This is a genomic window from Mycolicibacterium sp. P4_G11 (genome assembly GCF_056555145.1).
In genome coordinates this window covers 1-55,935 of the sequence record NZ_JBFUJW010000001.1, presented here as the reverse complement: position 1 = coordinate 55,935, position 55,935 = coordinate 1, and the positions used below count along the sequence as shown (strand labels likewise).

The following is a 55,935-nucleotide window of genomic DNA, read 5'->3' as shown; positions in this document are numbered from 1 at the left end:
AGGCGCGGTGCGCATGCTGAGCCATCTGCCGGCGCTGGCCGGTGTGGTGCTGACCGTGCTGGTCTGGCGCCGCCACACCCTCGAGCCGCCCCGGCCGGACCGCGACGCGGCACCCACGCTCGACGACATCACGTTGCCGGGCAATGCGTCCCGCGGCCGCCGCCGGGGCCACCTGTGGCCCACCGACGGCAACGCGGCCTAACCCAGCTAGACCATCACGGCGAACATGATCGCCATACCGGCCGCCGCCATGGCCTGACAGGCCACGGCGAACCACAGGCGGGCCGGGGCGTCCGGGCGCTCCTGGCGCACCGCGAAGTAGCGGATGGCCCACCACACCGCGGCGATCCCGAACAGCACGGTGACCACCCAGTTCACGCCGGTGACCCACTGCGCCGGGTGCCCGCAGCCGCCCATCGCACCGGAATGCGACGCCGGCCCGGACATGTCTATGCCCGGCATGGACGGCATCGAGGACGCCGGCTGCGGCGCGTCGGCGGCTGTCCCCGCGCACTGCCCGGGCAGCAGCCGGCCGTCCATCACCGCGTACATCCACGCCATCGCCAGCATCATCACCGAGTGATAGCCGTCGGCGACCCGGTGGCCGGCGCGCGTCACCAGGACGACCGCGAACCAGCCCGCGGCCAGCAGGAAGAACACCATCGGCGGCCGGTTCGGCACACCCATGCCCGCTGGCCACGCCATGACCAGCATCGCCACGTCCATCAGCAGATGCAGCAGACGGCTGATCTGGTCGACCCAGGTTCGGTCCTCGCGCGCCGTGACCAGGGCGTAGACGCATTGGGCGGCGCTCAGCAGGAACAGGCCGCTGACGAGCAGCCGGAGCCAGATGTCCGCGATCACTTGGTCACCTGCTGACGCTGACGCCAACCCAGAGCCACGTCGGCCGCGACGAACAGGGCCAGGGTGAGGCCGAACAGCGGGGCGAAGTAGCCGACGCCCGCAAGCACCACCACCAACAGCACCGCCTCGTAGGGACGCAGCGCCGACAGCGCGCCGCGCCGTTGGCCGGTGGGCAGGGCGAATCCGTCACCGCGGGTAGGTCGCCGGCGCCACCACATGCGGTACCCGAGCAGGATCGCGACGATCAGCGCGACGGCGACCGCGATGAGCGCGATCTGGTTGACGAGGCCGAACAGGACGCCCATGTGCAGGTCGATGACCCAGTCGGTCATCTTGGCCATCAGAGGCCACTCGGCGAAGTCCAGCCGCGAGGTCACTTTGCTCGTGGCCGGGTCGACGACGATGGCGTCGTACTGCGTCGGCCAGTCCCGCTTGCGCTCGGCGACCTGCCAGCCCTGGCCCGTCGTCGTCGGCGGATACATCCACATCGGGGTCCGCAGATGCGCATCGTGCGCCACCTGCAGCGTCGCGTCGGCTCCGCGCAGTGCGGTGGTTTCGTCGAGGGTCGCCCCGGTGGCCTGCCCCGGCAAAGCGGTGTCCACCGACGGGCTGGTCCAGCTCAGCTGCGTCCGCAGCGCCGCGACGTTCTCGCCGGCGAACCGGGACCACGTCATGCCCGACACCGCCAGCAGCGCCACCGCCGCGAGGATCCAGACCCCGAGCGTGCCGTGCCACGACAGCAGCCGGCGACGCCCGGACGCCCGCACATCCGGGACGACCAACCGACGCGACTCTCCCCGGTTGTGTCCGATCCACAGCAGCAGCCCGACGCCGGCGATCACCCACGACCAGCTGGCCGCCAGCTCGCTGTAGTTCCGCCCGAACGCCCCGAGGTGCAGGTTGCGGTGCAGTTCGTCGAACCAGGCCCGTACCGGCAACCACTGGCCATAGGTGGTCAGGGCGCCGCGCACCGCGCCCGTGTACGGATCGACGAACACGGTGCGCGCGTAGTCGGCCGGGACGTCGTCCACCGCGAGCGTCACCTGCGTCGTCTCGTCCGGCGCGGCGGGCGGCCGGATGCTGGTGACGGTGCCTTCGGGGTGCGCGCGGCGGACCGAGACGAGTTGTTCGGCCAGCGGCAATCGGTGCTCACCGACGTGGTCGACGGTGAGCTCGTGCCGGTACACCGCGCTGTCGATCTGCGGGATCACCGCGTACAGCAGCCCGGTGACAGCCGCGATGAGGATGAACGGCGCGACGAACAAGCCGGCGTAGAAGTGCAGCCGCAACAATGCCGGGCGAAAGCGCTTCCACACCGATGGATCGGTCGCGGTGGGGGCGTCCGATTCGGGCAGCTGGGTATGACTCACAACTGGTATTGGTCGGCCCGCAGCGCCAAGAGTTCCTGCGCCCGGAAAATTTCTACGACACCTGGTCGTAGACTGGGCCTGATCAGTTCTTCAGGTGGAAGGCCGGTATTTCGATGGGCTCGGACGAGGCGCCGACGCCGCGCCAGGCCGGCAGGTTCGCACTGCCGATGTTGGGTTATCTGGCCGCGGTGGCCGCCCTGGTCACCTACGCGCTCATCTCGGGTGACCAGCGCTTCGTCGCGACGGGCGACAGCTTCCCCGGAACGCTCACCTCGGTGGCCGAGCCGGTCGGGTACTTCACCGCCCTCTTCGCCGGCGCGATCTGTCTCGGCGGCCTGGCCTACGTCGTCACCACCGCACGACCCGACGCCAAGGGCGTCATCGACCCACCGGCCTTCCGTGTCCACCTTGTGCTGGAACGGGTTTCGCTGGTCTGGCTGGTCGCCTCGGCGCTCATGGTGGTGGTGCAGGCAGCCACAGATGCGGGGGCGCCGGCTCTTCGGCTGGTGGAGAGCGGCCGGCTGGGCGAGGCCATCGGCGCTTCCGAGATGTCCCGCGGCTGGATCGCCGCCACCCTGTGCGCCGCGCTGGTCGCACTGACGCTGCGGTTCAGCTTGCGCTGGATCGCCATGGTCGTGCTGTTGTTGCCCAGCGTGATCGGCGTGCTGGCGCTGCCGGTCACCGGCAACGCGAGCGAAGGTCCTGACCACGACTACACAACCAGCGCGGTGATCGTGTTCGCGGTGGCGCTGGCGGTGCTGGCCGGCACCAAGATCGCCGCCGTCATCAGCCCGCCGGCCGCCGACCTCTACCGGCGTGTGCTGATCATCCAGGTTGCCTGCGGAACCGCGGCCCTGATCTACGGCGTGCTGCTGCTGGCCGAACAGCTCGGCCCCACCGGGCTGACGGGCAGCGGCTACGGGCGGTGGGCGATCGTCGCCGCGATCGCGCTGGCCGCGTCCTGGATCACCGATGCCGCGGCACTGCGCCGCGACAAGCCGTCCCGGTTGGCCAGTTGCCTGCCCGCGATCACGGCGCTCGCCGCGGTGGCCGCCATGGCCGTGCAGACGGCGCCGCGCCTGCTGCACCACAAGTACACGACCTGGGACGTCTTCCTCGGCTACGAGCTGCCCGACCCGCCGAATGTGGTTCGGCTGCTGACGGTCTGGCGGTTCGACACGTTCATCGGCATCGGTGCGATCGTGCTCGCGGGCGCCTATGCGTACGGGTATGTGAAGCTGCGACGCCGCGGCGACGAGTGGCCGGTCGGCCGGTTGATCGCGTGGCTGATCGGCTGTGCGGTACTGCTTTTCACCAGCAGCTCGGGTGTGCGGGCCTACGGGTCCGCGATGTTCAGCGTGCACATGGGCGAGCACATGACCCTCAACATGTTCGTCCCGGTGCTCCTGGTGCTGGGCGGCCCGGTGACCCTGGCCCTGCGCGCCCTGCCCGCCGCCGGCGAAGGTGCCCCGCCCGGGCCGCGCGAATGGATCCTGTGGCTCGTGCACTCGAAAGTGACGGCCGCCCTGTCGAATCCGATCGTGGCGTTCGTGCTGTTCGTCGCGTCGCTGTACGCGGTGTACTTCACCCCGATCTTCAGCACCCTGGTCCGCTACCACTGGGGCCACGAGTTGATGAGCGTGCACTTCCTGCTGGTCGGCTACCTCTTCTACTGGGGCATCATCGGCATCGACCCGGGACCCAAGCGCCTGCCGTTCCTCGGCCGGCTCGGATTGTTGTTCGCGGTCATGCCTTTTCACGCGTTCTTCGGCATCGCGACCATGACCATGACCGCCACCATCGGCGGTTCGTTCTACCGCTTCGTCGGCCTGCCGTGGCTGTCCAGCATCGGCGCCGATCAGCACCTCGGCGGCGCCATCGCCTGGGGCTCGAGCGAGCTGCCGGTGATTCTGGTGGTCATCGCGCTGGTGGCGCAGTGGGCGCGGCAGGATCGCCGCGCCGCCTCCCGCGCGGATCGGCACGCCGACGCTGACTACGGCGACGGCGACGACGACCTCGATGCCTACAACGCAATGCTGCGGGAGCTGGCCCGCCAGCGCGGCCAGCAGTAGTTCCCTCGGCTCAGCGGCCGAAGTTGCGCAGCCGCAAGCTGTTCGACACCACGAAGAATGATGAGAAGGCCATCGCCCCGCCCGCGATCAGTGGGTTGAGCAGGCCGGCGGCCGCCACGGGGATGGCGGCGATGTTGTAGCCGAACGCCCACACCAGGTTCATCTGGATGGTGCGCATGGTCGCCTTGGCCAGGTCCAGGGCCTGCGGCACCGAATCCAGGCTGTCGCGGACCAGGATGATGTCCGCGGCACCGATCGCCACATCCGTGCCGCGGCCGATCGCCAGACCCAGATCCGAGCAGGCCAGCGCCGGGCCGTCGTTGATGCCGTCACCCACCATCGCGACCATGCGGCCGCGGTCGCGCAGCTGCTGGATGACGTCGACCTTGCCGTCCGGGAGGACGTCGGCGATGACGTCGTCGATGCCGACCGCGGCACCCACAGCGGCGGCGGCCGCGGGGTTGTCGCCGGTCAGCAGGATGGTCTTCAGCCCGCGTTCGTGCAGCGCGGCGATGGCACCGGCAGCCGATTCACGGACCGCGTCAGCGACCGCGACGGCACCGCACAGCTGGTCGTCGACGGCCACGAAAACCACCGTCTCCCCACGGGATTCGGCGCTGCGGCGCGCTTCGGCGAGGGCCAGCGGCACCGCGGCACGGCCGGCCGCCCAGGACGGCTTGCCGATCCGCACCTCGCGCTCCCCCACGGTGCCGACGACGCCGCGGCCGGGGACGGCCTGAAAATCGGTGACTGCCCCGTGTTCCGGCGCGGCCGTGGTGATGGCCACCGCGACCGCATGTTCGGAAGCCGACTCCACCGCCGCAGCGAGGGCCAGCACCTCATCGGACTGCCAGCCGTCGGCAGCGGTGACCGCGGTGACGGCCAGGTGCCCGGTGGTCAGGGTGCCGGTCTTGTCGAAGACGACGGTGTCGACGGCCCGGATCGCCTCCAGCGAGCGGTGCCCCTTGAGGAAGATGCCGAGTTGGGCGCCGCGTCCGGACGCCACCATCATCGCCGTCGGCGTGGCCAGGCCCAGCGCGCACGGGCAGGCGATGACCAGGACCGCCAGCGCCGCGGCGAACACCTTGTCCGGACCCGCGCCGGCCAGCGCCCAACCCAGCGCGGTCAGCGCGGCGATGCCGAAGACGCACGGCACGAACACCGAGGCGATGCGGTCGGCCAGGCGCTGCGACTCGGCCTTCTGCGCCTGCGCTTCCTCGACCAGCCGCACCATGCCGGCGAACTGGGTGTCGGCACCGACGGCGGCGGCCTCGACGATCAGGCGGCCATCGAGCACGATCGTGCCGCCGATGACGCTGCTGCCAGGGGTGGCCCGAACCGGCTTGGCCTCACCCGTCATCACACTGGTGTCGACCGCGGCGGAGCCCTCGACCACGAGTCCGTCGGCCGCGATCGTCTGACCGGGGCGCACCACGAACTTCTGCTGTTCGGCGAGTTCCTCTGCCGGGATGACCATCTCGGAGCCGTCGGACAGCAGGATCGTGACGTTCTTGGCGCTCAGCGCGGCGAGCGCCCGCAGCGCGCTGCCCGCCTTGGACTTGGCGCGGGCCTCGAAGTAGCGGCCCGCCAGTACGAACACCGTGACGCCCGCGGCGACCTCGAAGTAGATCGCGTCGCTGCCGGCCAATGCCTGCCAGATGCCGGTGGTCGTGGTGGCGTGGTGCCCGACGAACATCGTGTACAGCGACCACACGGTCGCCGCGGTCACGCCGACCGAGATGAGCGTCTCCATGGAGACGGCCCGGTTGCGCGCGTTGCGCAGTGCCACGCGATGGAACGGCCAGGCCGCCCAGGTGACGACCGGCAGGGCCAGGGCGGTCAATATCCACTGCCAACCGGTGATCCGGGTGCTGGGGACGACGGCGAACATCACCGACAGATCGGCCAGCGGCACGAACAGCACCGCGGCCACCAGCAGGCGGCGCAGCAGGTACCGGGCCTGCGACAGGTCCTCATCGTCGCGCTCCCCGATGACCGCCCCCGACCGGGGTTCGGCATCGCAGCCGGCCTTGCGGACCGCGTCACACAGCTCGGTGTCGGCGATCTCGGGAAGTGCGTCGACCGTGGCGACGCGGGTACCGAAGTTCACGGTGGCGCGGACGCCCGGCATCTTGTTGAGCGTCCGCTCGACCCGCGTGGCGCAGGCGCCACACGACATGCCGGTCACGTCGAGCTGCACCCGACGCGCGGCCGCACTGTCGTCAACGGTTGCGGCAGCGTCGACCGCGCTGCCCACCACTGTGCTGACCGAGCTGGCCGTCATCATCCTCCTATTGTCCCCGCGAAGCGGGAGCTACCCAAAACATTGGTCGGACGTGCCCGGCTGTGAGTTCCCGGCAACAGTCGCATATGGTCGGGCCGTGAACAGCCGCGGCGACGACGATGAAGTGACCCGCCTGGCTCTGGCTGCCGGTCGGGGCGATCGCGCCGCATTGGACCAGTTCATCAAGGCTACCCAGCGCGATGTCTGGCGCACCGTCGCCTATCTCGACGAGCCCGGCAACGCCGACGACCTGACGCAGGAGACCTACCTGCGGGCCCTCGGCTCGCTGCCCCGGTTCCGCGGCCGGTCGACCGCCCGCACCTGGCTGTTGTCGATCGCCCGCCGCGTCGTCGTGGACCACATCCGGCGCAAGCAGTGCCGCCCGCGCAGCAGCGCCGCCGTCGAACCCGAGACCGTCGTCGACATGCACCAGCCGACCGCCCGGTTCGAGGACATCGTCGAAATTCGCATGCTGCTCGACGGCGTGGACTCAGACCGCCGGGAAGCCCTCCTGCTGACCCAGGTGCTGGGCCTGTCCTACGCCGAGGCCGCCGAAATCTGTGGCTGTCCCGTCGGCACCATCCGTTCCCGGGTCGCCCGGGCCCGCGACGACCTGCTGAAGGCAGGGAATCAGGACCAGAGCGCGGGCTGAGCCGGCCGCGGAACCCGCGCCCCCACCCATCCGACCAACTCTGCGAGACTGTTCTGCAGACTGAACGGAGTTGGGCTTGTCCACCCGCCACACCATCGACCTCGAACACACCCTGAGCGCCATCGGGCGACGGGTGTTCGACGAGGTCTGGATCGGCCCTGCGCGCCGCTACCCCACCGCCGTCGCGGTCGTCGTACTCGCGGTGTCCGCCGGCATCTGCTGGTCCGAAACTCATCGGTGGGTACTGAAGGTCGTCGCCGTGCTCTTCACCCTGGCCGCGGTGGCATCAGCAACAGCGCTGTGGCGCAAGCGGTTTCGCGTATGCTGCGCGGCGCTGTACCTGTCGGGCGTGGCCACTGCGGCGGGATTCGGTGCGGTCTGGTGGTGCCAGACGTCGCCGGCTCGCGTCGCCGTGTGGTGGCCGCTGGCCGGCTTCGTAGCAGCCGCGGTACTGGCAGTCTGCTGGCTGGGCGTGGCACTGACACCGCTGGACCGGTCGCAACCCGACATGCGGGCCAAGGCCGCCGGGAACTGAAGACCGGTTTCATACGACTAATGACAGCGTGCTCGCCGACTCCGCCGTGCGCTGGGCGCTGACCGCCGTGTTCGCGGTGGCGGCGCTGCTGTTCGCGGGCGCCGGACGGCGCGCACCCCAGCAGCGCGGGGTCGGGGCGATGCACGCGGTGGCGTCGGTGGGCATGATCGCGATGCTGTGGCCGGCCGGTATGCGGGTGTCACCGCTGCTGTACGTCCTGGTGTTCACCGCCGGTGCGCTGTATTTCGCCTATCTGGCACTGTTCGGGTTCGACCTGCCGCACCCCGTCTACCACTGCGCGATGATGGCCGCGATGGCGCTGATGGGCCTGCTCATGGCCCCGAACGCCGGACTGCCGGTCGCAGTGGCCAGTGCGGAAGCTCAGGCCTCGGGTCCGCACAGCGCGCATCTCGGTCACGGCGCCGTCGCCGTGACTCCCCCGGTCTGGCTCGTCGTGGTGTGCGCCGCGCTCGCGGTCGCGTTCTGCGTCGCCGCATTGTGGTGGTTCTATCTGCTGGTACGCGGGCCGAAGCGCCCGTACGGCGACCTGCTCATGGCGCTCGGAATGAGCGCCACCTTCGCTGTCATGGCCCTCTAGCCCTCGCATTGCCCCGAAAGGACTCTCAATGACCATGCCTTTTCAGACCGTCGCCGCCATCACTGCGACGGCCGCCTGCGCCGTTGCCCTGGCCGCACCGGCTGCAGCCCACGTCAAGGTGACGGGCGACGCCACCCAGGGTGGCTGGGGCGTGCTGAACTTCCGCGTCCCGACCGAGTCGGACACCGCGTCCACCACTGCCCTGTTGGTCGTGCTGCCCGACGACCAGCCGATCATCTCGGTCAGCACCCAGCAGAAGGCGGGCTGGACGGCCACCCTCACCAAGAAGAAGCTGCCCACCCCACAGAAGGACGACGACGGCGTCGAGGTCACCGAGTACGTCTCGGCCGTCGAATGGAAGGCCACCGCACCGGACGCGGCCATCCCGCCGCATCAGTTCAACGTCTTCGCCATCTCGGCCGGCCCGCTGCCCAAGGTCAACACGCTGTCGCTGCCCGCGGTGCAGACCTACAGCGACGGCAAGGTCGTGAACTGGAACGAGAAGGCCAACCCGGGGCAGCCCGAGCCCGAGCACCCGGCGCCCGCCCTGCACCTGAAGCCTGCCGGCGGCGGCGACCACGACCGACCCGCGGCCGCTGCCCCCGCGTCCGCGGCACCGGCGTGGCCGGGTCTGACGGCGCTGGCCGTGTCGGTGGTCGCGCTGCTGCTGGGGATCGCTAACCTGGCGATGTCACGACGAAAGAATTGAGATCGGTCACCGCGCTGCCGGTCGTCCTGCTCGCGGCTCTGCTCGCGCTCCTGCTGCCGGCTCCCGTCGCGCACGCGCACGCCGTCCTGGTCTCCAGCGATCCCGTCGACGGCGCCACCCTGCCGGCCGCGCCGAGCCGGGTCACCCTTACCTTCGACGAGTCGGTTCGCCTGATTCCCGGTGCGGTACAGGTGATTTCGAACTCCGGTGTCCGGGTCGACCGGGCGGTGCGGCAGCAGTCGGGTAACACCGCCGTCGAGCTGGAGCTGCCGCCGGACCTGCCGCGCGGCAGCTACACCGCCACCTGGCGGCTGATGTCGGCCGACGGCCACGAGGTGTCCGGCTCGGTGAGCTTCGGCGTGCAGCAGGCGCCGGATGCACCGCCGGAGGCTCGTCCGGTCGTCTCCTCATCGACTGCATCGGATGTCGCGCGCGGTCTCAAGTACACCGGCCTGGCGTTGTGCGTCGGAGTCCTCGCGGCGGCCCGATTGGTGTGGGGGTGGGCACTCGCGCTGGGCCGGACCCGCATCCTGGCCGGCACGGGCTGGGTGCTGCTGGCCGCCGCGACCGTCATCGACACCGTCACGACCGGCACGGGGCGCTATGTCCAGGTGGCGCTGCTGGGTGTGGCGGCGATAGCGCTGGTCCGCAACGCCCGGGTGGGGACGCCGCTCTTCGCCGTCGCCGCCGGCTGGCTCGCGGTCGGCATCGCCGCCTCGGGGCACGCCGCGGCCGGGCCCGACCCGTGGCTGGCCACCGCCGTCACCACCATCCACCTACTGGCCATGGCGCTGTGGGTGGGCGGACTGTGCGTCCTGACGTTGGTCGTCCTGCCGGCTCGGCGCAGCGACGAGCTGCAGCGGTGGTCCCGGGTGGCGTTCGGCTGCGTCGCGGCGGTACTGCTCACCGGCGAGTACCAGGCCTGGCGTCAGGTGTCGCCCATCGAATCGTTGTGGTCGACCGGCTACGGAATGGTCTTGTGCGCCAAGGTTTTCCTGGTGACACTGATGGCCGCTCTGGCATATCTGGGCCGGCGCCGACTCACGCCCGAGCGGCTGCGCCGCACCGTGCCACTGGAAACCGCCCTCGCGGTGCTGGTGCTGGTGCTGACCACGGTGCTCACCGGCGAGCCACCGGCCCGCACCACCTACGGCCCACCGCTCACCGCCACCGCCGCGTTGGATCAGGGCCGTCAGGCGCAGGTGCATCTCGACACCACCCGGCACGGCGCCATCCCGATCGATATCACCGCGCCCGGCGCGACCGCGATGCGCGGCACCCTGTCGAGTGCCGAGATCGCCTCTCTGCCCGTGCGGTTCACCGCGGGTCCGGACGGCCGCTGGCACAGCACCTATGCGACCGCGCCGCGGCCCGGGCTGTGGACGCTGCAGCTGACGGTGCAGTTCGGCGCGAACGACGCCGCCGTCACCAGCGTGCCGTTCCGCGCTTGGTGAGTTACCGGGGCGCTGTCATCATTTCGGCGATCAACCGATAGCGGTCCAGGTTGTGCCGCGCGTCGACGAGCGCGTCGTGCGAGTCGCGCGGCCGTGCCGGCATCCGCGGGCTGCCGCAGTCCTCCCAGAACTGCCGCAGCTCCCGGGTGAAGCGCGGCATGGCCGGCGGCAGGTCGGCCATCGGACCCCACAACTGGCACAGCACCACGTGGTCGTAGGCGCCGACCCAGGCCCACAGTTCGATCGGCTCGTCGCCGTCGATGTTGAAGAAGTCCTCCAGGTCCGACCGGATCTGGCGCCGCGAGCGCCACACCTTCGACGACGGCGACGGCAGCTTCGGCAACACGTTCTTGCGCACCCAGGAACCCGCCCGGTCCGGGTCGAACTCCGAGGAGACGGCGTAATACTCGCGTCCGTCCTCGGCGGCCACACCGATCGAGATCAGCTCGATGGTGCGGCCGTCGTCGATGAACTCGGTGTCGTAGAAGTACTTCATTCAGGCAACCTCGGTCGGGATTCGGTCCGGCGGCGCGGGTGCCGCATGGATCTCGCGGTCGAGCTGTTGGTCCACGGCCGCGTCGTCGGGAAACTTTGGCATACCCGCGATCGCATCCTGTAACCACAGCTTCGCCCGCACCACCGGCCGGCGCAGCCATCGCTCGCGTTCCAGCGCTTTGTGCATCTTCCGGGGCCGGCTCGTGTACCGCCAACGGGCCCACGGCGCGTGCGGTCGCGACAGCCGGATCGCGCCGATGACCAGCAGCGGTGTGATGAACATCCCGATCAGGCCGGTCCACACCTTGCCCTTGAGCAGCACGATGACCGCCATCGCCAGGGTGACCAGGGCCAGCGCCACCACCACGATCCGGGCGGTCACGTCCTGGTCGTCCCGCCAGACCGTGATGTCGAAGAACGACAGCGGGTTGAATCCCAGGACCAGCAGTCCCGCCACCGCAACGGCGACGAACACCGCGTCCACCGACGTCCGGCCGTCCTCGGCCCAGTACACGTCGGACAGGTGCAGGATCAGCGCGAACTCGTCCAGGACCAGGGCCGCACCGATACCGAAAAAGATTGCCGCCACGGTGAATTCGGGGACGCCGCCGTCGACCGCCAGCGTCACCATCGTCACCCCGGACACCATCACCAGCACGATGCCGATCACCACGTGATGGATGTGGAGGCTGCCGTGGCCGATGTTGCGCGGCTGCCACCATTTGCGCGGCGCCGGGTTGTCGGCGTGGGCCCGGATATAACGGACCACGGTGCGGGTGACGAAAAACGTCAAGATGAACGCAATCAGGCACCACAACAACGGCAGCCGCCCACTGGACACGAACTCCGTAGGTAGGGGCGACCGCACGGTGAAGAAACTTACGCCCGTGTATGCGTGTCACTGCCCCGCAGGGCGCCGACGCGCCGGTCCCCCCGATAGGCTGTCCGGCGAGATGCGTATCAGACCCGGGTTGCGGCCCACCTTGGCCTGGCGGCTGTTGCAGTTGCTGGCCGCGTTGACGTTGGTATGGGGCGCCTGGCGGCTGCTGGGCCACACGCCGTACCGAATCGACATCGACGTGTACCGCATGGGCGGCCGTGCCTGGCTGAACAACACCCCGCTGTACAACGAGAGCACGATCTTCCACACCGAGGCGGGCATCGACCTGCCGTTCACCTACCCGCCGCTGGCCGCGATCATGTTCGCGCCGTTCGCCTGGCTCCCCCTGCCCGGGGCCAGCGTGGCCATCACGGTGACGACGTTCGTGTTGTTGCTGGTGTCCATCGTGATCGTGCTGACCAGGCTGGACGTCTGGCCGCAGTCGCAGCTCGGCGGCTCGGCGCTGGTCCGCCGCTGCTGGCTGGCCGCCGCCATCGTCGGACCAGCCGTGCTGTTCCTCGAACCGGTGCGGTCCAACTTCAACTTCGGTCAGATCAACGTCGTCCTGATGACGCTGGTGATCGCCGACTGCGTCCCCCGCCGCACGCCCTGGCCCCGCGGTGTCCTGCTCGGGGTGGCGATCGCCCTCAAACTGACCCCGGCCGTGTTCCTGCTGTATTTCCTGCTGCGTCGCGATTTCCGCGCGCTGCTGACCACGGTGGCGGCGTCGGTCGCGGTGACGCTGTTCGCGTTCGCCCTGGCGTGGGGCGACTCGTGGGAGTACTGGACCAAGACGGTCCGCAACACCGACCGCATCGGCACCGCGACGCTGAACACCAACCAGAACATCTCGGGCACGCTGGCCCGGTTCGGGATGTCGGCGACGCCGCGATTCGTGGTCTGGGTGGTGCTGTGCTTCGCGGTGCTGGCGCTGACGGTGTGGGCGGCACATCGGGTGCTGCGCGCGGGACAGCCGGTGCTGGCCCTGATGTGCGTGGCGATGTTCGGCCTGGTGGTGTCGCCGGTGTCGTGGTCGCACCACTGGGTGTGGGTCGTGCCGACCTTGGTGACCATCACGGTGCTCGCCTACCGGCAACGCAGCGCCGCCCTCGCGGCGGTCAGCGCCGTCGGGGTGTTCCTGCTGGTCTGTACCCCGATCCGGCTGCTGCCCGAGCACCACGAGGTGGACGCGACGCTGTGGCGCCAGGTGGTCGGTAGCTCCTACGTGTGGTGGGGACTGGCCGTCATCGCCGCGGCGGGCACCATCACCGGCCGCGGCACGCCGTCAGCCGCCGCCACCGAGCACGTCGCGCCGATCTCGGCGACGACCTAGCTCAGCCCGCTTTGATCGCGGCCGGCGGGGTTTTTCCCTCTTTGACGTCCGCTGCGTAGAGGTCGACGTACTCCTGGCCGGACAAGCGCATCAGCTCGTACATGACCTCGTCGATCACGGCACGCTCGATGAACCGGTTACCGGCCAGGCCCTCGAAGCGGCGGAAGTCCATCGGCTTGCCGAACTTCACCTCGACGCGGGCGAAATGCCACATCTTGCTGCCCGGCGGGTTCACCACGTCGGTGTTGATCATCGCGACGGGAATGACGGGGATGCCGGTCTCCAGCGCGATGCGGGCCAGGCCGGTCTTGCCCTTGTACAGCTTGCCGTCGGGAGAACGAGTGCCCTCGGGATACATGCCGAGCAGCTTGCCCTTGTCCAGGATCTTGGCCGCGGCGGTTAACGCATCGGCCGCGGAATCGGCATTGGTGCGGTCGATCGGCACCTGACCGGTCGACGAATAGAAGAACTTGATCAGCTTGCCCTTGATCCCGGTACCGGTGAAGTACTCGGCCTTGGCCAGGAAGAAGATCCGGCGGCGCAGCACCAGCGGCAGGTAGAAACTGTCGACGACAGCCAGGTGATTACTGGCCAGCAGCACAGGGCCGTGATCGGGGACGTATTCGAGCCCCGTGACTTTCGGACGGCCCAGCAGACGCAGCAACGGGCCCATCAAGATGTACTTGTACAACCAGAAGAACATCGAACCTCCCGCTGCAGGCGCCCGGACGGTGCCCTGCGACAACCTTACCCGCGACTGTCGGCCGGACCACAGCCCGCGGCGGACTGGTTATTCCTCTACAGAGACCGGGATGGACTGGTAACGACCCGGTTCTGTAGGACTCGTCGGCGGCTCGTCGGCCTGACGGTGTTTGCCACCCGGACCGGACGGATCCGTCGGCGGCTCCGGGTGCGGGCCGGCGGGCCCCTGGTCGGCGAGCGCGGCGCGCACCGCGTCCAGAAAGGTGGTGCTGTGTTGGGCGATTGCCGTCAGCATCGGATGCTGTTCGTCGTTGGCCAACGCGACCAGTGCGCACACCGGGCACCACACCTGGTTGCAGTCACTGGGATTCTCACCGTCGGCGAGCATCGCCACGGACAGCCGCACCACGGGGTCGATCTTGTCGATGAGGGCCTGGGCCAGCAGCCGCAGGTCCATCGGTAGGTCGCCGAGGGATTCAGCCCCGAAATTGGTGTGCGTCACTTGGGCCACACCTCCGGGTCGGGGCGAAAACGGACAGTCAGTTCGCAGCCGCGCAATGACGCGCCGGTCACGATGCAACGGCGCAGGACAGATGCCAACGGGACCCGGCGCCGGGTACCACCCGAGCCGATGATGAGGTCATCGTCGACGCGGCCCAGGGTCAGCGACTCCGGGTCGATTTGCGGCAATTCTATCCGTAGCCGGTAGACAGCGGCCAATCCTGAGCCCGATTCGCGGTCGACGATGGGGCGCGGCGGGGCGGGCGGCGGGGCGCCGTGCCGCAGCCGCGACGCCTCCAGCAACTCCCCCAGCGCCTTCGGCCCGATGGGCTCGCCGGCCAAGTGCGGCACCAGCACCAGACGCACGTCGCCGACGGCGGCATCCAGGTCGCTGAGCATGCTGCGCTGCTCGGCGATGCGCTCGGCGTACCAGTCGAAGGCGGGGTGCGCGGGCAGGTTCACGTACTCGTACGAATCGTCTTGGATCAGAACCTGATTCACGATCAGCTCGGACACGTGCACACCCATCAAGGTGAGCGACGCCAGCGTCCGCACTGCCTCGGCCACCACCACCCGTTCCGGGGTGAGCACCAGGTGCGCGGTGACGTCGGGCTGGTCCAGCAGCTCGCCCAGCGCCTCGGTGGCGCCGGCGAGGCGCTCGACGAGGGTCACCATGGCGATCGTCTTGGCATCGGCCAGGCCGACCGACAGCCGCCGGTGCCGTGGCCAGGCCTTCTCCAGGTACAGGGCGAACGCCGCGGGCAGTGTCAGCATCCGCATGGCGTCGGCGGTCGAGGCGCAGTCGACGATCACGTGGTCCCAGTTGCCCGAGGCCGCCAGCTCCGCGACCTCGTGCAGCCCCAGCACCTCCTGAATCCCGGGCAGTGCCGAAAGTTCCTCCGGCGCAACGTCTCCCACATCGGACTCCGGGAACCGGGCGACCAGTACCGCGGCCACCTCGCGCCACCGGGCCTCCAGCAGCGCCAGGGTGTCCAGCGCCAGGGCATCGAGCATGACGCCGGCGCCGTCGTCGACGGGCACCTGCGTCGGCACCCGTAGGCCGGTCGGCTGGACGTCGGCGCCGAGCACGTCGCCCGTGGAGTGGGCCTGGTCCGTCGACACGATCAGCACCCGCTGCCCGGCCCGGGCATCACGCACCGCGGTGGCCGTGGCCACCGTCGACTTGCCTACTCCACCCTTACCGACGAACAGACTGATCCGGGCGCGCCCAGCAGGGTCCGTGTCAATCAGACTCGACTCGCTTCTTCAGGTCCTTGAGCGCCGTGTCGGTCAGGCGGCGCTCTGCCTTGCGTTTGAGCAATCCGATCATCGGGATGATCAGGTCGACCGAAAGTTCGTACGTCACGTCGGTGCCAGAACCCTTGGGCGCCAAGCGGTATGTGCCTTCGAGGGCCTTCAGCAGCGAGCTGGACACCAGGGACCAGCTCACCGACCGGCGGTCGGCGGGCCACTGGTAGGTGAACACCATGGTGTCCTTGAGCACCGTGGCGTCGAGGACCATCCGGGCCGTCTTCGGGTAACCGTCGGCGTAGACGTCCAGCACCTCGGTCTCCGGGTACTCGGCGACCCAGTCCGGGTATGAGCCGATATCGGCGATGACGTCCATCACGGTCGCCGGGTCGGCGTCGATGTAGATGGTCTGCGCAGTCTTATCCGCCACGTGTCCACTTCCCCGAGTTAACGATGCCGGCGCAGGCGCGAGGCGCCCGTCTGCCGAGCTCTCAATGTACCGCCAGCGCCCAGCCCTGGTCGGGTGATGCGAGCCTCAGGCCAACCGGGACACGCCCACCGGGCGGGTCCGCTCGAGGTCGGTCTTGATCTCGAAAGCCATGTTCTTCCCGGCCACCCGACGACGATGGTTGAGCTCCGCCAGGTTCAGCTCGGCCAGCGCGGCGCCGGACACGCCCGTCGGCTCGGCGTGCAGGAAGTAATGCAGCACGACACCGTCCATGACGGTTTCCAGCCAGACCTCCATGGTCCCGGTCAGCGCGCCGGTGACGGTCCACCGGTGCCCCGCCGGACCGCGGTCTTCGACGACCGTCAGCAACAGGTCCGGCCACCATCGCCGCCAGCTGCTCGGGTTCGCCACGGCGGCACCGACAGCGGCTGGGTCGGCACACACGAAGGTCTCGTCGGCGATCTGGATGCTGTTCATCCCCACCAGCTTCACATACGCCCCCACAGTGTGATGAAGCACCCGACTACGCTGAGCACGGCATTGCTGTCGGTGCACTGCCACGACCCGAAAGGCCACACCGTGCGTGAGTTCAGCGTTCCGGCATCGTTCACCATCGGCGAGTACGACAACGTCGTCGCCCCGGTGTACTCCCTCGAGCGCGGCGACCCCAACCACGTAGCCATTCAGCGCCTGGTCGGCGACACCTGGACGGACGTGACCAGCGCAGAAGTCGCGGCCCAGGTTCGGGCCACCGCCCTCGGCCTGATCGCCAAGGGCGTCAAGCCCGGTGACCGGGTGGTGCTGCTGTCGGCGACCCGCTACGAGTGGCCGATCATCGACTTCGCGATCCTGTCGATCGGCGCGGTGACGGTGCCCATCTACGAGACCTCCGCCGCCGACCAGATCCGGCATGTGCTGGCCGACTCCGGCGCCGTCCTGGCATTCGCCGAGGCCGACGCCCACGCCGCCAAGATCGAGTCGATCCGGGCCGAGGTGCCCGCGCTCGGTGAGGTGCTGGTGATCGACGGCGGTGCCCTCGATCAGCTGGCCGCCGCCGGCGCCGCGGTGGACGGTGCCGAGCTGGACACCCGCCTGGCCGCGATCAAGTCGAGCGACCCGGCCACCCTGATCTACACCTCGGGCACCACCGGCCGCCCCAAGGGCTGCCAGCTGACCCACGCCAACCTGCTTTCGGAGCTGCGCGGCGTCAAGGCCTGCTTCCCCGACCTGCTGGCCAAGGGCCAGAAGCTGCTGGTGTTCCTGCCGCTGGCGCACGTGCTCGCCCGCGCGGTCGCGGTGGCCGGCTTCAGCAACCAGGTGACGCTCGGCTTCACCAGCGACATCAAGAACCTGGTGCCGATCCTCGGGGTCTTCAAGCCGACGCTGGTGGTGTCGGTGCCGCGCGTGTTCGAGAAGGTCTACAACACCGCCGAGCAGAACGCCCGCAACGACGGCAAGGGCAAGATCTTCGAGATCGCCGCCGACACGGCCATCGAGTGGAGCAAGGCGCAGGACACCGGCGGGGCCGGTCTGCTGCTCAATCTCAAGCACACGGTGTTCGACAAGCTGGTGTACGGCAAGCTCAAGGCCGCCCTGGGCGGCAACTGCGTCGGCGCCATCTCCGGCGGCGCCCCGCTCGGCGCCCGCCTCGGCCACTTCTACCGCGGCGTCGGCGTCACCATCTACGAGGGCTACGGCCTGACCGAGACCAGCGCCGCCATCACCGTCAACCGGATCAACGAGTTGAAGGTCGGCACCGTCGGCAAGCTGGTGCCCGGCAACAACATGCGCATCGCCGAAGACGGCGAGCTGCTGCTCTCCGGTGGCGTGGTGTTCAGCGGCTATTGGAAGAACCCGACCGCCACCGGCGAGGCCTTCACCGACGAGTGGTTCCACACCGGTGACCTCGGCGCCATCGACGAGGACGGCTACCTGTCGATCGTCGGTCGCAAGAAGGAGATCATCGTGACCGCCGGCGGCAAGAACGTCGCCCCGGCCCCGCTGGAAGACGTGATGCGCGCGCACCCGTTGATCAGCCAGGCCATGTGCGTCGGCGATCAGGAGCCGTTCATCGCCGCGCTGATCACCATCGATCCCGAGGCGTTCGAGGGCTGGAAGCAGCGCAACGGTAAGGACGCCGGCGCTTCGGTGGGTGACCTGGCCGCGGACCCGGCGCTGGTCGCCGAGATCCAGAAGGCCGTCGACGACGCCAACCAGACGGTGTCCAAGGCCGAGGCCATCCGGAAGTTCCAGATTCTGCCCGTCGACTTCACCGAGGACACCGGCGAACTGACGCCGACGCTCAAGGTCAAGCGCAAGGTGGTCGCCGAGAAGTTCGCCGCCGAGATCGCGGCGCTCTACAGCTGACATGTAGGTGATGTTTGCCAGAAGCTAGTGAAAGCCGTCCCAGTGTAGATCCGGGGCGGCTTTTGCCATTGGTGCAGAACGCGTGCATTCATCTGTCCGATTGCCGATATCGGCGTGCGGGGCTACCTACGATGCGTTGACCGATCCGGATAGAACATTCCTGGTCACTACCCCCGTGGAGGCTCAGATGGCCGAAGTCCGAAAGCACGCGGAAGTCAAGGCGGCACGTGCGGTGTCGACCTTGTGGGTCGATTTTCCCGATGTGCGCGACGAGTACGCGACCCTGTGGTCAGAGATGGTGATCCATGATGACAAGTTCGCCGATGTCGACTGGACCGTCGAGCGCATCGTCGGCGACAAAGAGGCGTACCTCAACATCGAGCGCCGCACCGGTGTGCCGTGGTTCGTCGTCGCGGTCATCCACAGTCTCGAAGCCGGCGGCGACTTCAGTTGCCATTTGCATAACGGCGACCCTCTGACGGACCGCACCGTCAACGAACCGGAGGGGCGCCCCCTCGAAGGGGAGCCTCCGTTCTCGTGGGATGACAGTGCAGTCGACGCCTTGGAAGTCGACGGACTGACCGCCGTCACCGACTGGTCTGTTCAGCACGTGGCGTATTGCCTTGAGGCCTTCAACGGCTGGGGGTATCGCGATCATCACTCGGAGGTGAAGTCGCCGTACCTGTGGAGCTTCAGTAACCACTACGTGTGCGGCAAATACGTCGCTGACGGTGCGTGGGACGGAGCAGCGGTGAGTGCTCAATGCGGTGCGATGGTCCTGCTGAGGCGCCTGCAGGATGCCGGCGAGATCGAGTTGGTGGTGGCCGACTACGGCTGAGTCTTGGCGGATCAGCGAGAGCGATCAGTGTTGCTGCACTGCAGTTCACTCCAGATCGATGGTGTAAATGCTGTGTTGTCCAACGCAATTCACCAAACTGCGTGACATCTTCGAATTTGCTGTGAATGTCCCATTCAAGTGCAACACTGTGCATGTTCCCTTCCATGAAAGAGGCATGCAATGGCTCGGTACTGGCCCATGCGGGCGGGCGATTTCAATTTGGGTTCCCTCTTCGGGCCTCGGTGGGGCACGTTGCATCGTGGTATCGACCTGGAGGCACCCGACGGGGCACCGATCTATGCGGCACAAGCCGGTGTGGTCGACAAGATCGGCGTCGCCCAGGGGTTCGGTCAATGGATTGTGATCGACCACCCGACGGATGCGGGAAGTGGCGCCACCGTCTATGGACACATGTGGGACGCCTACAAGACCGGGCTTCAACTCGGCGACTGGGTGGAGGCCGGTCAGCACATCGCGTTCGTTGGCAACAATGGCGATTCGACAGGCCCACACCTGCATTTCGAGGTGCATCCGTACTCCTGGGAATGGGGCTCGCAGATCGACCCCCTGCCGTGGCTGGCTGGCGCGCCGTACCCGGGCGAACCTCCCATCGCAGACTTCAGAGGTATTGCGCCAGTGCGCGTCAGAGGCTCAGCATCACGGCGCCTTCATGGCTCGGCACCGCTGCGTTTGAACGGCCCGACGTCGCCGCGAATGTCGGCCGGGCTGCACCGCACGGCGAGCGCACTGACCGACACCATCTACGCCGACGTATCGGAGCACCAGGTCCCGGTCGACGACTCGTATCCGTATCGCGTCATCGCCATTCGGTCGAGCGACGGTGACTACCGTGACCTGAACTGGGACCAGAACTACGACTGGTGCAAGCGCAAATGTGATGAAGGCGCCTTGGACTTCTTCATCGTCTATTTCGTGTGGTACCCGAACTGGGACGTTGGCGTCGCCACCATCAAGGACATGGTCGGCGAGCCACACCCTCACATGGCGGTGATGATCGACGTCGAGAATTGGGAAGGCAAGATCAGCGGCGACCAGTCGGAAGGGCTGAACGCCGCGTACTGGGATTTGTCCCAATGGCTGGGCGATCCACGGCGAGTCATCGGGTACGGGACCGCCGGTGACCTGAACTCGCTGTGGCCCGACAAGCCCGGCGGCCTCGGAATCGTCCTGGCTGCATGGGGTTTCAATCCGGACTACCCCGGCAAGATCGCTCACCAATACACCGACAACAACGGCTACGGCAATGGCGACTCGTTGCCCAATGGGTGCCTGCCGTTCGGCCCTTGCGATATGAATTCGGCCGACGGTCGCGACCCGGTGGATTTCGCTGCGGTATGCGGTATCGACGTGGGTGCGGTCCCCGAAACGGTCGCCACGTTTGACCGAAGCCGGGTCCTCGCGTTGGACGGTCCCCGCCGGGTCGTCCCGCGCAGTGTTTACGGTGGCGGCGGAGACGACACAGCGGTAGAGCGCGATGCGTTGCTCGGCGATCCCGACGCAGTCGAGCTCGTCACTAAATGCGCTCGGTCGTCGCAGGATGCCGCGGCGCGCGCACGCGCTGAACTGATTCTCACCAGGCTGCGGCAATTGGCCGGACAGACGCCGCTAGAAAAGCGACCAGTCAGGAAATCGCGCGACAGTTCTACCAAGAAGCCACCCGAAGGTGACACACCACGTCCACGTGGACGCAGGACGTAGGCGTCTGCCGTGAACAGAAACCTGGTGATCGTCGCTCCGAATACAACCAAGCCGACGTCCGATTACCGGACATTCGATCGGACGAAGTTGGATCCAACGCAGCCGGGCCAGAAGCCCGAATTGGCCGGTGTGTCAGACAAGTTGATGCGGTACATCCCGGCCGAAGCACTCGCGCTGTACACCATGCTCGACCCGGCAGTCCGGTCCATTGAGGCCGGTACGGGTCTCAAGATCGGGTTATGGATCGCCCTCGGCGTCAGCGTGATCTTCTGCTGGCTCTACCTGATGCGCATCTCACGCGTAGCTCTGCAGCACAGGGTGATATCGACGGTTGCCTTGATCGCCTACATCTCCAGTGTGGGTGGTCCATTCGCGGAATACAGTGCGTGGAAGCCGGGCTTCGGTCTGATCGCCGCAGTCGTGGTTTCCGCGTTCCTGGTATTCGTACCGGCGGAGAACCAACCTGTGGCTGGTAACGGGTGAGCGGTAGCCGCGTCCGATACCGCCCTAGAGCAACTCTGCGAGCCGCTCGCCCTTGAGCTTCCACTGCCAGTTGTCGACGACGAACTGACGGCCGGCGGCGCCCATCGCGGCGCCCCGGTCGGGGTCGGCGAGGATGTCGCCGATGGCGGCCGCGATCGCGGCGACGTCGCGACCGTCGACCACGTGGCCGGTCTTTCCTTCCACGACGGTTTCCGGTGCGCCGCCGGAGTCACCGGCGACCACGGGAACGCCGCACGCGGAGGCCTCGAGGAAGACGATGCCGAGCCCTTCGACATCGAGGCCGCTCCCCCGGGTGCGGCACGGCATGGCGAAGACGTCGGCCATCGCGTGGTGGGCCGGTAGCTCGTCGCCGGGCACCCCGCCGGTGAACACGACATGGTCGGTGACGTCGTAGCGCTGCGCGAGCTTCTGCAGATCGTCGCGGTACGGCCCGTTGCCGACGATCACCAGCGCGGCACCGTCGATCCGTTCCCGGATGGCGGGCAGCGCCCGGATCAGCATGTCCTGACCTTTTCGTGGGACCAGGCGCGACAGGCAGACGATCACCGGCCGCTGCCCCAGCCCGTACCGGGCCCGCAGCTCCGCCCGGGCCACCTCGTCGGGGACGAAGCGGTCCACGTCCACCCCCGGCGACAGGTATTCCAGCGCGGCTTCGGGCCCGAACGCCGCGGCGAACCGGTTGCGCGTGTAGTGGCTGACGAATGTCACCACGTCCGTGTTGTTTCCGATGTGGCGCAACGCGTTTCGCGCGACGGGCAGCATCGACCAGCCCACCTCGTGGCCGTGCGTGCTGGCCACAACCCGGGTCGCCCCGGCGTCGCGGGCCAGCGGCGCCAACAGCGCCAGCGGCGCGGCCGCGCCGAACCACACGGTGTCGATGTCGTGCTCGGCGATCAGCTTGCGCATCCGTAGCGCGACGGTCGGTTCGGGCACCATCAGCGTCGTCGGGTGGCGGACCACCTCATATCCGGCGGCCGCGGCAGCCTGGTCGTATTCCGGCGCGCCCTTCCATTTCGGGGCGTACACCGTCAGCTCGTGCGACCCGCGGCCGAGCAATTCACCGACGAGGCTCTCCAGATACGACTGGATGCCGCCACGGCGGGGCGGGAAGTCGTTGGTCAGCAGCAGCACCCGGGATGTCCGGGGCGAGCTGGGCGACGGGGAAGACATCGCGGTCAGGCTATCGCGTCAGCCCTGGGCCGCGAGCCACCGCTGCCACGCAGCGGTCAACGCGTCGCGATCCATGCCGAGGGTGGCGGCCAGTGCGGTGTCGAGGTCGGGATGATCGACGCCGCACGCGGCCAGATACAGCCGGCGCAGGACCGGATCGCCGAACTGCCCGCCGACGAACCGGGCGAACCACCAGGCGCGGTCATAGACCAGCGACAGCGCCGGCCCGGTGACCTGGAAGTCGGCGTTGCCGGGCAGCACCGCCATGTCGGCGGGCACGGGGCGTGGGGTGCGCGGGCGGCTGACGTAGTCGGCGACGCCCTCGGTCAGGCACCAGGGCGCATCGGCGACCGTGACGGGTCGCGAGGCATAGTGGAAAAGCTCGTGGCGCAACACGATTCGCAGCGCGCCGGGCCCCATCTTGGCGGCGCCGGGGGCGAACACGATGCGGTCGACGGTGGTGGCCGCGGCAAACTCCTGACGCCCGGCGGCCAGTGCCTGGAATTCCTCGTCGGTACCGGTGGTCACGATGGTGATCTGACGGCGCCAGTCGTCGCCCCAGAATTCGGTGACTGCGGCGACCGCGCCGTCGAGTTCGGCGGTGATGCGGCCCGGCAGGGTCGAGCCGGGGTCCAGGACCAGGAGTTCGACGGTGCGGCCGTCGGCCAGGCGAATGGTCGTCGGTGCTGGCGGCGAAGACGGCGGTGTCGGCCCGGGCTGCGACGGGGCGGCCTCGTTCGCGTGGCCGCGGCTCAGTATCGCGACGGCTACCGCCGCCTCAGCGGCGAGCAGGCCGAGGACAGCCCGTCGTGGCAGACGTCGGGACAGGCTCAGTAGCGACGCACGTTGTAGATCGGTGCGTTGTCGACGGGCGCCACTCGCACGGGCACACCGAACGTCGAGGCGTGGACCATCATGCCGTCGCCGATGTAGATGCCCACGTGCGAGGCGTCGGAGTAGTAGGTCACGACGTCACCGGGCTGCATCTGGTCACGCGAGACCGCCTGGCCTCCGGCCGCCTGCGCGTAGCTCGAGTGCGGCAGCGAGATGCCGGCCTGCTGGAAGGCCCACATCACCAGGCCCGAGCAGTCGAACGCGCCGGGGCCGGCCGCACCCCAGGAGTAGGGATCGCCGATGCGGGTCAGCGCGGCCTGCACCGCGATGGCGCCGGCAGCGGTACCGCCGGCGACGTCGGGCACTACGGGTGCGCCCTCGACCGGCGGGTTGGGGCCTGCGGCGTTGATGGCGGGATCGTCACCCGGAGCCGGCGGCAGGGCGTCCGGAGCGGGTACCGGCGGGGCGGCCGGGGCCGGCGGCAGGGCCGCCAATGCCTGGCGCTGACTCGGCGTCAGCGCGGTGTAGCGGGACTTGACGATGGCGATCTGCACCTGCAGCTTGCTTTGCTTGGACTGCAGATCGGCACGTACCGCGGCGGCTTGCTCCGCGGCAGTCTTGGACTCGGCGGCGAGCCTGGCCGAGTCGGCCTCGGCCTTGGTAGCGGTGTCGGAGGCACTGTGGAAGTTGGCCATCTGCGCGGCCATCTCACTGGCCATCACGCGCTGGACGGAGAGCTGGTCGATCAGGCCCTGCGGGGAATCCGCGGTCAGGATGGCGTCGATGCCGTCGGTCCGGCCGCCCATGTACTGCGCTGCAGCAATCTTGTCGACAGACGTCTGATAGGTAGCCAGGTCGGCCTGAGCGACGTCCGCGGCCGCGGCGGCGACCTCGTGCTTGGTGTCGGCGGCCTTCGCGGCGGCCAGCTTCTTGTCCAGATCGAGCTGCGCGGCGTGCATGGCCTCGGTGGTCTGCTCTGCCTGGCGCGAGAGCTCGTTGAGCTTTGCTACGGCGTCGTCCGCCGGATCGGCCAGGACGTTGCCCGCAAATACGCTACCAAGTATGGTGAGCCCCGCGATCGCACCGGCTACTGGTCGTTTAAGACCGCATATGGTGCGGTATGTGCGGTGGAGACTCAAGATTTCGCGTCCTTACAACTGCGGGTTCGAGCCGCTTCGAACTCAGTGAGGTCTCAGATAGGTTACGAAACGGCATCGGCGTTGTCCAACGGGAATGGCCAATCTATCAGCCCGCCCCCCGATCCCGTTAACCAGCATCACAATGTGAGGGTCGTCACGCTACGCCCGTAGCACTTGACGCGGGCCCGATCTGGTCTTTCGGACGGCCGATCGGCACCAACCGCAAACGCGGCGCCATGCCCGCATCGGCGAGTACTTCCAGTGCGCGGCGCTCGTCGTCCATCAAAGTCTCGGGCACACCCAGCAAAACGCTGACCACGCAGTCACCACAGCCGGGACCACGCACCGCGCAGTCGTCGCAGTCGATCTTCACCGGCCCGTTGTCCATCTTCATCTCTGACTCCTTTATCGGTTGAGGCGCACGCTAGCGACGTCCACCGACAAAAAGTGCGCCTGATCAGCAACCCGATAACGGAATGACATCGATGGGATTTCTTGTCGGTGCCGGCCCCTACTGTCGCGTCATGGGCTCCGGCAGCGCCACCGACCAGCTGGCTTTCGATCTTGATGAGGCGTTGCTGCGTGACACCACGTTCGTGGTGGTCGACCTGGAGACCACCGGCGGCCGGGCCCGGGCGGACGACACCGGCGGCGGCTGGGACGCCATCACCGAGATCGGCGCCGTCAAGATCCGCGGCGGCGAGATCGTCGGCGAACTGGGCACCCTGATCGACCCCGGTCGTGCCATCCCGCCCCAGATCGTGCAGCTGACCGGGATCACCACGGCCATGGTCTGCGACGCCCCGCGCATCGAATCGGTGCTGCCCGCATTTCTGGAGTTCTGTCGCGGCGCCGTCCTGGTCGCCCACAACGCGGGCTTCGACATCGGCTTCCTGCGGGCCGCGGCCGAACGCGCGCAGCTGCCCTGGCCCAACCCGCCGGTGCTCTGCACGGTCAAGCTGGCCCGCCGCGTGCTGACCCGGGAAGAGGCGCCGAGCGTCCGGCTCTCGGAGCTGGCCCGGTTGTTCCGCGCCACCACCACACCCACCCACCGGGCCCTCGACGACGCGCGCGCCACCGTCGACGTGCTGCACGGGCTGCTGGAGCGCATCGGCAACCAGGGTGTGCACACGCTGGCCGAGCTGCGCGGCTATCTCCCCGACGTCACCAGCGCACAGCGCCGCAACCGCAAGCTCGCCGACGCACTGCCGAACTCCCCTGGCGTGTACCTGTTTCGCGGGCCGTCCGAGGAGGTGCTCTACGTCGGCACCGCGGTCGATCTGCGCCGCCGGGTCCGGCAGTACTTCACCGGAGCCGACCCGCGCGCCCGCATGAAAGAGATGGCGTCACTGGCCATCCGCGTCGATCACGTGGAGTGCGCCCACGAACTGGAAGCCGGGGTTCGCGAACTCCGGCTGCTCGCCGCGCACGCACCGCCCTACAACCGGCGCTCGAAGGCTCCGCACAAATGGTGGTGGGTGGTGCTCACCGACGAGGCATTCCCCCGTTTCAGCGTGGTCCGGGCTCCGCGGCACGACCGGGCCGTCGGCCCGTTCCGGGCCCATGCCGACGCCGTCGACGCGGCCCTGCTGCTGGCCCGCTTCACGGGAGTGCGGACCTGCACGACACGGCTGGCCCGGGCAGCCGAGCACGGGCCGCAGTGCCCGGAGCGTGAACTGTCGCCGTGTCCGGCGCCCCGCGGTATCACCGCCGGAGGGTATGCCGAATTCGCCGGCCGGGCCGCGGAAAACATTGCCGGCGTTGATGATTCCGCACTCGGCGCAGCGCTGAAACACATCGACGACCTGGCGGCCGAAGGTCGCTACGAGACCGCGGCACGGCTCCGGGACCATGCCGCCACCGTCATCGACGGACTGTGGCGCGGTCAGCGCCTGCGGGCCCTGACCGCGCTGCCGGAACTGGTGGCCGCCCGGCCCGACGGTGCCGGCGGCTGGCACCTCGTCGTGGTCCGGTACGGCCAATTGGCGGCCGCAGGCAACGCGCCGCGGCGCGTCCCGCCGATGCCGGTCGTCGACGCGATATCCGCTGCGGCGCAGGTGATCCTGACGTCGGAGCGGCCGCTGGGCGGCGCGCCCGTCGAGGAGGTGGCGCTCATCGTGCGCTGGCTGGCCGCGCCCGGTGTGCGCATCGTGCGCACCGACACCGACACCGAATCAGGGGCGGGCTACTGCCTGCCGATCACCGCGGCCGGGCGGTGGGCCGAGTGGGCCACCGCCGCCCGGTCGGCCCGGGCGGCGGCGCAGCAGGCACAGCGGTCAGACCTTCTGGGTGAACCGAGCCCACCGCGCGAGCAGCTGCTCGGCCGCGCCCGAATCGATCGCCTCGGTGGCGCGGGCCAGGCCACGCTCCCACGCCGGCACCCACTGGGCGTCGCTGGATAGCCCGGCATGAGCCACCATGGCCCCCGCGGCGTTGAGCACCACGGCATCCCGGACCGGGCCGGCCTGGCCGGCCAGTACCGCACGCACCGACTCCGCGTTGGCCGTGGCGTCACCGCCACGCAACTCGCTCAGGTCAGCGCGCGCGAAACCGAACGCCGCCGGATCCAGCGTAAGCCGCTCCACGGTGCCGGCCTGCACGCGCCAGATGGTGCTCGTCGTCGTGGTGGTCAGCTCGTCGAGCCCGTCGTCGCCGTGCACCACGAGGACGCTGGAGCCGCGCGCTGCGAACACACCGGCCATCACCTCGGCCAGTTCCGCCCACGCGCAGCCGATGAGACCGGCCCGCGGCATCGCCGGATTGGTGAGCGGCCCAAGGAGATTGAAGACCGTCGGCACCCCGATCTCCCGCCGCACGGCCGACGCGTGCCGGTAGGACTGATGGAACTGCGGGGCGAACGCGAAGCCGATACCGACCTCAGTGACCGAGCGGGCGACGTCTCCCGGCGACAGGTCGATCCGCACGCCCAGGGCTTCCAGGGTGTCGGCACCACCGGACAGCGACGATGCCGCCCGGTTCCCGTGCTTGATCACCGGCACTCCGCACGCGGCGACGACGATCGACGCCATCGTGGACAGGTTCACGGTGTTGGAGCCGTCGCCTCCGGTACCCACGATGTCGACGACATCGGTGCCGATCGCCGCGAGCGCGTCCGCGGGCACTTTTCGGGCGTGTCGCAACATCACATCGGCGAGCTCCGTCACCTCCGCGGAGGTCGGCCGCTTCATCTTCATCGCGATGGCGAACGCAGCGATCTGCGCCGGGGTCGCGGAACCGGTCATGACCTGGTCCATTGCCCACCCCGCCTGACCCACGGCAAGGTTCTGGCCGGTGGTCAGCCGGCCCAGGATCTGGGGCCACTGGGGCCCGTCGGTGATCGGTTCCTGATGGGGATCGGTGGTTGGCACGAACCCGATTATGACCAATGTCGGCACCCGGGTGGAGTTCAACAACTACAAAGCGTCATACTTACCGCTGTGACGAGCGCTGTAGGTACCTCCGGAACCGCCATCACGTCGAGGGTGCATTCGCTGAACCGGCCGAACATGGTCAGTGTCGGCACCATTGTGTGGCTTTCCAGCGAGTTGATGTTCTTTGCTGGCCTGTTCGCAATGTATTTCACCGCGCGTGCCCAGGCCGGCGGCGATTGGCCGCCGAAGCCGACCGAACTCAATCTGGCCCTCGCGGTGCCGGTGACGCTGGTGCTGGTCGCGTCGTCGTTCACCTGCCAGATGGGCGTGTTCGCGGCCGAGCGCGGCGACGTGTTCGGGCTCCGCCGGTGGTACGTGATCACGTTCCTCATGGGCCTGTTCTTCGTACTGGGCCAGGGCTACGAGTACATCCACCTGGTCGAGCACGGCACCACCATTCCCGGTAGTGCCTACGGTTCGGTGTTCTACCTGGCCACCGGTTTCCACGGCCTGCACGTCATCGGCGGTCTGGTGGCATTCGTCTACCTGCTTGCCCGCACGAAGATGAGCAAGTTCACGCCGGCCCAGGCCACCGCTGCCATCGTTGTGTCGTACTACTGGCACTTCGTCGACATCGTGTGGATCGCCCTGTTCGCCACCATCTACTTCGTCCGATGACCAACTCGTCGATGAGAAGGGGTTCGATGACCAGCAAGTCCCGTCGTCGGTTACACCGGCGCCTCTCAGCAGCGATGCTGCTGCTGCTCGGACTTCTAGTCGCTGGTGGCCTTGCGGCCACCCTGACGCCGCGGCCTCAGGTCGCGGTCGCCGACGAGTCGCAGCTGGCTTTGCTGCGCACGGGCAAGCAGTTGTTCGAAACGTCCTGCATCTCGTGCCACGGCGCCAACCTGCAGGGTGTGACGGACCGCGGCCCGAGCCTCATCGGCGTCGGCGACGCGGCCGTCTACTTCCAGGTGTCCACCGGCCGCATGCCTGCCATGCGCGGCGAGGCCCAGGCTGCCCGCAAGGACCCGGCGTTCGACGAGCACCAGATCGACGCCCTCGGCGCCTACATCCAGGCCAACGGCGGCGGTCCCCAGGTTCCGCGTGACGCCAACGGCCAGATCAACCAGCACTCGTTCATCGGTGAGAACGTCGCCCGCGGTGGCGACCTGTTCCGCCTGAACTGCGCGTCCTGCCACAACTTCACCGGCAAGGGTGGCGCGCTGTCGTCGGGCAAGTACGCGCCTGACCTCGGCCATGCCGCCGAAGTGCCGGCGCAGGTGTACACCGCCATGCTCACCGGCCCGCAGAACATGCCCAAGTTCTCGGACCGCCAGCTGTCCCCGGAAGAGAAGCGCGACATCGTCGCTTACGTCCGCGAGTCGGCTGAGCACCGCAGCCAGGGCGGCTACGGCCTCGGTGGCTTCGGCCCCGCGCCCGAGGGCATGGCGATGTGGATTATCGGGATGGTCGCCGTGATCGGCGCGGCTATGTGGATCGGAGCTCGCGCATGAGCGAGAACGTGAACATTCCCAGTGACGCGGAACTGCGCGAGATGTCGCGCGAAGAACTCGTCGAACTGGGCGGAAAGATCGACGGCGTCACGACCGTCTTCAAGGAGCCGCGCTGGCCCGTCGAGGGCACCAAGGCGGAGAAGCGCGCCGAGCGTCAGGTCGCGGCCTGGCTGCTGCTCGGTGGTCTCTCCGGCCTGGCCCTGCTGCTGGTGTTCCTGTTCTGGCCGTGGGAGTACAAGCCGTTCGAGTCCGACGGTGAGTTCATCTACTCGCTGGCCACCCCGCTGTACGGCCTGACCTTCGGTCTGTCGATCCTCGCGATCGGCATCGGTGCGGTGCTCTTCCAGAAGAAGTTCATCCCCGAGGAAATCTCGATCCAGGACCGCCACGACGGCGCCTCCCCCGAGGTCCATCGCGCCACCGTCGCGGCCAACCTGACCGATGCGCTCGAAGGCTCGACCCTCAAGCGCCGCAAGCTGATCGGCCTGTCGCTCGGCGTCGGCCTCGGCGCGTTCGGCCTGGGCACCGCGGTCGCCTTCATCGGCGGTCTGATCAAGAACCCGTGGAAGCCGGTCGTGCCGACCGCCGACGGCAAGAAGGCCGTCCTGTGGACGTCGGGCTGGACCCCGCGTTTCCACGGCGAGACCATCTTCCTGGCGCGGGCCACCGGCCTGCCGGGTGAGTCCCCCTTCGTGAAGATGCGTCCCGAAGACCTCGACGCGGGCGGCATGGAGACCGTGTTCCCGTGGCGTGAGTCCGACGGCGACGGCACCACCCTCGAGTCGCACGAGAAGCTCGGCCACATCGCTCTCGGTGTGCGTAACCCGGTGATGCTCATCCGCATCAAGCCCGAGGACCTGAGCCGCGTGGTCAAGCGCCAGGGCCAGGAGAGCTTCAACTTCGGTGACTTCTTCGCGTACACCAAGGTGTGCTCGCACCTGGGCTGCCCCTCGTCGCTGTACGAGCAGCAGACCTACCGCATTCTGTGCCCCTGCCATCAGTCGCAGTTCGACGCGCTGCACTTCGCGCGGCCGATCTTCGGACCGGCGGCCCGCGCCCTGGCGCAGCTGCCGATCACGATTGACAAAGAGGGCTACCTGGTCGCCAACGGCGACTTCATCGAACCCGTCGGACCGGCATTCTGGGAGCGCAAATCATGAGTCCCAAGCTCGCTGACATCGCTGCCGCACAAGGCGATGCGATCGACTCGCGGTACCACCCGTCGGCCGCGGTACGCCGCCAGCTGAACAAGGTCTTCCCGACGCACTGGTCCTTCATGCTCGGTGAGATCGCGCTGTACAGCTTCCTGGTGCTGCTGCTCACCGGCGTGTACCTGACCCTGTTCTTCGATCCGTCGATGGTCGAGGTCGTCTACAACGGCGTCTACCAGCCGCTGCGTGGCGTGCAGATGTCGCGCGCCTACGAATCGGCCCTGGAGATCTCGTTCGAGGTCCGCGGTGGCCTGTTCGTCCGCCAGATTCACCACTGGGCCGCACTGATGTTCGCCGCGTCGATCATGGTGCACCTGGCGCGCATCTTCTTCACCGGCGCGTTCCGCCGCCCGCGTGAGGCGAACTGGATGATCGGCTCGCTGCTGCTGATCCTGGCCATGTTCGAGGGCTACTTCGGCTACTCGCTGCCCGACGACCTGCTGTCCGGCATCGGCCTGCGCGCCGCGCTCTCCTCGATCACCCTCGGTATCCCGGTCATCGGCACCTGGATGCACTGGGCACTGTTCGGTGGCGACTTCCCCGGCAACATCATCATCCCGCGGATGTACGCCCTGCACATCCTGCTGATCCCGGGCATCATCCTGGCCCTGATCGGCGCCCACCTGGCGCTGGTGTGGTTCCAGAAGCACACCCAGTTCCCCGGCCCCGGCCGCACCGAGAAGAACGTCGTCGGCGTGCGCGTCATGCCGGTGTTCGCGATGAAGGGCGGCGCGTTCTTCGCGCTGGTCACCGGCGTCCTGGGCATCATGGGCGGCCTGCTGCAGATCAACCCCATCTGGGAGCTCGGCCCCTACAAGCCCTCGCAGGTGTCCGCCGGTAGCCAGCCCGACTTCTACATGATGTGGACCGAAGGCCTGGCCCGTATCTGGCCGGCCTGGGAGTTCTACCCCTTCGGCCACACCATCCCCGCCGTGATGGGCGTCGCCCTGCTGATGGGCGTGGTGTTCGGTCTGCTGATCGCCTGGCCGTTCCTGGAACGGAAGTTCACCGGCGATGACGCGCACCACAACCTGCTGCAGCGTCCGCGCGACGTGCCGGTCCGCACCGCCATCGGTGCCATGGCCATCGCGTTCTACATGGTGCTGACCCTGGCCGCGATGAACGACATCATCGCGCTCAAGTTCGACATCTCGCTGAACGCCACCACGTGGATCGGCCGCATCGGCATGGTCGTCCTGCCCGCGATCGTCTACTACCTCACCTACCGCTGGTGTGTAGGCCTGCAGCGCAGCGACCGCGCCGTTCTCGAGCACGGTATCGAGACCGGCATCCTCAAGCGGCTGCCGCACGGCGCGTACGTCGAGCTGCACCAGCCGCTGGGCCCGGTCGACGACCACGGCCACCCGATCCCGCTGGAGTACCAGGGTGCCGCACTGCCCAAGCGCATGAACAAGCTCGGATCGGCCGGCTCGCCCGGCACCGGTAGCTTCCTGTTCGCCGACTCTGCCGTCGAACAAGCCGCCCTCGCCGACGCCGAACACGCCGCCGAGCACAAGGATACGGTTGCGGCCCGGTCTGGTTTCCACCAGACCGGGCCGAAGTCGTTTTCGGGGTCCACTCCCCTACCCCACCGGATTCTCTCGCCGTTGACTCCGCCCTGAGGGCGGGAAATGTCGAGTGCTGTACGCCCTCAGGGCAGACTCAGCTGGGTGACGGCGCGAACCCGCACCGATCCAGGTGCTGAACTCGCGAGATCGCCAGCGGGCGGACAGGCCGATCTTGTGACGGCCCTCGACATACGGACATCCCCGGTCGACTTCCGCCCCTGTTCACCATGGACGCAGTGATCCCCCGAGCGTCGGGGCGCTTGGCGACTTGCATCCGCGAGAGCAACTGGGTGGCGGAGAATCGGGCAGAATTCCGCCACCCCGTTGCTCTCGGTGGTCAGACCTGGATCATGGCAGTTGATTCGGACGACAACTCAGCACCGGGATCGACGAAAATGGCTGTGCCAGGCGTAGTTTCCCGCGACCGTTCGGCGATGTCAGCAACGACCGCCTTCGCCGATCACTAAGCCGTGCGGGCGTCCTCGGCAGAAGCCTCCAGCACTGCGTGCAGACCACGCAGGCAGTACCAGGGAATGGCGACCATGGCCGCGGTGAGGACAACTGCGAGGCCGTACAGGATCCAGGCCAGCTCGTCGTGGCGGTCGGCCAGCATGTACGCGCCCAGGAAGACGAACAACGTCGCGGCGCCCATGGCGGCGGCGATCCCGAGCGTGCAGCGCAGCCACAGCTGATCCACCGCGGCTACCGGAAAGCCCACCATGCTGGTCGCCGGCGATACCGAGTAGCGCCGTACCACCGGATCGTCGAAGGATCGCAGCGCGCTCTGCGGGGGTTCGCCGGCAGGACTGCGGTCTTCGGCGGACGGCCCGCCCCCGAGCAGCGGCAGCGGGGCTGCCCCGCCGCGGCGGGCCCGCAACAACAGCGGGATGGCGCCCACGATCACCGCCGCGGACACCCCGATGACGGAGTAAAGCAGCCACGGGGTGTGCGCCGCCGGAGCACCCGACGGGTGCCGGGTACCGAGGTCCACCAGCGCGACGACGGCCGCCACGCCGGCGCCGAGGGCCGCCAGCCACAGGGCCACACAGCCACCGAGCAGAAGACGGTCCAACTGCTCGGGGCTGCCGCCGGTCACACGCGACCGGGTTGAAGTCTCAGCGTTGTACGGCATTTAACAGCTCGTCTGCCAATCATCGTTTGTCTGCGAGGCCAGGGTCTGGCCGTCGCTGGTCACAATCGAACAATTCAGGTGGCTCAGCCGCAGCAGGCTGGACGCCTGGACCGAGCCCACATCTGACATCGAGATCGGTGTCAGAGTGATCATCCACGGGATGTAGACGTTCTGCTGGGTGCGCTGGCGTCCCGCGGCGTCGGTGTAGGTCACCGAAATACGGTCCAGCGGCGCCTTGGTGCCCCAAATCCGGTACGTGACATACCGCGGCCCGGTCGGCGGCGCGGACGTCGTCGCCGGCGGCGCGGCCGCGGCGCTGCTGGGCGGCGGGGGCGGCGGCGGTTCTTCCGACGTCGGCGGCGGCTGGGTCACCGTCACCGTCGACGGAGGCGGCGGGGGTGGCGGCGGCGGAGGTGCTTCGGTGGTCGTCGACGGAGGCGGCGGCGGAGTCGTGGTGGTGAACTCGTCCTGGAACGGGGGCGCCGACGTGGTGCTCGTCGACGGCGTCGCCACGTTCTCCGAGCTGGTGTTGCGGGTCACCAGAATGGCGACCGACGCCACCAACGAGATTGCGGCGATGATCGCCACGACGCCGACCACCCACGGCCACCGCGGTGGCGGGGCGTCGTCGGTGGTGTCGGATTTGGCCTCGTAGCTGTCGTAGTCGTACAGCCCCGGCTCGGGCGGCACGTACGGAGCGACGGTGAAGTGCTCGGATTCGGGCGCAGAGTAGGCCTGCGAATAGATCTCGGTTTCGCCGGTGCCTTCACCGACGCCCGATGTCTCCCGGGCCGCATCATCCGAGCCCGGGGAATGTGACCCGCTCACGTACGCCTAATCCCTCTCGACCGCTGTGTCGCTGCAGCTGAGGAACACCGCTTGCGGCGACATTCCAGCGCTCCGGCAGACATTACCCAACATGGGCCCGGCGTGGCCGTGAGGAGGCCGCCTTCAGGACCATCTGACATACGGTTGTGACCTGACCGCAGAGCGATCAGGTCACAGGGTCCGTAGATGTCAGTGCTTCTCGGGGCCTGTGTAGTACTCGAACGTCAGGCCCGCGACGGTGGCCAGCACGAAGCACACACCGGCGACGATCAGCCAGGGCAGCCACAGGCCGATACCGACCGCAGTGGTCGAGGCCGACAGCGCGATCAGCAACGGCCACCAGCTGTGCGGGCTGAAGAAGCCCAGCTCGCCTGCGCCGTCGGAGATCTCGGCGTCTTCGTAGTCCTCGGGCCGGGTGTCGAGACGACGGGCCACGAAGCGGAAGAACGTGCCGATGATCAGCGACAGACCGGTGGTCAGCACCAGCGCTGTGGTGCCGGCCCACTCCACGCCACCGTTGGCGTACAGCGCGGTCAGCGCGCCGTAGCCGACGGTCGCCAGGGCGAAGAAGGCGGTCAGAATCTCGAAAAGTCGGGCTTCGATATGCATTGCGTATCCCCTACTTGCTCGCCTGAGCCGGCGAGCCGGCCTGCTCGCCGCGGCGAGTGTCGAACGGATGGGTCGTCTGGGCCACCGGCGGCAGTCCGATCGACACCAGCGCGTCGGCGTTGGTCGCCTTGGGGTGATCGATGCGGTACTGCAGGTAAGCCTTGAACTGCTCCGGCTCCACCACGCGCACCTCGAAGTTCATCATCGAGTGGTACGTGCCGCACATCTCGGTGCAGCGGCCGACGAACGGACCGGTCTTCTCGATCTCGGTGACCTGGAAGATGTTGTCCGAGTGGTTGGCCTCGGGGTTCGGGATGACGTCCCGCTTGAACAGGAACTCCGGCACCCAGAAGCCGTGGATGACGTCAGCCGACGCGATCTGGAACTCGATGCGCTTGCCCTTCGGCAGGACCAGGATCGGAATCTCGGTGCTGGAGCCGATGGTCTCGACCTTGTCGAAGTTCAGGTAGCTGCGGTCCTCGGGGTTCTCACCGCGGATCGCGCCGACCTTCTCCTCGCCGTGCGCGTCCTTGCCCTCGGGCTTGGACTTCATGGCTTCCTTGCGAGCGGCGTCTGCGCCGTCGTAGGAGAAGGTGTTGTCCTTGAAGGCCACCTTCTGGTAGCCGAACTTCCAGTTCCACTGGAACGCGGTGACGTCGATGGTGACCTCAGCAGGCTTGCTGTGGTCCATCATCTTCTCCTGCACCACGACGGTGAAGTAGAAGAGCACCGAGATGATGAGGAACGGCACGACGGTCAGCACCAGTTCCAGCGGCATGTTGTAGCCGAACTGGCGAGGCAGCTCCGTGTCAGTCTTCTTCTTGCGATGGAACGCCATCGCCCAGAAGATCAGCGCCCACACAATGGCGCCGACGACGAACGAGGCGATGACCGACCAGACCCACAGGTCACGGTTCGCATGGGCTTCGGGGGTAATACCCTCCGGCCAGCCCAAGCCGAATACGGTCTGCCAGCTGCATCCGCTGAGCAGCAGCGTCGACGCGCCGAGAATGGCGGACAACGCCACCAAACGGAGCCCGCGAGCGGTCACGTTGAGGCCCTCCTAGAGGTCGGTCAAGCCGGTCGAATACTACGCAGCGTAGACCACGCCCATGGCGCCGAGCGAAGCGACCGGCCAATCGGCAGCGCCAGTTCTGAGTTCACCCGCCTGAACAGGCATACTGGCGCCGTGTGCGGACTGCTGGCCTATCTGGCCGACCCTCTTGCCGACCATTCCACTGACCTGGTGAACGCGGTTTCGGATGCCACGCATCCGATGCGCCACCGCGGTCCGGACGAGTCGGGGGCGTGGGCGGACGACAGCGATCCGACCGATGGCCACCACACCGTCGTGTTCGGCTTCAACCGGCTCTCGATCATCGACATCGCGCACAGCCATCAGCCGCTGCGCTGGGGCCCGCCGGAGTCTCCGGACCGGTATGCGCTGGTGTTCAACGGCGAGATTTACAACTACCTCGAGTTGCGCGAGGAACTGCGGGCCGAGTTCGGCGCCGAGTTCGCCACCGAGGGCGACAGCGAGGCGATCGTCGCCGCGTACCACTACTGGGGCACGGCGGCGCTGGGCCGCTTGCGCGGGATGTTCGCCTTCGCGCTGTGGGACACGCAGACCCGTGAGTTGTTCTGCGCGCGTGACCCGTTCGGCATCAAGCCGCTGTACCTGGCGACGGGCCCCGGCGGCACCATCGTGGGCAGCGAGAAGAAGTGCATTCTCGATCTGGCGGCCCGCGCCGGCATCGACCTGAGCATCGACGAACGCGCCGTCCAGCACTACACGGTGCTGCAGTACGTGCCCGAACCCGAGACGCTGCAGCGCGGCATCCGTCGGCTGGAATCGGGCAGCTACGCCCGGATCCGGCCCGGCCAGCAGCCCGAGGTGACGCGGTACTTCAAGCCGAAGTTCGCCGCTGTGCCATTTGTCACAGGGCAGGAGCAGGCCCGGTACGACGAAATCACCGCGGTGCTGGAGGATTCCGTCGCCAAGCACATGCGGGCCGACGTGACCGTCGGCGCGTTCCTGTCCGGCGGTATCGACTCCACCGCGATCGCCGCGCTGGCGATGCGGCACAACCCGAAACTGATCACGTTCACCACAGGCTTTGAGCGCGAAGGATTCTCGGAGGTCGACGTGGCCGTCGCCTCCGCCGAGGCCATCGGCGCGCGGCACGTGACCAAGGTGGTCAGCCAGGCCGAGTTCGTCGAGGCGCTGCCGGAGATCGTCTGGTACCTGGACGAGCCGGTGGCCGACCCGGCACTGGTGCCGCTGTTCTTCATCGCCCGCGAGGCCCGCAAGCACGTGAAGGTCGTGCTCTCGGGCGAGGGCGCCGACGAGTTGTTCGGCGGCTACACCATCTATCGGGAACCGTTGTCGCTCAAGGCGTTCGACCGCGTCCCGCGCGGGCTGCGGCGTGGGCTCGGCAAGGCGTCCAAGTCGCTGCCGGACGGTATGCGCGGCAAGAGCCTGCTGCACCGCGGGTCGCTGACGCTCGAGGAGCGCTACTACGGCAACGCCCGCAGCTTCTCGGACGAGCAGCTGCAGGCGACCCTGGCGCAGTTCAATCCGGAGTGGACCCACACCGATGTGACGGCGCCGATCTACGCCGAGTCCGCCGGCTGGGATCCGGTGGCGCGCATGCAGCACCTGGACCTGTTCACCTGGTTGCGCGGCGACATCCTGGTCAAGGCCGACAAGATGACCATGGCCAACTCACTGGAACTGCGGGTGCCGTTCCTCGATCCCGAGGTCTTCGCGGTCGCATCCAGGCTGCCGTACGACCAGAAGATCACCCGGACCACGACCAAATACGCGTTGCGGCGGGCCCTTGAGCCCATCGTGCCCGCCCATGTGCTGCACCGCGCGAAGCTGGGTTTCCCGGTGCCGATCCGGCACTGGCTGCGCTCCGGTGAGCTGTTGGAGTGGGCCTACGCGACGGTCAACGCGTCGCAGACCGGGGACCTGATCGACCTCGACGCCGTGCGGCAGATGCTCGAGGAGCACCGCAACGGCGTCAGCGATCACAGCCGCCGGCTGTGGACGGTGCTGATCTTCATGCTGTGGCACGCCATCTTCATCGAGGGCAGCGTCACGCCGCAGATCAGCGAGCCCGTCTACCCCGTCGAGCTCTGACCCCGAATACACCGAAAGTGCGGGAAATGACCGCGAATTCGGCTTGAATTCGGCCACTTCCCGCACTCTCGGCGCGAGTTGTTGTCAGCCCAGGGCTGCGGCGATCTCGTCGGCGGCCTCGGCCCCGAACGCGGCCGAAAGACGCGGCAGCGCAGTGGCTTTGTCCCAGGTCCATTCCTGCGGACCCGGCGCCTCGAGCACCAGCGTGGCGACGAGCGAGGCCAGCTGAGCGGCCCGCTCCAGGCTCAGGCCGGCGCCGCGGCCTGTGAGGAAGCCGGCCCGGAAGGCGTCACCGATGCCGGTGGGATCGACCTTCTCGTTCTCGGGCACCACGTCGACGTGGATGAACGACCCGTCGCGGCCGACGATGTCGACGCCCTTCTCCCCCAGCGTGGTGACCCGCAGCTCGATCTGGCTCATCACCTCGGCCTCGGACCAGCCGGACTTCTGCAGCAGCAGGTCCCACTCGTAGTCGTTGGTGAACAGGTAGGCGGCGCCGTCGATGAGGCGACGGATTTCCTCGCCGGACAGGCGGGCCAGCTGCTGGCTGGGGTCGGCGGCGAAGGGCAGACCCAGCTTCCGGCATTCCTCGGTGTGCAGGAACATTGCCTCAGGGTCGTTGGCCCCGACGATCACGAGCTCCGGCTCGCCCTGGGCGGCAACGAGATCAGCCAGCTTGATGTTGCGCGCCTCGGACATGGCACCGGGATAAAACGACGCCAGCTGCGCCATGTCCTCGTCGGTGGTGCAAACGAACCGGGCGGTGTAGGCGGAGTCGGACACCAGCACCTGCGAGCAGTCGACGCCGTGCGCCGTCAGCCAGCCGCGGTATTCGTCGAAATCCTTACCCACCGCGCCGACCAGCGTCGGGCTGCCGCCCAGGATGCCGATGGCGTAGGCGATGTTGCCGGCGACGCCACCGCGGTGCACCACCAAGTCGTCGACCAGGAAGCTCAGCGACACCTTCTGCAGGTGCTCGGCCAGCAACTGATCGGCAAATCGGCCGGGGAAACGCATCAAATGGTCGGTCGCGATCGATCCGGTCACGGCAATGGTCATTCGGCGAGCTTACCTAGCGCACCCGGAGTAGCCGGACCGGTCCGCCCGCCCGGGTGCGCTAGCCTGTGGACAACATGGACGGCGCATATCCGTACCCGGAATCGATTCCCCCGCAGCCGGGTCCGGGGAACTCCACCTACGGTGCCCCCTACAGTGCACCTTCCGCCGGCCCACCTCCGGCCTATCCGACGACGCTGCCACCGGCGGTGCAGTACCCGTCGGGCGGCGGTAACAACAAGAAGCGAATCCTGCTGGTCGTCGGCGCCGTGGTTGCGGTCATTGCGGTCATCGGCGGAATCATCTTCACGGTCCGCAGCACCAGCGACCGCGGCCTGACCGATGCCACCGCCAAGTCTGCGATCCAGGGCTATCTGAACGCGCTGCTGCAGCAGGACAAGCAAGCGGTGGCGCGGCACGCGCTGTGCGGCTTGTATGACGGTGTGAAGGACCACGCCACGGATTTCACCGTGGCGAATCTGGCCAGTGATGCGTTCCGCAAGCAGTTCGGTCAGGCGGATGTGACGTCGATCGACAAGATCGTGATGCTGTCCCTGTAGGAGAGGCCGCCGGACCAGCACGGTCGGCTAGGTCAGTTGAACGAATCGCCGCAGGCGCAGGAGCCGGTGGCGTTCGGGTTGTCGATGGTGAAGCCCTGCTTCTCGATGGAGTCGACGAAGTCGACGGTCGCGCCCTGCACGTAGGGGGCACTCATCCGGTCGACGGTGAGGTTGACGCCACCGAACTCGGCCGTCAGGTCACCGTCGAGGGTGCGGTCATCGAAGAACAGGTTGTAACGCAGGCCGGCGCAGCCGCCCGGTTGCACGGCGATACGCAGCGCAAGGTCGTCACGGCCTTCCTGATCCAGCAGGGCCTTGGCCTTGGCGGCCGCGGCGTCGCTCAGGATCACGCCGTGGGTCTCGGTCGAGGTACCGGTGCTGGTCGCTTCCTCAACAGTCATTGCTTCTCCCTGGTGCATCGATTGCCTGGCAGTATCCAGGCACTCTCAACGGTACCTTGTCCGGCCGTTATTCCCGACTCCAGCGGCGACAGCCGCAGCCAGTCCGGTCAGTTGGTTGGCCGCGTCGCCGATGGCGAGCTCCACCGAACCGGCGTGGTCGGTGATCGAATGGGCCGTCTCGACCCCGGCGTCGGCCAGCGCGGACGGGTCCAGCGTCACCTGCCCGGCCAGCACCAGGACCGGCGAACCGTGTCTCCGAGCACCTGCGGCGAGGGCGCTGATCACCTTGCCGTGCAGCGACTGGTCGTCGAACCGGCCCTCGCCGGTGATGACGAGGTCGGCGGCCGCCAGGTCGTCGGCCAGCCCGGTGTGGGCGGCGATCACCGTCGCGCCGGATTCGCGCCGTCCGCCCAGCGCCAGCAGCGCCGCCCCGAGGCCGCCCGCGGCGCCGGCTCCGGGTTCGACGGCGACGTCGCGGCCGGCGACCGACTCGAGTTCGTGGGCCCACGCCGTGAGGCGCTGCTCGAGCAGCGTCACCGTCGCGGGATCGGCCCCCTTCTGCGGACCGAACACGACCGCGGCACCCATCGGCCCCAGCAGCGGGTGCTCGACGTCCGAGGCGACGATCAGGTCGGTGTCGGCCAGCCTGCGGTGCGCGGACGCCAGCCCGCCCAGCGCCTCGACCAGCCCCCGGCCGCCGTCGGTGCAGGCACTGCCGCCGAGGCCCACGACCACACGCCGCGCCCCGGCCACCAGCGCGGCGTCCACCAGCTGTCCGACCCCGAAGCTGCCGGCGTCGAGCGCGGTCCGCACGGTGGGCGGCCCGCCGAGCAGGGCCAACCCGCAGGCCTGCGCGCACTCGATATAGGCAGTGTCCTCGTGCAGCACCCATTGCGCGGTGACGTCGCGATCCAGCGGGCCGCGCACCGTGGCCGTCTGCAGACCGCCCAGCCGTTCGGCCAGGACGTCGACGAAGCCGGGACCACCGTCGGACTGCGGGGCCAGCACCAGGGTGTCGGCAGGCCGCGCGACCGCCCAGCCCGCGGCGATCGCCGCCGCGGCCTCCACGGCAGTGAGGCTGTCGCCGTAACAGTCGGGGGCGACGAGGACTCTCATCGAAGCAGGTTAAGCCGCCCTGGGCTCGGGTGCATGACGGCCGACCGTGGCCACCGAAGTAACCTGGGTGCGTGAATCTGCTGGGCCGCAAGAAGGACAACGCCGACTCGGGAGACGACGGCAGCAACGCTGACGACGTCACCGTGACCGGCAACTCGGACGTCGACGCCGCTGTGCGCACCACCGCGCCCAAGGGCCGGCCGACACCCAAGCAGAGCGCCGCGGCCCGCAAGCGGGGCCCAGTGGCGCCGGCGCCCATGACGACGTCCGAGGCGCGTAAGCGACGCAAGGAACTTCGCAACTCGAAGTCCAAGGACGAGCGCAAGGCCGATCGCCTGGCCCGTCGGGCCGATATGGATTCGCGGCGCGCCAAGATGATGGCCGGCGACGAGGCCTACCTGCTGCCCCGCGACAAGGGCCCGGTCAAGCGCTACGTCCGCGATCTCGTCGACTCCCGGCGCAACGTGCTCGGCCTGTTCATGCCGTCCGCACTGGTGCTGGTGTTCTTCATGATGGCGCTGCCGCCGGTACAGACCCAGGGCCTGCTGTCCGTCGCGATGCTGGGCCTGATGGTGATCATGGCCATCGACGGCGTCCTGCTCAGCCGCCGGGTCAACAAGCGCGTCGACGCGAAGTTCCCGGACAACACCGAAAGCGGTTGGAAGCTGGGCTTTTACGCGTCCAGCCGGGCGTCGCAGCTGCGCCGGATGCGCGTGCCGAAGCCGCAGGTCAGCCGCGGAGACAAGGTCGACTGAGCCCGGTGCGCACCCTGGTGCTCGGCGGCATCCGGTCGGGAAAGTCGCAGTGGGCCGAAGACTGGATCGGCCGTGCGGCCGGGCCGAGCGGGCCGGTGCGCTACGTCGCGACCGGTTCCGTCGACGGCGACGCCGACTTCGCGGCCCGGGTTTCAGCGCATCAGAACCGACGGCCGAATCACTGGTCGACTGTCGAATCCGCCGACGTGGCAAGCACTTTGCCCACCTCCGGCGCCGCCACCATGGTCGATGACATCGGTGGGTGGCTGGTCGCTGCGATGGACCGATGCGCCGCCTGGACCGGCGGGTCGATTCAGGCCGAGGTCGACGGATTGACCTCGGCGGTCAGCGAATTCACCGCGCCCCTGGCCTTGGTCAGCCCGGAGGTCGGGCTGACCGTGGTCCCGGCCACGGAATCGGGCCGCCGGTTTGCCGACGAATTGGGCTCGCTCAACCAGCGACTGGCCGCGGTCTGCGACCGGGTGGTGCTGGTGGTGGCCGGTCAGCCTCTCACTGTCAAGGAGCCCCGATGAGCGATCCCCGTGCCCAGTTTCCCGATCTGACCAAACCGGATGCCGACGTGCGGCAGGCGGCCCTCGCGCGCCAGAACACGCTGACGAAACCGCCGGGCTCGTTGGGACGCCTCGAGGAACTGTCGGTCTGGGTGTCGGCATGCCAAGGCCATTGTCCGCCAAAGCAATTCGAGCGGGCCAGGATCGTGGTGTTCGCCGGCGACCACGGGGTGACGGCGTCCGGGGTATCTGCCTTCCCGTCCGAGGTCACCGCGCAGATGGTGGCGAACTTCGACGCGGGCGGCGCGGCCATCAACGTGCTGGCCGACGTGGCCGGGGCCACCGTGCGCGTGGTCGACATCGCGGTCGACGGCGAGGCCCACTCCCCCGCGATCGGCGCCCACAAGGTGCGGCGCGGCAGCGGCAACATCGCCGTCGAGGACGCCCTGTCCACCGAGGAGGCCGTCGCGGCGATCGCGGCGGGTCGCACCATTGCCGACCAAGAGGTCGACGCGGGAGCCGACCTGCTCATCGCCGGCGATATGGGCATCGGAAACACCACTCCGGCAACGACTTTGGTCGCCGCCCTGACTGCCGCCGAGCCCGTCGCCGTGGTGGGCCGCGGTACCGGCGTCGACGACGAGGGCTGGGCCCGCAAGACCGCGGCCATCCGTGACGCGCTGTTCCGTGCCCGCCAGGTGAAGGCCGATCCGGTTGCGCTGCTTGCTGTTTGCGGCGGCGCGGACCTGGCCGCCATGGCCGGTTTCCTGGCCCAGGCCGCGGTGCGGCGGACCCCGGTGCTGCTCGACGGCGTGGTGGTGACGGCCGCGGCGCTGGTCGCCGACCGGCTGGCCCCCGGCGCGAAAGCCTGGTGGCAGGCCGCCCACCTGTCCACGGAACCCGCTCATTCGGTGGCGCTGCAGCGACTGCAGATGACCCCGATCTTGGATCTCGGGATGCGCCTGGGTGAAGGCAGCGGCGCCGCGGTGGCGCTGCCGGTACTGCGGGCCGCGGTGGCGACGCTGGCGTCCATGGCCACGTTCGGCGAGGCGAACGTCACCGATAAGCCGTCGTGATCGGTTCCCTCGCTTCGGCTTTCGCGTTCAGCACCGTCCTTCCGGTGCGCAGCAACCGGCCGTTCGGGCGGGGCACCCTGACCGCACTTCCTGTGGTGGGCGTCGTCCTCGGCGGCATTGCCGCGGCAGTCGTCTGGGGCGCCGGGCACGTGTACTCGACCGGCCCGCTGGCCGGGTTGCTCGCGGTGACGGCGCTGCTCCTGTTGACCCGCGGCCTGCACATCGACGGGCTGTCCGACACCGTCGACGGCCTCGGCTGTTACGGGCCGCCCGAGCGGGCACTGGCCGTCATGCGTGGCGGGACCGCCGGCCCTTTCGGCGTGGCCGCGATCGTGGTGGCGATCGGCGCACAGAGCATGACCTTCGCCGCGCTCAATCCGGTGGCGGTCGTCGTCGCCGTCACCGCGGGTCGCGTCGCTGCCCTGGCGGCCTGCCGCACGTCGGTACCGGCCGCACCCGGCAGCACGTTGGGCGCGATGGTCGCCGGCAGTCAGCCGGTGTGGGTCGTGGCGGCGTGGACGCTGGCCCTGGCCGTCGCGTCGGCCTGGGCGACGCCGCGGCTGTGGCAGGGCCCGGTGGTCGTGCTGGTGGCACTGATCGTCGCGGCGCTCCTGGTGGCGCACTGCGTCCGCCGATTCGGCGGGATCACCGGTGACGTGCTGGGTGCCGCCGTCGAAGTCACGACGACGCTGACCGCGCTGGGGCTGGCCGTCCATTAGCCGCCGAACGTGAAGAAGATCGCGAGATTTCCAAGAAATCTCGCGATCTTCTTCACGTTGGACGTGGGCTAACCCAGGCGGGTCATCCAGTTGTGGGTGTCGGCGAACGTGCCGCGCTGGATACCCGTCAGGGTGTCGCGCAGCGCCATGGTGACCTCACCGGGCTGGCCGTCGCCGATGGTGAACTCGCCGGCCGATTCGCCGTGGCCGTATTTCACGTGCGCGACCGGGGTGATGACGGCCGCGGTGCCGCAGGCGAACACCTCGGTGATCTCCCCCGCGGCGGCCTTCTTCTGCCACTCGTCGATGTCGATCTTGCGTTCCTCGACGGCGAATCCGGCGTCAACCGCCAACTGCAGCAACGAATCCCGGGTGATGCCGGGGAGCAGCGAACCGGACAGCTCCGGGGTGACCAGCCGCGCCGAACCACCGCTGCCGAACACGAAGAACAGGTTCATGCCACCCATTTCTTCGACGTACCGGCGCTCGATGGCGTCCAGCCAGACCACCTGGTCGCAACCCATCTCGGCGGCCTGCGCCTGCGCCAGCAGCGAGGCGGCGTAGTTGCCGCCGAACTTGGCCGCACCGGTACCGCCCGGGCTGGCCCGCACGTACTCGGTGGACAGGTACACCGACACCGGCTTGATGCCGCCCTTGAAGTACGCGCCGGCCGGCGAGCCGATCACCAGATAGCGGTACTCGTTGGCGGGCCGCACGCCCAGGCCCGGCTCGGTGGCGATGATGAACGGCCGCAGGTACAGCGACGCCTCACCACCGGCGGCCGGCACCCATTCGTTGTCGACGGCAATCAGCTGACGCAACGACTCGACGAACACGTCCGCGGGCAGCTCCGGGATGGCCAGCCGTCGGCACGACGACTGCAGCCGGGCGGCGTTGGCGTCCGGGCGGAACGAGACGATCGAATTGTCGTTCCAGCGGTAGGCCTTCAGCCCCTCGAACACTTCCTGCGCGTAGTGCAGGACGATGGCCGACGGGTCCAGTTCGATGGGTCCGTAGGCGCTGACGCGGGCGTCGTGCCAGCCGCGGTCGACGCTGTAGTCGATCGACACCATGTGGTCGGTGTGGAACCGCCCGAATCCGGGGTCGGCGAGAACCTGGGCCCTTACCTCGTCGCTCGCTGGGTTGCTTGCGCGCGACACGGTGAATTCGAGGGGGCCATCGGTCATATGCCGATTGTATCGCCCGTGGCTACCGCGTTTCCCGGTCGCTCCGCTCGCCCCCTGTCGCGTTTCCCCGTCGCTCCGCTCGCCGCCTACCGCGTTTTGGCTGCCACAAACGGCGGGGCCACAACCTCGCATTCGAGCGCCCGGCCCCGGACATCGACGGTCACGCGAGCACCGTCGGCGATGTCGGCGGCGGTGTCGAGCAGCGCCAGCGCGATACCGACCTTCAGACTCGGCGAGAAGGTGCCCGACGTGGTGATGCCCACCGGGGTGTCCCCGTCGAGGACCGTCAGGTCGGCACGCAGCACGCCACGGCCGACGGCCTTGAGGCCGCGCAGCGTCCGCTTTGGGCCTGCCGCCTTCTCCGCGAGCAGGGCGTCGCGGCCCCAGAAGGCGTCCTTCTTCCAGCCGATGGCCCAGCCGCAGCGGGCCTGCAGGGGCGAAATGTCCAGCGACAGTTCATGTCCGTGCAGCGGGTAGCCCATCTCGGTGCGCAGGGTGTCGCGCGAGCCCAGACCGGCGAGCTCACCGCCGGCGGCCTGCACCGCGGCGACCAGCGCGTCGAACACGACGCCTGCACGGTCCCACTCGGGCAGCAGTTCATAACCGTGCTCCCCGGTGTAGCCGGTGCGGCACACGCGGACCGGGACGCCGTCGTACTCGGCGTCGGCGTACCCCATGTAGTCCATGTCGGTCGGCAGCCCGAGCGCGGTGAGCACCTCGGTGGACTTCGGTCCCTGCACGGCCAGCACGGCGTAGGACCGGTGCTCGTCGGTGATGGTCAGTTCGGGCGGGGCGAGGCGCTGCAGCTCGGCGACCACGGCGGCGGTGTTGGCCGCGTTGGGGACCAGGAAGATTTCGTCGTCGGAGACGTAGTAGGCGATCAGGTCGTCGATCACGCCGCCAGAAGAGTTGCAGCACAAGGTGTACTGCGCCTTGCCCGGCCCGATGCGGCGCAGGTCGTTGGTGAAGGCGGCGTTGACGAATTCGGCCGCGCCGGGGCCACGAACCAGAGCCTTGCCGAGATGGCTGACGTCGAACAGGCCGACGGCCTCGCGGGTGGCGGTGTGCTCGGCCACGGTGCCGGCATAGGACACCGGCATCAACCAGCCCCCGAATTCGGCGAAACTCGCCCCGAGTTCGCGGTGACGGTCTTCCAGCGGGCCCTGCAACAGTTCGCTCACGGCCAGAAAGCCTAGCTTCGCCGCCAAAGATTCGGGGTATCGACGCTGGTCGTCATGGCTTCGGCGTCGACTGTGATGCCGTCAGCGGTGGTTAGGTACGGGACCAAAACGTCGATCGCCGGGCCATCGCGATGTTCGAGCCGGATGTTGATCGCGTCGCCGGCGAACGGTGCGCGCACAGTGACATCCAAGACCGTGGCACGAGCCCGCAGCAGTTGAGCGTCGTCGTCGTTTTGAAGTGCGGACATCACCGCCGCCGCGGTGTTGTCGACGGGGGAACCCAAAGTGCGCATGGTGCGATGGCCGCCGGCGTCGATGACCAACATGAATGGGGTCAGGTTCTGAAAACTCAACGCCGTGGCAGCCGCTTGTATGCTGGTCTGCAACAGCTCGTTGAGATCAGCTTGGGTTACAGGGCTGAAATGCGTATGCCAGTCCATCAGCGGATCTCATACCTCGTGGGGGGGGTGGGGATGGACAACAGTTTACGGGTGGATCCAGACGCGCTGGATCACGGTGCGGCGCAGCTCCATGCAGCGCACGACGCGATCCAAGCGGCGTTGTCTAAGGCTCGCGACAGCCACGAGACGCTTCAGAGCGCATGGCAGGGCCGGACCGCCGATGCAGGTGCGCAAATGTGGGCCGACGTGCACCGAAACTTCCGCCAGCACCTCGACGCGCTAGCCGACAACGCCGCGAAACTATCTATCGCCGCGGGTCTTTACCGGGATCAGGATGCGTCGTCGGGCACCGACATCAAACAGCAGATGTGAGACGGCATTGCCAACGTACGAATACAACCTCGATGAGATGAACGAGTTCATCGCCGCGCTGGACCGGTCGATCGAGGAGATGACGACCCATTGCGCCACGGCGAAAACCACGGTGGCGGCCGTGCTCGACAACTACACCGGCTCGGCTGCAACAGCTTTCACCGAATTCCACGACGGCTGGCAGGACACTGCGTATAAGCACTTGGCGTCTCTCAAGGCCTACCGCGCGTACGTGGCCACCGCTCGTGACAACTACGCCGAGGCACGGCGCAAAAACATCGAAATGTTCCGGTAGGAGTGAGTCGTTGACGAAGATCACTCCGGAGAACTACTACGCCGTGGCCGCCAAACTGTGCGCCGCGTCCGCGACGCTCGCAACGGACGTAAAGAATCTCGACGACGCGCTCAAAGTCAGCCAGTCTGCGGGAACTTACGCCTCCGGTGGGCCGACATGGGCCCAGAGTTTTGACCAGTCCGCCTCCGACGTCTTCGAACTCGGGTCAACCACCGCGATCGCTGCCCGCGAACTGGGTTACCTCGTTCATCAGGCGGGCCTCAACCATGCCCATGCCGAAAACGAATCGGGCGGTGGCGGGAATCAGCCAACCCCACCGGCACCCCAGGGGTGCACGCTGGCGACCAATCTCCATCCAAGTGAGCATGCGGTTGGCGGAACGCACGAGAAGCCCGACCGCTGGGAGTTGATTGCCGAGTACGTCACCAAGCAGTGGGCCGACTGTGACGAAGGCCGAATCGACAGCGCCGGAAAACAATTCACGAGTTTTGCCAACAGCAAGGGTTCCACAGCCCTGCAGCTGTGGAACGACGTCACCACAGTGTTCACCGACGACGCGCAACACCAGAGTCCCGAGGTCAACGGAATTGTTGACGAAGTCGCGGCCGTCTGCAGATCCTTACGAGACACTGGCGACGCAGCAAGCGCCTTGGGCACCGCATGCTCGGAAGTTCACCGGGTTGCCGCTATCGACAAGAGCACCGGCCGCACGTCCCTGAGGATTCTCGACTTGATCATCAAGTCGTACGAGATCGACAAGATCGCCGCGCGCCGGCTTCCGTTTGGGTCGTGGATGGTCCGTCAGCTCGACGAATTGATCAAAACCAACAAGATCGCTTACGCCCGCGGCATGGACAAGCTGATCGAAGGCATCAATGGCACGGTCGACACTGCCGCCAAATCCAACCAGGGCATTTACGCGCTCGCGACCGGCAGCACGCGCGGACTGTCCTCGATCCTGGACCGCACACCTCGACAGACCGACCCGATCCGCAACCGAGATCGCGACGACAACACCGCAGCCGGGAGGCGGGGCGAGGAACGCGCCGGGGTACCCAATGGCGATCCCAAGCGCCAGATCAAGGTTGTGATCAACGGTCGCCAGGAAGTCGCGTTTCCCGACTACATCGACGACGCCAACCACAATGTCGTCGAAGTCAAGAACGCCAACGAGCTTCGCGGTAATTACAAGCAGATCGCCGCGGAGGCCGAGTGGGCGCGCCAGCAGGGCTACACCATGACGTTGGTGGTCGACCATCGCACGGTGGTCAATGACCCGAGAATTCAGGCCATGATCGATTCCGGACAGATCCAGCTGATCCGCAAAGAACTGGACGACAACGATGACATCTGATCGGCCTGGCTCACGGGACACTGCGCGCGACGCCACCATCGCCGCGCTGCGACGCGCGATCGGGACCGTCGAGGCCACCAGCTCAGACCTTGTACGCAAACCAACACAGCTCGAAGAACCACAGTCGGCGCGGAAGCGGCGGCCACTGCCAAAAGAGAACCTCGAGGGCACCTGGCCACCCATCACTTATCCAGGCATGCCCGAGGGCGACGACTGGATGAACAACCTGCCTGCGCGCTATCACGACGGCGAGCGTGGATTCGACCGCAGAATCATGGAAGAACTCGCCGCCGTCGGCGTCCGCTGTTACACCGTCAACGAACTCGCCAACCGCGTCGCGACCATCCCCCAAGGGATCCCCATCTTCGTAGACTGGCTCAACCACATTGAAGAGCGGATCCCGGGACCGGAAACGAGCCACCGCACCGCAATCCGCGCGGGACTTATCCGCAACCTCAACGACAGCGCCGCCCGCGGGAACCAAGCAGCCGTCGACGCTCTGGTAAACCAGCTTCGCAGGCAGCCTCCCCTTCCGGGGCCGCTCCCCGAGTACGCAGATTCCGCACTTGGCCGCATCGCCACCAAGAGAGATTTCTCTACCATCGCCACACTCATCAGGGACATGCCGCCTGAATTCTCTCGGTCGGGACTCATCGCATACCTCGGCCGAGTGAAGACTCCCGAAGCGCAGGCCATCGCGTTGGAATGGCTCGACACGGTGTACACCGGCTTTGCGATCAAGGCTCTTGTGGCCATGAAAGCTGCCGGTGTCCGCGACCGGATCGCCCCGTATGTCGAAGATGCCAACGCCTGGGTCAGGAAAAGCGCCAAGCGCGCTATGGAACGGCTCCCAGAATGACGCGCACCGCACCATCGCTCCAGAACTTCCGGGCATCCGACCGAGCTGCCCGCCCCGTTGAAGGAGAAACACACCGATGACCTACGACGACGCTGGTTGGCACCAAGACACAGTCGGTGAACACGACCTGGACCCCGACTGCGCCGCCACCCACATCGGCATGTTCTTCGCATGGCTGGCCCACAACGATCTGATCGATACCGAGAGAACGAATACCGCCCCGCTCCTTGCCCGGTCGATCACTCCAGGAAAGTTCCTGGTCGACCACTGCTGCGGAGAGATCAACTCGGCCGATGTCACCGCGCGCGGCGCCGCGTTCTGCGAAGCCGCCTATCGCCAGTATCTGCGCGTCTACGGCGCAATCCCCGAAATCGCCAGGTACGAGATCAGTTACGCCGCCCCAGACACGTGGGAGACGTACGACGCCGTGGCACCGGTGATCCAGGAGGCCTACGAAATCTTTAGACATGGCGGCAACTGAGTACCTCCTGTCAATTCACGTCGAACGGGTTACCCAAATGACCGACAACCGATTCATCGACATCGAAAGCCTTGAAGGCCAAGCCGAATTGATCGCCCGTACCCGCCGGGCGGTCGACGAAATCGGCGAAGTTCAGGCCTGCTCCCCCGACGATCTGGTTCGCGTCACCGTCACAGTCTCCGGCCTGGTAACTGATGTCGACCTGGCTGATGAGACGGTCCGGCTGGACCGCGAAGAGCTCGGACGTCTGATCGCGGCCACCGCTCAGAAAGCCAGCCAACTCATGGCAGCCAAAGTTGCCGAGGCCATGGCAGAGGTCCATCGCCTTCAAGAACTGCTACTCGCCGACTTCGACGGGGTCGACTCCTCTGCAGCCGATGCCCTGCGCAGCATCACAGGCAACTCACGCGCCGACGAACTGCCAAGCGACGTCGACCCATTCGGCTTCTACGTCCCTTATGACCAACCATCGGACGAGAACCGCGACGACTGGTAACTGCAAATCCGCAAAGCCCAGTCCGCCCCATCGCCGCTTTGTAGCTGGCAGACTCGTTTCGTGGTCGATTTCGACGCGTTGGAAGCCGCGGGCATCGCTGATGCACGCGATCGCGCGCCGCTCATCGAATACCTGGACGGGCTCGGTTTCACCGCCGAGGAGATGGTGGAGGCCGAGCGCCGGGGCCGGTTGTTCGGGCTGGCCGGAGACGTCGCGCAGTGGTCGGGGCAGCCCAGCCACAGCCTGGCTTCCGCGGCCGAAGCGCTCGGGTTGCCCCTGGCCGACGTCGAACAGGCCTGGGCGGTCCTGGGCTTGACGGTCGCCGACCCGACCGAGCCGATGCTCACCGCCAACGACATCGAGGCCTTGCGCACGTGGGCGGATCTGCGGACCGCGATCGGCGACGATGCCGCACGGGGCTTCCTGCGGGTGATCGGTGGGAGCGTGGCGCGGGTGGCCGAGGCCCTGACATCGATGAGCCGCGTCGGCCTGCCCAACCTCGACCTGGCCCACAGCCACGACGAACTCGTCACCGCCCGGGCCTACCGGGCGGCGGCCAATTTCATTCCGCGCATCGGCGGCATGATCGACGCCGTACACCGCCACCATGTCGCCTCTGCCCGAACGTATTTCGACGGTGTCGTCCATCACGAGTCGTCAACGCTGGACTGTGGCGTCGGGTTCGCCGACCTGTCCAACTTCACGCAGCTCACGCAGATGCTCAGGCCGGACGAGTTGACCAGCTTGCTCAACGAGTTCAACGCCATCACCAACGACGTGGTGCACGCTGACGGCGGCCGGGTCGTCAAGTTCATCGGGGATGCGGTGATGTGGGTCAGCGCCACTCCCGAATCGCTCGCGCGGGTCGCGGTTGACCTGGTGCACCACCCCCGGCCGAAGATGGCCCACATCAGCGTGCGGGCCGGCCTGAGTTTCGGCTCGGTCGTGGCCACCGGTGGCGATTACTTCGGCAATCCGGTGAATCTGGCGGCCCGGCTGGTCGCCGCGGCCGAGCCCGGGCAGATTCTGGTGGCCGCTCCCTGGTACGACATGCCCGGCAAATGGCCGATCGCGCCGCGGGAGCCGTTGGTGCTCAAGGGTTTCAACGACCCCGTGACAGCATTCGAGGTCTGCGCCGACGCTGAGCGGGCGGCGCGGCAGACACAGTGACTAGGGTGGGGCAGGTGAGCAGCGCACCCGGTTACCAGTCCCCCGCCGTCACCGTCGCATCCGTCCTGCCGTCCGACTTGGATTCGGCGGTGCTGATCGTGCCGGTCATCACCGGCGACAACGACGAGGCCAAGGTCCTGGCCAACCCATTTCTGGACGCCGAGGCCACCGGTGAGATCGAGGTCGCACTGAAGGCCCTGGGCGCGAAAGGTTCGACCGAGCAGCTGACCCGCGTGCTCGTCCCGTCGCTGCCGGTGGCCAGTGTGTTGGCCGTCGGCCTCGGCAAGGACCGCGACGAGTGGCCCGCCGATGTCATCCGCCGCGCCGCTGGGGTCGCGGCCCGCGCGCTCAATGGCACCGAGACCGTGGTGACCACGCTGTCCGAGTTGGACGTGGCGGCGGCCGTCGAAGGCCTGATCCTGGGCGCTTACCGGTTCTCCGAATTCCGCAGCGCGAAGACTGCTCCGAAAGAGGCAGGCCTGACGGCGCTGACCGTGTTGTCCACCGCAGACGATGCCGAGACGGCGGCGGCCCGCGGCGTCGATGTCGCCACCGCGGTGGCGACCGCCCGCGATCTGGTCAACACCCCGCCGAGCCACCTGTTCCCGGGTGAATTCGCCAAGCGCGCAAAGGCTTTGGGCAAGTCGGCAGGCCTCGAGGTCGAGGTGCTGGGCAAGAAGGAGCTGGAGGATGCCGGCTACGGCGGCGTCGTGGGCGTCGGCAAGGGCTCGTCCCGCGGCCCGCGACTGGTGCGGCTGACCTACCGCTCCGGCAAGAAGGACGCCAAGAAGGTGGCGCTGGTCGGCAAGGGCATCACCTTCGACACCGGCGGCATCTCGATCAAGCCGGCCGCCAACATGCACCAGATGACCTCCGACATGGGCGGCGCGGCGGCCGTCATCGCGACCGTGGTGCTGGCCGCGCGCCAGCAGCTGGCGGTCGACGTCACCGCCACCGTGCCCATGGCCGAGAACATGCCGTCGTCGACGGCGCAGCGGCCGGGAGACGTGCTGACCCAGTACGGCGGCACCACCATCGAGGTGCTCAACACCGACGCCGAGGGCCGGCTGATCCTGGCCGACGCCATCGTCCGCGCCTGCGAGGACAACCCCGATTACCTGATCGACACGGCGACGCTGACCGGCGCGCAACTCGTGGCACTCGGCGCGCGTACCCCCGGCGTCATGGGCACCGACGAGTTCCGCGACCGAGTCGCCAAGCTGTCGCAGGACGTCGGCGAGAACGCCTGGCCGATGCCGTTGCCCGAAGAGCTCAAGGACGACCTGAAGTCGACGGTCGCCGACCTCGCGAACGTCAGCGGCGTGCGCAACGCGGGCATGCTGGTGGCCGGGGTGTATCTGCGGGAGTTCGTCGCCGACGGTGTGCAGTGGGCGCACCTCGACGTCGCCGGCCCGGCCTACAACACCGGCAGCCCCTGGGGTTACACCGGCAAGGGCGGTACCGGCGTGCCGACGCGGACCATGTTCGCCGTGCTGCAGGACATCGCGACCAACGGCTAGGCCCGTCAGGAGCGGCAGCTCGGCGGTAGCTGAGGCAGCACCAGTTACCGCATTTTTCTACCGCCAGACAAACCTTCGGCGTACCTTTCCTGCATGAATAAGTTCGTTCACGTGGCCGCCGTGACGGTCACTGTTATCGGCATGGAATTAGCCGGGCTGAGCGGCGCCACCCAGGCAATGGCTGATCCCGAAGACGAGGACATCATCGCCGACCAGCTGTGCCCGTTCCGCAACGTGATCGATTCGCTGGGCGGCGACGATCAGTGCGACCCGGGGTTCAACAACGACAACAACAACGGTGGCGGGTTGTTCTACAACAACGGCATGCCGTGCGACAGCGTCGCGTTCAAGAATCCGGCGTGCGATCCGACCGTCAACGTGAACGTCAACCACGAGGGCGAAGTCACGCACAACGTCAACGTCAACGGCGACCGCCCCTGACGTCGACCGAAACCGGCCTAGCCGATCTGAGCCAGTTGCAGATCCCGGGCCGGCGCGGCGCCGGCTACGTGTTCGGCGAGTTCGCGGGCCGCGGTGGCGAGCAGCTCCGGATGCGACATCGGCGACCAGTGGCCCGAGTCGATGTCCCGGCGCCACAGCTGCGGAACCCATTGGGGCGTCTCGTCATACAGGTGCGGGCGGACGAACTGGTCGCCGCGGTTGACGATCACCTGCACCGGCACGTTGACGTAGTGGTCACGCCGGCCCTTGAACAGGGTGCGCCAGTAGTTGGCCGGGTACACCTTGAGGCTGTTCGCGGCGTCGGTCGCGAAGGTGTCCGAATGCCGAATCTGGTTGTCGGACATGCCATCAAGGCGTTTCATCAGCTGAGGCAGGATGGTCGGCACAGTGGCCCGGACCAACACTCGCGCCACCAACGGGATCGAGAAGAAACCCTGATAGGTCAGCCGCAGGAACTGCGACACCGAGCGCAGGAATCGCACCGGCTGATAGGGGCGCTTGAGGCCGTCCATGATGTAGCGACGAGTGTGGTCGGCGCTCGGCCCCGAGGTCGAGGTGAACGACGCGACACGGTCCACCGATTCTGGCCGGGACAGGTACTCCCAGATGCCCACCGAGCCCCAATCATGGGCGAGCACGTGGACCTTCTGGCCAGGCGCCAGCGCCTCGATGACGGCCGCGAAGTCGTCGGCGTAGTGCGCCATCGTGTACGACGAAACCTTCTTGGGCACACCGGAATTGCGCGATCCACGGTTGTCGTAGCGGATCACCCGGTAGGTGTCGGCAAGGTGCGGCACCGTGGCGTCCCACATGTCGTGCGAGTCGGGCCAGCCGTGCACCAGCACGACCACCGGACCGTCCGGATTGCCCTCCTCGTACGTCGCGATCCGCGTCCCGTCCGCGCTGTCCACAAACTGCATCGTCAAACCCCGCTGAGCTCAAAGTATCCCGTACCGCCGGTACTGGTTTAAATGCGACAGTAGCCTGCTCAGAAGTGGTGTCAAGACAGCGCGACAAAGTCCCGACCCGCCACACCTCGCATGCACCGGCATGACAGGATGGGGCCGAGACATTCGAAGTGACGAGCGACCTTTTCGAGGAGTCAACGCAATGGCCATCTCCGTCCAGATGCCCGCACTCGGTGAGAGCGTTACCGAGGGGACCGTCACTCGATGGCTCAAGCAGGAGGGCGACACCGTCGAGGTCGACGAACCCCTGCTCGAGGTGTCCACCGACAAGGTCGACACCGAAATCCCGTCGCCGGCAGCAGGTGTCCTGACCAAGATCGTCGCGCAGGAAGACGACGTCGTCGAGATCGGCGGCGAGCTCGCCGTCATCGGTGAAGCCGGCTCCGCTCCCGCACCCGCAGCCCCCCCTCCGGCGGCCGCACCGGCAGCTCCCCCGGCCCCGGCACCCGAGCCCGTCGCCGCTGCCCCGGCCCCGGCCGCTGAAGCACCTGCCCCGGCCCCCGCCGCGGCCCCCGCCCCGGCCGCCTCCGATGCCACCGACGCCACCTCGATCGTGATGCCGACGCTCGGCGAGTCGGTCACCGAAGGCACCGTCACCCGCTGGCTCAAGAAGGTCGGCGACTCCGTCGAGGTCGACGAGCCCCTGGTCGAGGTGTCCACCGACAAGGTCGACACCGAAATCCCATCGCCCGTCGCCGGCGTGCTGCTCTCCATCACCGCCGACGAGGACGACGTCGTGTCGATCGGCGGCGAGCTCGCCAAGATCGGCGCCGCCGGCTCGGCCCCGGCTGCCGCGCCTGCTCCGGCCGCTCCGGCTCCGGCACCCGAGCCCGTGGCCGCGCCCACGCCTCCGCCGGCCCCTGCCGCACCGACCCCGCCTCCCCCCGCCCCGGC

Annotated in this window: 58 protein-coding genes and 1 pseudogene (1 of these 59 only partly in view); 33 read left to right on the top strand and 26 right to left on the bottom strand. The window is 67.9% G+C overall.

Features of this window, described 5'->3' with window-relative positions:
• On the top strand, positions 1-202 hold the end of the coding sequence (locus AC1U2B_RS00295; RefSeq protein WP_480215240.1) for a zf-HC2 domain-containing protein. It extends 512 nt beyond the left edge of the window; only the last 202 of its 714 coding nucleotides appear in the window; its start codon lies off the left edge, out of view; it ends in the stop codon at positions 200-202.
• Positions 203-207: 5 nt separating this feature from the next.
• Here the strand turns inward: AC1U2B_RS00295 and AC1U2B_RS00290 are convergent, their stop codons facing one another.
• Positions 208-864, bottom strand: a complete 657-nt coding sequence (locus AC1U2B_RS00290; protein WP_480215239.1) for a DUF5134 domain-containing protein — start codon at positions 862-864, stop codon at positions 208-210.
• Positions 861-2,234 carry a PepSY-associated TM helix domain-containing protein gene (locus AC1U2B_RS00285; protein ID WP_480215238.1) on the bottom strand — a complete coding sequence of 458 codons (1,374 nt, stop codon included), beginning with the start codon at positions 2,232-2,234 and terminating at the stop codon, positions 861-863. The genes AC1U2B_RS00290 and AC1U2B_RS00285 overlap by 4 nt, the downstream gene beginning before the upstream one ends.
• A 113-nt stretch (positions 2,235-2,347) precedes the next feature.
• Between AC1U2B_RS00285 and AC1U2B_RS00280 the strand changes: the two genes are divergently transcribed.
• The gene (locus tag AC1U2B_RS00280) at positions 2,348-4,306 is read left to right on the top strand and encodes a cytochrome c oxidase assembly protein (RefSeq protein WP_480215237.1); all 1,959 of its coding nucleotides are present in this window, start codon (positions 2,348-2,350) and stop codon (positions 4,304-4,306) included.
• Between the two features lie 10 nt (positions 4,307-4,316).
• Here AC1U2B_RS00280 and AC1U2B_RS00275 read toward each other — a convergent pair whose 3' ends face one another.
• Positions 4,317-6,485 carry a heavy metal translocating P-type ATPase gene (locus tag AC1U2B_RS00275; RefSeq protein ID WP_480215723.1) on the bottom strand — a complete coding sequence of 723 codons (2,169 nt, stop codon included), beginning with the start codon at positions 6,483-6,485 and terminating at the stop codon, positions 4,317-4,319.
• 202 nt (positions 6,486-6,687) lie between these two features.
• Between AC1U2B_RS00275 and sigC the strand changes: the two genes are divergently transcribed.
• The 5 genes from sigC (at position 6,688) to AC1U2B_RS00250 (ending at position 10,538) form a co-directional block, all read left to right on the top strand.
• Positions 6,688-7,242: an RNA polymerase sigma factor SigC gene (gene sigC / locus AC1U2B_RS00270; RefSeq protein ID WP_480215236.1), complete on the top strand. Its 555-nt coding sequence runs from the start codon at positions 6,688-6,690 to the stop codon at positions 7,240-7,242.
• Between the two features lie 76 nt (positions 7,243-7,318).
• A complete protein-coding gene (locus tag AC1U2B_RS00265; RefSeq protein ID WP_043403245.1) occupies positions 7,319-7,777 on the top strand; it encodes a hypothetical protein in 459 nt (152 codons plus the stop codon).
• Positions 7,778-7,805: 28 nt separating this feature from the next.
• Positions 7,806-8,375, top strand: coding sequence for a DUF5134 domain-containing protein (locus AC1U2B_RS00260; protein ID WP_480215235.1), 570 nt, complete (start codon positions 7,806-7,808; stop codon positions 8,373-8,375).
• Positions 8,376-8,403: 28 nt separating this feature from the next.
• Entirely contained in the window at positions 8,404-9,084 is a 681-nt protein-coding gene (locus AC1U2B_RS00255; RefSeq protein WP_480215234.1) for a YcnI family protein, read from the top strand.
• Positions 9,081-10,538 carry a copper resistance CopC/CopD family protein gene (locus AC1U2B_RS00250; RefSeq protein WP_480215233.1) on the top strand — a complete coding sequence of 486 codons (1,458 nt, stop codon included), beginning with the start codon at positions 9,081-9,083 and terminating at the stop codon, positions 10,536-10,538. Before AC1U2B_RS00255 ends, AC1U2B_RS00250 begins: the two co-directional genes overlap by 4 nt.
• A 1-nt stretch (position 10,539) precedes the next feature.
• Here AC1U2B_RS00250 and AC1U2B_RS00245 read toward each other — a convergent pair whose 3' ends face one another.
• Positions 10,540-11,034: a polyadenylate-specific 3'-exoribonuclease AS gene (locus AC1U2B_RS00245; RefSeq protein WP_043403249.1), complete on the bottom strand. Its 495-nt coding sequence runs from the start codon at positions 11,032-11,034 to the stop codon at positions 10,540-10,542.
• Positions 11,035-11,874: a hypothetical protein gene (locus AC1U2B_RS00240; RefSeq protein WP_480215232.1), complete on the bottom strand. Its 840-nt coding sequence runs from the start codon at positions 11,872-11,874 to the stop codon at positions 11,035-11,037.
• A 112-nt stretch (positions 11,875-11,986) separates the two neighbouring features.
• On the opposite strand from AC1U2B_RS00240, the gene AC1U2B_RS00235 reads away from it, so the two are divergent.
• On the top strand, positions 11,987-13,246 hold the full coding sequence (locus AC1U2B_RS00235; protein WP_480215231.1) for a glycosyltransferase 87 family protein: 1,260 nt from the start codon (positions 11,987-11,989) through the stop codon (positions 13,244-13,246).
• Position 13,247: 1 nt separating this feature from the next.
• On the opposite strand, the gene AC1U2B_RS00230 is transcribed toward AC1U2B_RS00235, so the two are convergent.
• The 5 genes from AC1U2B_RS00230 to AC1U2B_RS00210 form a co-directional block, all read right to left on the bottom strand.
• Positions 13,248-13,949 carry a lysophospholipid acyltransferase family protein gene (locus AC1U2B_RS00230; RefSeq protein WP_480215230.1) on the bottom strand — a complete coding sequence of 234 codons (702 nt, stop codon included), beginning with the start codon at positions 13,947-13,949 and terminating at the stop codon, positions 13,248-13,250.
• A gap of 87 nt (positions 13,950-14,036) precedes the next feature.
• Positions 14,037-14,450: a hypothetical protein gene (locus tag AC1U2B_RS00225; RefSeq protein WP_260941200.1), complete on the bottom strand. Its 414-nt coding sequence runs from the start codon at positions 14,448-14,450 to the stop codon at positions 14,037-14,039.
• A complete protein-coding gene (locus tag AC1U2B_RS00220) occupies positions 14,447-15,697 on the bottom strand; it encodes an ArsA family ATPase (protein WP_390892782.1) in 1,251 nt (416 codons plus the stop codon). The genes AC1U2B_RS00225 and AC1U2B_RS00220 overlap by 4 nt, the downstream gene beginning before the upstream one ends.
• On the bottom strand, positions 15,693-16,130 hold the full coding sequence (locus AC1U2B_RS00215) for an SRPBCC family protein (RefSeq protein ID WP_480215229.1): 438 nt from the start codon (positions 16,128-16,130) through the stop codon (positions 15,693-15,695). The genes AC1U2B_RS00220 and AC1U2B_RS00215 overlap by 5 nt, the downstream gene beginning before the upstream one ends.
• Before the next feature lie 105 nt (positions 16,131-16,235).
• Entirely contained in the window at positions 16,236-16,625 is a 390-nt protein-coding gene (locus AC1U2B_RS00210) for a polyketide cyclase / dehydrase and lipid transport (protein ID WP_480215228.1), read from the bottom strand.
• A gap of 102 nt (positions 16,626-16,727) precedes the next feature.
• Here AC1U2B_RS00210 and AC1U2B_RS00205 point away from each other — a divergent pair, with 102 nt between their 5' ends.
• From AC1U2B_RS00205 to AC1U2B_RS00190, 4 genes are all read left to right on the top strand, one after another.
• Positions 16,728-18,515, top strand: a complete 1,788-nt coding sequence (locus AC1U2B_RS00205) for an AMP-dependent synthetase/ligase (protein ID WP_480215722.1) — start codon at positions 16,728-16,730, stop codon at positions 18,513-18,515.
• A gap of 187 nt (positions 18,516-18,702) precedes the next feature.
• Positions 18,703-19,353 carry a hypothetical protein gene (locus tag AC1U2B_RS00200; RefSeq protein WP_480215227.1) on the top strand — a complete coding sequence of 217 codons (651 nt, stop codon included), beginning with the start codon at positions 18,703-18,705 and terminating at the stop codon, positions 19,351-19,353.
• Between the two features lie 252 nt (positions 19,354-19,605).
• A complete protein-coding gene (locus AC1U2B_RS00195; protein ID WP_480215226.1) occupies positions 19,606-21,072 on the top strand; it encodes a M23 family metallopeptidase in 1,467 nt (488 codons plus the stop codon).
• Positions 21,073-21,081: 9 nt separating this feature from the next.
• Positions 21,082-21,555 (top strand): hypothetical protein, encoded by a 474-nt coding sequence (locus AC1U2B_RS00190; RefSeq protein ID WP_480215225.1) that lies wholly within the window; start codon positions 21,082-21,084, stop codon positions 21,553-21,555.
• A gap of 24 nt (positions 21,556-21,579) precedes the next feature.
• Here AC1U2B_RS00190 and AC1U2B_RS00185 read toward each other — a convergent pair whose 3' ends face one another.
• From AC1U2B_RS00185 to AC1U2B_RS00170, 4 genes are all read right to left on the bottom strand, one after another.
• On the bottom strand, positions 21,580-22,746 hold the full coding sequence (locus tag AC1U2B_RS00185) for a glycosyltransferase family 4 protein (protein ID WP_480215224.1): 1,167 nt from the start codon (positions 22,744-22,746) through the stop codon (positions 21,580-21,582).
• A gap of 18 nt (positions 22,747-22,764) precedes the next feature.
• On the bottom strand, positions 22,765-23,274 hold the full coding sequence (locus AC1U2B_RS00180) for a hypothetical protein (protein ID WP_480215223.1): 510 nt from the start codon (positions 23,272-23,274) through the stop codon (positions 22,765-22,767).
• A 302-nt stretch (positions 23,275-23,576) separates the two neighbouring features.
• Positions 23,577-24,719 (bottom strand): peptidoglycan hydrolase RipC, encoded by a 1,143-nt coding sequence (ripC, locus tag AC1U2B_RS00175; RefSeq protein WP_480215222.1) that lies wholly within the window; start codon positions 24,717-24,719, stop codon positions 23,577-23,579.
• 154 nt (positions 24,720-24,873) lie between these two features.
• Entirely contained in the window at positions 24,874-25,113 is a 240-nt protein-coding gene (locus AC1U2B_RS00170; protein ID WP_043987105.1) for a hypothetical protein, read from the bottom strand.
• 82 nt (positions 25,114-25,195) lie between these two features.
• Between AC1U2B_RS00170 and AC1U2B_RS00165 the strand changes: the two are divergent.
• Positions 25,196-27,058, top strand: a pseudogene (locus AC1U2B_RS00165) (DEDD exonuclease domain-containing protein); the annotation flags it as partial.
• On the opposite strand, the gene trpD reads toward AC1U2B_RS00165, so the two are convergent.
• Positions 26,996-28,087 carry an anthranilate phosphoribosyltransferase gene (trpD, locus tag AC1U2B_RS00160; protein WP_231575724.1) on the bottom strand — a complete coding sequence of 364 codons (1,092 nt, stop codon included), beginning with the start codon at positions 28,085-28,087 and terminating at the stop codon, positions 26,996-26,998. The pseudogene AC1U2B_RS00165 and the gene trpD sit on opposite strands and share 63 nt — an antisense overlap.
• A 69-nt stretch (positions 28,088-28,156) precedes the next feature.
• On the opposite strand from trpD, the gene ctaE reads away from it, so the two are divergent.
• The 4 genes from ctaE to qcrB are packed head-to-tail and all read left to right on the top strand — an operon-like array spanning position 28,157 to position 32,440.
• A complete protein-coding gene (gene ctaE / locus AC1U2B_RS00155) occupies positions 28,157-28,768 on the top strand; it encodes an aa3-type cytochrome oxidase subunit III (protein WP_043403275.1) in 612 nt (203 codons plus the stop codon).
• A 26-nt stretch (positions 28,769-28,794) separates the two neighbouring features.
• On the top strand, positions 28,795-29,607 hold the full coding sequence (qcrC, locus tag AC1U2B_RS00150) for a cytochrome bc1 complex diheme cytochrome c subunit (protein ID WP_061003208.1): 813 nt from the start codon (positions 28,795-28,797) through the stop codon (positions 29,605-29,607).
• Positions 29,604-30,767 (top strand): cytochrome bc1 complex Rieske iron-sulfur subunit, encoded by a 1,164-nt coding sequence (qcrA, locus tag AC1U2B_RS00145; protein WP_064858744.1) that lies wholly within the window; start codon positions 29,604-29,606, stop codon positions 30,765-30,767. The genes qcrC and qcrA overlap by 4 nt, the downstream gene beginning before the upstream one ends.
• A complete protein-coding gene (gene qcrB / locus AC1U2B_RS00140) occupies positions 30,764-32,440 on the top strand; it encodes a cytochrome bc1 complex cytochrome b subunit (RefSeq protein ID WP_480215221.1) in 1,677 nt (558 codons plus the stop codon). Before qcrA ends, qcrB begins: the two co-directional genes overlap by 4 nt.
• Before the next feature lie 409 nt (positions 32,441-32,849).
• Here qcrB and AC1U2B_RS00135 read toward each other — a convergent pair whose 3' ends face one another.
• The 4 genes from AC1U2B_RS00135 to ctaC all read right to left on the bottom strand — a co-directional run bounded on the left by AC1U2B_RS00135 (position 32,850) and on the right by ctaC (position 36,006).
• Positions 32,850-33,482 carry a DUF2561 family protein gene (locus AC1U2B_RS00135; protein WP_480215220.1) on the bottom strand — a complete coding sequence of 211 codons (633 nt, stop codon included), beginning with the start codon at positions 33,480-33,482 and terminating at the stop codon, positions 32,850-32,852.
• Positions 33,483-33,518: 36 nt separating this feature from the next.
• Positions 33,519-34,346 (bottom strand): hypothetical protein, encoded by an 828-nt coding sequence (locus AC1U2B_RS00130; protein ID WP_071289422.1) that lies wholly within the window; start codon positions 34,344-34,346, stop codon positions 33,519-33,521.
• Positions 34,347-34,535: 189 nt separating this feature from the next.
• Positions 34,536-34,955, bottom strand: a complete 420-nt coding sequence (locus AC1U2B_RS00125; protein ID WP_043399640.1) for a cytochrome c oxidase subunit 4 — start codon at positions 34,953-34,955, stop codon at positions 34,536-34,538.
• Between the two features lie 10 nt (positions 34,956-34,965).
• Positions 34,966-36,006 (bottom strand): aa3-type cytochrome oxidase subunit II, encoded by a 1,041-nt coding sequence (ctaC, locus tag AC1U2B_RS00120; protein ID WP_071289421.1) that lies wholly within the window; start codon positions 36,004-36,006, stop codon positions 34,966-34,968.
• Positions 36,007-36,144: 138 nt separating this feature from the next.
• On the opposite strand from ctaC, the gene asnB reads away from it, so the two are divergent.
• Complete coding sequence (asnB, locus tag AC1U2B_RS00115; RefSeq protein WP_480215219.1) at positions 36,145-38,100, top strand: asparagine synthase (glutamine-hydrolyzing); 1,956 nt, start codon at positions 36,145-36,147, stop codon at positions 38,098-38,100.
• Positions 38,101-38,184: 84 nt separating this feature from the next.
• Here asnB and AC1U2B_RS00110 read toward each other — a convergent pair whose 3' ends face one another.
• Positions 38,185-39,159, bottom strand: coding sequence for a carbohydrate kinase family protein (locus tag AC1U2B_RS00110; protein ID WP_260941183.1), 975 nt, complete (start codon positions 39,157-39,159; stop codon positions 38,185-38,187).
• 74 nt (positions 39,160-39,233) lie between these two features.
• Here AC1U2B_RS00110 and AC1U2B_RS00105 point away from each other — a divergent pair, with 74 nt between their 5' ends.
• A complete protein-coding gene (locus AC1U2B_RS00105; RefSeq protein ID WP_480215218.1) occupies positions 39,234-39,716 on the top strand; it encodes an Rv0361 family membrane protein in 483 nt (160 codons plus the stop codon).
• A gap of 32 nt (positions 39,717-39,748) precedes the next feature.
• Here AC1U2B_RS00105 and AC1U2B_RS00100 read toward each other — a convergent pair whose 3' ends face one another.
• The gene (locus AC1U2B_RS00100) at positions 39,749-40,117 is read right to left on the bottom strand and encodes a HesB/IscA family protein (RefSeq protein WP_043399648.1); all 369 of its coding nucleotides are present in this window, start codon (positions 40,115-40,117) and stop codon (positions 39,749-39,751) included.
• Between the two features lie 45 nt (positions 40,118-40,162).
• Positions 40,163-41,233: a glycerate kinase family protein gene (locus tag AC1U2B_RS00095; RefSeq protein WP_480215217.1), complete on the bottom strand. Its 1,071-nt coding sequence runs from the start codon at positions 41,231-41,233 to the stop codon at positions 40,163-40,165.
• A 71-nt stretch (positions 41,234-41,304) separates the two neighbouring features.
• Here AC1U2B_RS00095 and AC1U2B_RS00090 point away from each other — a divergent pair, with 71 nt between their 5' ends.
• From AC1U2B_RS00090 to AC1U2B_RS00075, 4 genes are read left to right on the top strand one after another with little or no spacing between them, the layout of a single operon-like run.
• Complete coding sequence (locus AC1U2B_RS00090; protein ID WP_260941178.1) at positions 41,305-41,988, top strand: DUF3043 domain-containing protein; 684 nt, start codon at positions 41,305-41,307, stop codon at positions 41,986-41,988.
• 5 nt (positions 41,989-41,993) lie between these two features.
• Positions 41,994-42,521 carry a bifunctional adenosylcobinamide kinase/adenosylcobinamide-phosphate guanylyltransferase gene (locus tag AC1U2B_RS00085; protein ID WP_480215216.1) on the top strand — a complete coding sequence of 176 codons (528 nt, stop codon included), beginning with the start codon at positions 41,994-41,996 and terminating at the stop codon, positions 42,519-42,521.
• Positions 42,518-43,576, top strand: coding sequence for a nicotinate-nucleotide--dimethylbenzimidazole phosphoribosyltransferase (cobT, locus tag AC1U2B_RS00080; protein WP_043399656.1), 1,059 nt, complete (start codon positions 42,518-42,520; stop codon positions 43,574-43,576). The genes AC1U2B_RS00085 and cobT overlap by 4 nt, the downstream gene beginning before the upstream one ends.
• A complete protein-coding gene (locus AC1U2B_RS00075; RefSeq protein ID WP_260972178.1) occupies positions 43,573-44,295 on the top strand; it encodes an adenosylcobinamide-GDP ribazoletransferase in 723 nt (240 codons plus the stop codon). The genes cobT and AC1U2B_RS00075 overlap by 4 nt, the downstream gene beginning before the upstream one ends.
• Positions 44,296-44,363: 68 nt before the next feature.
• On the opposite strand, the gene AC1U2B_RS00070 is transcribed toward AC1U2B_RS00075, so the two are convergent.
• The 3 genes from AC1U2B_RS00070 to AC1U2B_RS00060 form a co-directional block, all read right to left on the bottom strand.
• Positions 44,364-45,482 carry a branched-chain amino acid aminotransferase gene (locus AC1U2B_RS00070; RefSeq protein WP_480215215.1) on the bottom strand — a complete coding sequence of 373 codons (1,119 nt, stop codon included), beginning with the start codon at positions 45,480-45,482 and terminating at the stop codon, positions 44,364-44,366.
• Between the two features lie 86 nt (positions 45,483-45,568).
• Entirely contained in the window at positions 45,569-46,663 is a 1,095-nt protein-coding gene (gcvT, locus tag AC1U2B_RS00065) for a glycine cleavage system aminomethyltransferase GcvT (protein WP_043988274.1), read from the bottom strand.
• A gap of 11 nt (positions 46,664-46,674) precedes the next feature.
• Positions 46,675-46,956 carry a hypothetical protein gene (locus tag AC1U2B_RS00060; protein WP_480215214.1) on the bottom strand — a complete coding sequence of 94 codons (282 nt, stop codon included), beginning with the start codon at positions 46,954-46,956 and terminating at the stop codon, positions 46,675-46,677.
• A 6-nt stretch (positions 46,957-46,962) separates the two neighbouring features.
• Here AC1U2B_RS00060 and AC1U2B_RS00055 point away from each other — a divergent pair, with 6 nt between their 5' ends.
• From AC1U2B_RS00055 to AC1U2B_RS00015, 9 genes are all read left to right on the top strand, one after another.
• Positions 46,963-47,436 carry a WXG100 family type VII secretion target gene (locus AC1U2B_RS00055; protein WP_480215213.1) on the top strand — a complete coding sequence of 158 codons (474 nt, stop codon included), beginning with the start codon at positions 46,963-46,965 and terminating at the stop codon, positions 47,434-47,436.
• A complete protein-coding gene (locus tag AC1U2B_RS00050; protein ID WP_480215212.1) occupies positions 47,399-47,731 on the top strand; it encodes a WXG100 family type VII secretion target in 333 nt (110 codons plus the stop codon). Before AC1U2B_RS00055 ends, AC1U2B_RS00050 begins: the two co-directional genes overlap by 38 nt.
• A gap of 10 nt (positions 47,732-47,741) precedes the next feature.
• Entirely contained in the window at positions 47,742-49,085 is a 1,344-nt protein-coding gene (locus AC1U2B_RS00045; protein ID WP_480215211.1) for a putative toxin, read from the top strand.
• Positions 49,086-49,281: 196 nt separating this feature from the next.
• On the top strand, positions 49,282-49,944 hold the full coding sequence (locus AC1U2B_RS00040; RefSeq protein WP_480215210.1) for a HEAT repeat domain-containing protein: 663 nt from the start codon (positions 49,282-49,284) through the stop codon (positions 49,942-49,944).
• Positions 49,945-50,020: 76 nt separating this feature from the next.
• Entirely contained in the window at positions 50,021-50,425 is a 405-nt protein-coding gene (locus AC1U2B_RS00035; protein WP_480215209.1) for a DUF7832 domain-containing protein, read from the top strand.
• A 37-nt stretch (positions 50,426-50,462) separates the two neighbouring features.
• Positions 50,463-50,921: a YbaB/EbfC family nucleoid-associated protein gene (locus AC1U2B_RS00030; protein ID WP_480215208.1), complete on the top strand. Its 459-nt coding sequence runs from the start codon at positions 50,463-50,465 to the stop codon at positions 50,919-50,921.
• Between the two features lie 60 nt (positions 50,922-50,981).
• Positions 50,982-52,091 carry an adenylate/guanylate cyclase domain-containing protein gene (locus tag AC1U2B_RS00025; RefSeq protein ID WP_480215207.1) on the top strand — a complete coding sequence of 370 codons (1,110 nt, stop codon included), beginning with the start codon at positions 50,982-50,984 and terminating at the stop codon, positions 52,089-52,091.
• 14 nt (positions 52,092-52,105) lie between these two features.
• Positions 52,106-53,611: a leucyl aminopeptidase gene (locus tag AC1U2B_RS00020; RefSeq protein WP_480215206.1), complete on the top strand. Its 1,506-nt coding sequence runs from the start codon at positions 52,106-52,108 to the stop codon at positions 53,609-53,611.
• Positions 53,612-53,704: 93 nt separating this feature from the next.
• Positions 53,705-54,052, top strand: a complete 348-nt coding sequence (locus AC1U2B_RS00015; RefSeq protein WP_480215205.1) for a hypothetical protein — start codon at positions 53,705-53,707, stop codon at positions 54,050-54,052.
• A gap of 17 nt (positions 54,053-54,069) precedes the next feature.
• On the opposite strand, the gene AC1U2B_RS00010 is transcribed toward AC1U2B_RS00015, so the two are convergent.
• Entirely contained in the window at positions 54,070-54,993 is a 924-nt protein-coding gene (locus AC1U2B_RS00010) for an alpha/beta fold hydrolase (RefSeq protein WP_043988281.1), read from the bottom strand.
• Between the two features lie 190 nt (positions 54,994-55,183).
• On the opposite strand from AC1U2B_RS00010, the gene AC1U2B_RS00005 reads away from it, so the two are divergent.
• On the top strand, positions 55,184-55,935 hold a 752-nt coding region (locus tag AC1U2B_RS00005), incomplete at its 3' end, for a biotin/lipoyl-containing protein (RefSeq protein WP_480215204.1).

Excerpts from the sequence above, each read along its gene's own strand:
- AC1U2B_RS00280 (WP_480215237.1), top strand. The coding sequence starts at position 2,348 with ATGGGCTCGGACGAGGCGCCGACGCCGCGCCAGGCCGGCAGGTTCGCA.
- AC1U2B_RS00275 (WP_480215723.1), bottom strand. The coding sequence starts at position 6,485 with ATGTCGTGTGGCGCCTGCGCCACGCGGGTCGAGCGGACGCTCAACAAG.
- AC1U2B_RS00255 (WP_480215234.1), top strand. The coding sequence starts at position 8,404 with ATGACCATGCCTTTTCAGACCGTCGCCGCCATCACTGCGACGGCCGCC.
- AC1U2B_RS00245 (WP_043403249.1), bottom strand. The coding sequence starts at position 11,034 with ATGAAGTACTTCTACGACACCGAGTTCATCGACGACGGCCGCACCATC.
- AC1U2B_RS00235 (WP_480215231.1), top strand. The coding sequence starts at position 11,987 with ATGCGTATCAGACCCGGGTTGCGGCCCACCTTGGCCTGGCGGCTGTTG.
- AC1U2B_RS00230 (WP_480215230.1), bottom strand. The coding sequence starts at position 13,949 with ATGTTCTTCTGGTTGTACAAGTACATCTTGATGGGCCCGTTGCTGCGT.
- AC1U2B_RS00210 (WP_480215228.1), bottom strand. The coding sequence starts at position 16,625 with ATGAACAGCATCCAGATCGCCGACGAGACCTTCGTGTGTGCCGACCCA.
- AC1U2B_RS00200 (WP_480215227.1), top strand. The coding sequence starts at position 18,703 with ATGGCCGAAGTCCGAAAGCACGCGGAAGTCAAGGCGGCACGTGCGGTG.
- AC1U2B_RS00185 (WP_480215224.1), bottom strand. The coding sequence starts at position 22,746 with ATGTCTTCCCCGTCGCCCAGCTCGCCCCGGACATCCCGGGTGCTGCTG.
- AC1U2B_RS00170 (WP_043987105.1), bottom strand. The coding sequence starts at position 25,113 with ATGAAGATGGACAACGGGCCGGTGAAGATCGACTGCGACGACTGCGCG.
- qcrC (WP_061003208.1), top strand. The coding sequence starts at position 28,795 with ATGACCAGCAAGTCCCGTCGTCGGTTACACCGGCGCCTCTCAGCAGCG.
- qcrA (WP_064858744.1), top strand. The coding sequence starts at position 29,604 with ATGAGCGAGAACGTGAACATTCCCAGTGACGCGGAACTGCGCGAGATG.
- qcrB (WP_480215221.1), top strand. The coding sequence starts at position 30,764 with ATGAGTCCCAAGCTCGCTGACATCGCTGCCGCACAAGGCGATGCGATC.
- AC1U2B_RS00125 (WP_043399640.1), bottom strand. The coding sequence starts at position 34,955 with ATGCATATCGAAGCCCGACTTTTCGAGATTCTGACCGCCTTCTTCGCC.
- AC1U2B_RS00110 (WP_260941183.1), bottom strand. The coding sequence starts at position 39,159 with ATGACCATTGCCGTGACCGGATCGATCGCGACCGACCATTTGATGCGT.
- AC1U2B_RS00105 (WP_480215218.1), top strand. The coding sequence starts at position 39,234 with ATGGACGGCGCATATCCGTACCCGGAATCGATTCCCCCGCAGCCGGGT.
- AC1U2B_RS00100 (WP_043399648.1), bottom strand. The coding sequence starts at position 40,117 with ATGACTGTTGAGGAAGCGACCAGCACCGGTACCTCGACCGAGACCCAC.
- AC1U2B_RS00095 (WP_480215217.1), bottom strand. The coding sequence starts at position 41,233 with ATGAGAGTCCTCGTCGCCCCCGACTGTTACGGCGACAGCCTCACTGCC.
- cobT (WP_043399656.1), top strand. The coding sequence starts at position 42,518 with ATGAGCGATCCCCGTGCCCAGTTTCCCGATCTGACCAAACCGGATGCC.
- AC1U2B_RS00070 (WP_480215215.1), bottom strand. The coding sequence starts at position 45,482 with ATGACCGATGGCCCCCTCGAATTCACCGTGTCGCGCGCAAGCAACCCA.
- AC1U2B_RS00060 (WP_480215214.1), bottom strand. The coding sequence starts at position 46,956 with ATGCGCACTTTGGGTTCCCCCGTCGACAACACCGCGGCGGCGGTGATG.
- AC1U2B_RS00055 (WP_480215213.1), top strand. The coding sequence starts at position 46,963 with ATGGCCGCCGGCGTCGATGACCAACATGAATGGGGTCAGGTTCTGAAA.
- AC1U2B_RS00050 (WP_480215212.1), top strand. The coding sequence starts at position 47,399 with ATGCGTCGTCGGGCACCGACATCAAACAGCAGATGTGAGACGGCATTG.
- AC1U2B_RS00040 (WP_480215210.1), top strand. The coding sequence starts at position 49,282 with ATGCCCGAGGGCGACGACTGGATGAACAACCTGCCTGCGCGCTATCAC.
- AC1U2B_RS00035 (WP_480215209.1), top strand. The coding sequence starts at position 50,021 with ATGACCTACGACGACGCTGGTTGGCACCAAGACACAGTCGGTGAACAC.
- AC1U2B_RS00030 (WP_480215208.1), top strand. The coding sequence starts at position 50,463 with ATGACCGACAACCGATTCATCGACATCGAAAGCCTTGAAGGCCAAGCC.
- AC1U2B_RS00015 (WP_480215205.1), top strand. The coding sequence starts at position 53,705 with ATGAATAAGTTCGTTCACGTGGCCGCCGTGACGGTCACTGTTATCGGC.
- AC1U2B_RS00010 (WP_043988281.1), bottom strand. The coding sequence starts at position 54,993 with ATGCAGTTTGTGGACAGCGCGGACGGGACGCGGATCGCGACGTACGAG.